Origin of the sequence: Pantoea sp. DY-5 (assembly GCF_019795955.1) — a bacterium.
Classification (GTDB): Bacteria; Pseudomonadota; Gammaproteobacteria; order Enterobacterales; family Enterobacteriaceae; genus Pantoea; species Pantoea leporis.
Genome location: NZ_JAIMIE010000004.1, coordinates 461,374 through 519,044, shown reverse-complemented (window position 1 = coordinate 519,044; position 57,671 = coordinate 461,374). Strand labels below are relative to the sequence as shown.

Annotated in this window: 47 protein-coding genes (2 of these 47 only partly in view); 15 read left to right on the top strand and 32 right to left on the bottom strand. The window is 49.8% G+C overall.

Annotated features, from left to right (window positions below; all coding sequences use genetic code 11):
* The 8 genes from hisB to K5Y30_RS15960 form a co-directional block, all read left to right on the top strand.
* Positions 1 to 260, top strand: the final stretch of a protein-coding gene (gene hisB / locus K5Y30_RS15995; RefSeq protein ID WP_192233424.1) for a bifunctional histidinol-phosphatase/imidazoleglycerol-phosphate dehydratase HisB. The gene continues 808 nt to the left of window position 1, outside the view; the window shows 260 of its 1,068 coding nt (coding positions 809–1,068); its start codon lies off the left edge, out of view; the stop codon is at positions 258 to 260.
* Positions 260 to 850: an imidazole glycerol phosphate synthase subunit HisH gene (gene hisH / locus K5Y30_RS15990; protein ID WP_101763389.1), complete on the top strand. Its 591-nt coding sequence runs from the start codon at positions 260 to 262 to the stop codon at positions 848 to 850. Before hisB ends, hisH begins: the two co-directional genes overlap by 1 nt.
* The gene (gene hisA / locus K5Y30_RS15985) at positions 850 to 1,587 is read left to right on the top strand and encodes a 1-(5-phosphoribosyl)-5-[(5-phosphoribosylamino)methylideneamino]imidazole-4-carboxamide isomerase (RefSeq protein ID WP_222212109.1); all 738 of its coding nucleotides are present in this window, start codon (positions 850 to 852) and stop codon (positions 1,585 to 1,587) included. The genes hisH and hisA overlap by 1 nt, the downstream gene beginning before the upstream one ends.
* Positions 1,569 to 2,345, top strand: a complete 777-nt coding sequence (gene hisF / locus K5Y30_RS15980; protein ID WP_222212107.1) for an imidazole glycerol phosphate synthase subunit HisF — start codon at positions 1,569 to 1,571, stop codon at positions 2,343 to 2,345. The genes hisA and hisF overlap by 19 nt, the downstream gene beginning before the upstream one ends.
* Positions 2,339 to 2,950 (top strand): bifunctional phosphoribosyl-AMP cyclohydrolase/phosphoribosyl-ATP diphosphatase HisIE, encoded by a 612-nt coding sequence (gene hisIE / locus K5Y30_RS15975; protein ID WP_101763386.1) that lies wholly within the window; start codon positions 2,339 to 2,341, stop codon positions 2,948 to 2,950. Before hisF ends, hisIE begins: the two co-directional genes overlap by 7 nt.
* 88 nt (positions 2,951 to 3,038) lie before the next feature.
* A complete protein-coding gene (locus K5Y30_RS15970) occupies positions 3,039 to 3,515 on the top strand; it encodes a YbaK/prolyl-tRNA synthetase associated domain-containing protein (RefSeq protein ID WP_222212178.1) in 477 nt (158 codons plus the stop codon).
* Between the two features lie 66 nt (positions 3,516 to 3,581).
* Complete coding sequence (locus K5Y30_RS15965) at positions 3,582 to 4,379, top strand: ABC transporter substrate-binding protein (RefSeq protein WP_192411539.1); 798 nt, start codon at positions 3,582 to 3,584, stop codon at positions 4,377 to 4,379.
* Positions 4,380 to 4,491: 112 nt separating this feature from the next.
* Positions 4,492 to 5,607, top strand: coding sequence for a succinylglutamate desuccinylase/aspartoacylase family protein (locus tag K5Y30_RS15960; RefSeq protein ID WP_222212105.1), 1,116 nt, complete (start codon positions 4,492 to 4,494; stop codon positions 5,605 to 5,607).
* A 130-nt stretch (positions 5,608 to 5,737) separates the two neighbouring features.
* Here the strand turns inward: K5Y30_RS15960 and K5Y30_RS15955 are convergent, their stop codons facing one another.
* The 27 genes from K5Y30_RS15955 to wbaP all read right to left on the bottom strand — a co-directional run bounded on the left by K5Y30_RS15955 (position 5,738) and on the right by wbaP (position 39,752).
* Positions 5,738 to 7,141: a glycosyltransferase family 2 protein gene (locus K5Y30_RS15955; RefSeq protein WP_222212103.1), complete on the bottom strand. Its 1,404-nt coding sequence runs from the start codon at positions 7,139 to 7,141 to the stop codon at positions 5,738 to 5,740.
* A 123-nt stretch (positions 7,142 to 7,264) separates the two neighbouring features.
* Positions 7,265 to 8,623, bottom strand: a complete 1,359-nt coding sequence (locus K5Y30_RS15950) for a glycosyltransferase family 2 protein (protein WP_222212101.1) — start codon at positions 8,621 to 8,623, stop codon at positions 7,265 to 7,267.
* A gap of 1 nt (position 8,624) precedes the next feature.
* Positions 8,625 to 9,605: a glycosyltransferase family 2 protein gene (locus tag K5Y30_RS15945; protein ID WP_222212099.1), complete on the bottom strand. Its 981-nt coding sequence runs from the start codon at positions 9,603 to 9,605 to the stop codon at positions 8,625 to 8,627.
* Between the two features lie 25 nt (positions 9,606 to 9,630).
* Positions 9,631 to 10,731: an acyltransferase gene (locus tag K5Y30_RS15940; RefSeq protein ID WP_222212097.1), complete on the bottom strand. Its 1,101-nt coding sequence runs from the start codon at positions 10,729 to 10,731 to the stop codon at positions 9,631 to 9,633.
* Positions 10,732 to 10,875: 144 nt separating this feature from the next.
* The gene (gndA, locus tag K5Y30_RS15935) at positions 10,876 to 12,282 is read right to left on the bottom strand and encodes an NADP-dependent phosphogluconate dehydrogenase (RefSeq protein WP_222212095.1); all 1,407 of its coding nucleotides are present in this window, start codon (positions 12,280 to 12,282) and stop codon (positions 10,876 to 10,878) included.
* A gap of 254 nt (positions 12,283 to 12,536) precedes the next feature.
* Positions 12,537 to 13,670: a glycosyltransferase family 4 protein gene (locus K5Y30_RS15930; protein ID WP_222212093.1), complete on the bottom strand. Its 1,134-nt coding sequence runs from the start codon at positions 13,668 to 13,670 to the stop codon at positions 12,537 to 12,539.
* Positions 13,667 to 14,572, bottom strand: coding sequence for a glycosyltransferase (locus K5Y30_RS15925; protein WP_222212091.1), 906 nt, complete (start codon positions 14,570 to 14,572; stop codon positions 13,667 to 13,669). The genes K5Y30_RS15930 and K5Y30_RS15925 overlap by 4 nt, the downstream gene beginning before the upstream one ends.
* A complete protein-coding gene (glf, locus tag K5Y30_RS15920) occupies positions 14,569 to 15,720 on the bottom strand; it encodes a UDP-galactopyranose mutase (RefSeq protein ID WP_222212089.1) in 1,152 nt (383 codons plus the stop codon). Before glf ends, K5Y30_RS15925 begins: the two co-directional genes overlap by 4 nt.
* Positions 15,721 to 15,725: 5 nt before the next feature.
* Positions 15,726 to 17,630, bottom strand: a complete 1,905-nt coding sequence (locus K5Y30_RS15915; RefSeq protein ID WP_222212087.1) for a DUF4422 domain-containing protein — start codon at positions 17,628 to 17,630, stop codon at positions 15,726 to 15,728.
* Between the two features lie 11 nt (positions 17,631 to 17,641).
* On the bottom strand, positions 17,642 to 18,379 hold the full coding sequence (locus K5Y30_RS15910) for an ABC transporter ATP-binding protein (RefSeq protein ID WP_222212085.1): 738 nt from the start codon (positions 18,377 to 18,379) through the stop codon (positions 17,642 to 17,644).
* Positions 18,379 to 19,146, bottom strand: a complete 768-nt coding sequence (locus K5Y30_RS15905; protein WP_064739220.1) for an ABC transporter permease — start codon at positions 19,144 to 19,146, stop codon at positions 18,379 to 18,381. The genes K5Y30_RS15910 and K5Y30_RS15905 overlap by 1 nt, the downstream gene beginning before the upstream one ends.
* 309 nt (positions 19,147 to 19,455) lie before the next feature.
* A complete protein-coding gene (galE, locus tag K5Y30_RS15900) occupies positions 19,456 to 20,469 on the bottom strand; it encodes a UDP-glucose 4-epimerase GalE (RefSeq protein WP_222212083.1) in 1,014 nt (337 codons plus the stop codon).
* A 48-nt stretch (positions 20,470 to 20,517) separates the two neighbouring features.
* The gene (gene galF, locus K5Y30_RS15895; protein ID WP_101763372.1) at positions 20,518 to 21,411 is read right to left on the bottom strand and encodes a UTP--glucose-1-phosphate uridylyltransferase GalF; all 894 of its coding nucleotides are present in this window, start codon (positions 21,409 to 21,411) and stop codon (positions 20,518 to 20,520) included.
* A 326-nt stretch (positions 21,412 to 21,737) separates the two neighbouring features.
* Positions 21,738 to 23,078: an MOP flippase family protein gene (locus tag K5Y30_RS15890; protein WP_008104858.1), complete on the bottom strand. Its 1,341-nt coding sequence runs from the start codon at positions 23,076 to 23,078 to the stop codon at positions 21,738 to 21,740.
* Positions 23,075 to 24,298, bottom strand: a complete 1,224-nt coding sequence (locus tag K5Y30_RS15885; protein WP_101763424.1) for a glycosyltransferase — start codon at positions 24,296 to 24,298, stop codon at positions 23,075 to 23,077. The genes K5Y30_RS15890 and K5Y30_RS15885 overlap by 4 nt, the downstream gene beginning before the upstream one ends.
* Before the next feature lie 4 nt (positions 24,299 to 24,302).
* Complete coding sequence (gene wcaK / locus K5Y30_RS15880) at positions 24,303 to 25,565, bottom strand: colanic acid biosynthesis pyruvyl transferase WcaK (RefSeq protein ID WP_222212081.1); 1,263 nt, start codon at positions 25,563 to 25,565, stop codon at positions 24,303 to 24,305.
* Positions 25,566 to 25,850: 285 nt separating this feature from the next.
* Entirely contained in the window at positions 25,851 to 28,061 is a 2,211-nt protein-coding gene (locus K5Y30_RS15875; RefSeq protein WP_222212079.1) for a phage tailspike protein, read from the bottom strand.
* A gap of 57 nt (positions 28,062 to 28,118) precedes the next feature.
* A complete protein-coding gene (locus K5Y30_RS15870; protein WP_222212077.1) occupies positions 28,119 to 29,153 on the bottom strand; it encodes a glycosyltransferase in 1,035 nt (344 codons plus the stop codon).
* A 50-nt stretch (positions 29,154 to 29,203) separates the two neighbouring features.
* Complete coding sequence (locus tag K5Y30_RS15865; RefSeq protein ID WP_222212076.1) at positions 29,204 to 29,956, bottom strand: glycosyltransferase family 2 protein; 753 nt, start codon at positions 29,954 to 29,956, stop codon at positions 29,204 to 29,206.
* Between the two features lie 73 nt (positions 29,957 to 30,029).
* Complete coding sequence (locus K5Y30_RS15860; RefSeq protein ID WP_101763367.1) at positions 30,030 to 30,947, bottom strand: glycosyltransferase family 2 protein; 918 nt, start codon at positions 30,945 to 30,947, stop codon at positions 30,030 to 30,032.
* Between the two features lie 74 nt (positions 30,948 to 31,021).
* On the bottom strand, positions 31,022 to 32,200 hold the full coding sequence (locus tag K5Y30_RS15855) for an acyltransferase (RefSeq protein WP_222212075.1): 1,179 nt from the start codon (positions 32,198 to 32,200) through the stop codon (positions 31,022 to 31,024).
* A gap of 24 nt (positions 32,201 to 32,224) precedes the next feature.
* Entirely contained in the window at positions 32,225 to 32,947 is a 723-nt protein-coding gene (locus K5Y30_RS15850; protein ID WP_222184765.1) for an SGNH/GDSL hydrolase family protein, read from the bottom strand.
* A gap of 15 nt (positions 32,948 to 32,962) precedes the next feature.
* Positions 32,963 to 34,099: an EpsG family protein gene (locus tag K5Y30_RS15845; protein WP_217548638.1), complete on the bottom strand. Its 1,137-nt coding sequence runs from the start codon at positions 34,097 to 34,099 to the stop codon at positions 32,963 to 32,965.
* A 181-nt stretch (positions 34,100 to 34,280) separates the two neighbouring features.
* Positions 34,281 to 36,458: a tyrosine-protein kinase Wzc gene (gene wzc / locus K5Y30_RS15840; RefSeq protein ID WP_192411528.1), complete on the bottom strand. Its 2,178-nt coding sequence runs from the start codon at positions 36,456 to 36,458 to the stop codon at positions 34,281 to 34,283.
* 12 nt (positions 36,459 to 36,470) lie between these two features.
* Complete coding sequence (locus tag K5Y30_RS15835; protein WP_101763362.1) at positions 36,471 to 36,905, bottom strand: protein tyrosine phosphatase; 435 nt, start codon at positions 36,903 to 36,905, stop codon at positions 36,471 to 36,473.
* A 9-nt stretch (positions 36,906 to 36,914) separates the two neighbouring features.
* On the bottom strand, positions 36,915 to 38,045 hold the full coding sequence (locus tag K5Y30_RS15830) for a polysaccharide export protein (protein ID WP_101763361.1): 1,131 nt from the start codon (positions 38,043 to 38,045) through the stop codon (positions 36,915 to 36,917).
* 273 nt (positions 38,046 to 38,318) lie between these two features.
* Positions 38,319 to 39,752: an undecaprenyl-phosphate galactose phosphotransferase WbaP gene (wbaP, locus tag K5Y30_RS15825; RefSeq protein ID WP_222212074.1), complete on the bottom strand. Its 1,434-nt coding sequence runs from the start codon at positions 39,750 to 39,752 to the stop codon at positions 38,319 to 38,321.
* 789 nt (positions 39,753 to 40,541) lie between these two features.
* On the opposite strand from wbaP, the gene K5Y30_RS15820 reads away from it, so the two are divergent.
* Entirely contained in the window at positions 40,542 to 42,098 is a 1,557-nt protein-coding gene (locus K5Y30_RS15820) for a TerC family protein (protein ID WP_222184761.1), read from the top strand.
* 56 nt (positions 42,099 to 42,154) lie between these two features.
* Here the strand turns inward: K5Y30_RS15820 and asmA are convergent, their stop codons facing one another.
* The 3 genes from asmA to udk all read right to left on the bottom strand — a co-directional run bounded on the left by asmA (position 42,155) and on the right by udk (position 45,393).
* Entirely contained in the window at positions 42,155 to 43,954 is a 1,800-nt protein-coding gene (gene asmA, locus K5Y30_RS15815) for an outer membrane assembly protein AsmA (RefSeq protein ID WP_222212072.1), read from the bottom strand.
* Positions 43,955 to 44,100: 146 nt separating this feature from the next.
* Positions 44,101 to 44,682 carry a dCTP deaminase gene (dcd, locus tag K5Y30_RS15810; RefSeq protein ID WP_007888946.1) on the bottom strand — a complete coding sequence of 194 codons (582 nt, stop codon included), beginning with the start codon at positions 44,680 to 44,682 and terminating at the stop codon, positions 44,101 to 44,103.
* Between the two features lie 72 nt (positions 44,683 to 44,754).
* The gene (gene udk / locus K5Y30_RS15805; protein WP_008104883.1) at positions 44,755 to 45,393 is read right to left on the bottom strand and encodes a uridine kinase; all 639 of its coding nucleotides are present in this window, start codon (positions 45,391 to 45,393) and stop codon (positions 44,755 to 44,757) included.
* A 230-nt stretch (positions 45,394 to 45,623) separates the two neighbouring features.
* Here udk and K5Y30_RS15800 point away from each other — a divergent pair, with 230 nt between their 5' ends.
* The 3 genes from K5Y30_RS15800 to yegD all read left to right on the top strand — a co-directional run bounded on the left by K5Y30_RS15800 (position 45,624) and on the right by yegD (position 50,389).
* A complete protein-coding gene (locus K5Y30_RS15800; protein ID WP_101763357.1) occupies positions 45,624 to 46,235 on the top strand; it encodes a phosphatase PAP2 family protein in 612 nt (203 codons plus the stop codon).
* Positions 46,236 to 46,394: 159 nt separating this feature from the next.
* Positions 46,395 to 48,959, top strand: coding sequence for a diguanylate cyclase (locus K5Y30_RS15795; protein WP_222212070.1), 2,565 nt, complete (start codon positions 46,395 to 46,397; stop codon positions 48,957 to 48,959).
* A gap of 77 nt (positions 48,960 to 49,036) precedes the next feature.
* Complete coding sequence (gene yegD / locus K5Y30_RS15790; protein WP_222212068.1) at positions 49,037 to 50,389, top strand: molecular chaperone; 1,353 nt, start codon at positions 49,037 to 49,039, stop codon at positions 50,387 to 50,389.
* Positions 50,390 to 50,461: 72 nt separating this feature from the next.
* Here yegD and K5Y30_RS15785 read toward each other — a convergent pair whose 3' ends face one another.
* Both K5Y30_RS15785 and K5Y30_RS15780 read right to left on the bottom strand, forming a co-directional pair.
* Positions 50,462 to 51,742: a carbohydrate porin gene (locus K5Y30_RS15785; RefSeq protein WP_304623902.1), complete on the bottom strand. Its 1,281-nt coding sequence runs from the start codon at positions 51,740 to 51,742 to the stop codon at positions 50,462 to 50,464.
* A 272-nt stretch (positions 51,743 to 52,014) separates the two neighbouring features.
* The gene (locus tag K5Y30_RS15780; RefSeq protein ID WP_137386126.1) at positions 52,015 to 52,977 is read right to left on the bottom strand and encodes an aldo/keto reductase; all 963 of its coding nucleotides are present in this window, start codon (positions 52,975 to 52,977) and stop codon (positions 52,015 to 52,017) included.
* A 240-nt stretch (positions 52,978 to 53,217) separates the two neighbouring features.
* On the opposite strand from K5Y30_RS15780, the gene K5Y30_RS15775 reads away from it, so the two are divergent.
* The 3 genes in view from K5Y30_RS15775 to mdtC are tightly spaced (each overlapping or abutting the next) and all read left to right on the top strand, a layout consistent with a single transcriptional unit that may run on beyond the window.
* Positions 53,218 to 54,438 carry an MdtA/MuxA family multidrug efflux RND transporter periplasmic adaptor subunit gene (locus K5Y30_RS15775; RefSeq protein WP_222212064.1) on the top strand — a complete coding sequence of 407 codons (1,221 nt, stop codon included), beginning with the start codon at positions 53,218 to 53,220 and terminating at the stop codon, positions 54,436 to 54,438.
* Positions 54,438 to 57,560, top strand: coding sequence for an MdtB/MuxB family multidrug efflux RND transporter permease subunit (locus K5Y30_RS15770; RefSeq protein ID WP_222212062.1), 3,123 nt, complete (start codon positions 54,438 to 54,440; stop codon positions 57,558 to 57,560). The genes K5Y30_RS15775 and K5Y30_RS15770 overlap by 1 nt, the downstream gene beginning before the upstream one ends.
* Positions 57,557 to 57,671: the 5' end (the start) of a multidrug efflux RND transporter permease subunit MdtC gene (mdtC, locus tag K5Y30_RS15765; protein WP_222212060.1), read on the top strand. It continues 2,957 nt past the right edge of the window; the window shows 115 of its 3,072 coding nt (coding positions 1–115); it begins with the start codon at positions 57,557 to 57,559; its stop codon lies beyond the right edge, outside the window. Before K5Y30_RS15770 ends, mdtC begins: the two co-directional genes overlap by 4 nt.

Below are 57,671 nucleotides of genomic sequence, written 5' to 3'. Positions count from 1 at the left end.
CGCTGGACATCTCCGGCCGTCCGCACATCGAATTCAAAGCCGAGTTCAGCTACCAGCGCGTCGGCGATCTCAGCACCGAGATGGTCGAGCACTTCTTCAGCTCGCTCTCCTACGCGATGATGAGCACGCTGCACCTGAAAACCAAAGGCCGTAACGATCACCATCGTGTGGAAAGCCTGTTCAAAGCCTTTGGCCGCACGCTGCGCCAGGCGATTCGCGTGGAAGGCAACACCTTGCCGAGCTCGAAAGGAGTGCTGTGATGAACGTGGTGATCCTCGATACCGGCTGCGCCAACCTGTCGTCGGTGAAGTGGGCGATTGAGCGCCTCGGCTACACGCCGCAGGTGAGCCGCGACCCGGATGTGGTGCTGCATGCTGACAAGCTGCTGCTGCCTGGCGTGGGCACCGCGCAGGCGGCGATGAATCAGCTGCAGGAGCGCGATCTCATCGACTTAATCAAAGCCTGTACTCAGCCGGTGCTCGGTATTTGCCTCGGCATGCAGCTGCTCGGTCGCGGTAGCGATGAGAACGGCGGCGTCACCACGCTCGGCCTTGTTGATGAGCCCGTCACCCTGATGGACACGCAGGATTTACCGCTGCCGCACATGGGCTGGAACCAGATCACCGCTAAAGCCGGCCACCATCTGTTCCGCGACATTCCCGATGGCAGCTACTTCTACTTCGTGCACAGCTACGCCATGCCGGTGAATGCCGCCACCATCGCCCAGTGCGATTACGGCTATCCGTTCACCGCTGCCCTGCAAAAAGATAACTTCTTCGGCGTGCAGTTTCACCCGGAGCGTTCGGGCAAAGCCGGCGCGCAGCTGCTGAAAAATTTCCTGGAGATGTGATGATTATCCCCGCATTAGATTTAATCGACGGCAAAGTGGTGCGCCTGCATCAGGGCGACTATGGCCAGCAGCGCGATTACGGTAGCGATCCGCTGCCGCGCTTACAGGATTACCAACGCCAGGGCGCTGAAGTGCTGCATCTGGTGGATTTGACCGGCGCGAAAGATCCGGCCAAACGTCAGATTCCCCTGCTCACCACCTTACTGCGCGGCGTGACCGTGCCGGTGCAGGTTGGCGGCGGCATCCGCCATCGCGATGACATAGCGGCGCTGCTGGCAGCGGGTGCCACACGCGTGGTGGTCGGTTCCACCGCGGTGAAGCAACCGGAAGAAGTGAAAAGCTGGTTTAACGAGTTTGGCGCCGACGCCATCGTGCTGGCATTAGATGTGCGCATTGATGCCAATAATCGCAAAGAGGTGGCGATCAGCGGCTGGCAGGAAGCGGCAGGCGTGACGCTGGAAGAGGTGATTGGTTGGTATCAGCCGGTTGGCCTTAAGCATGTACTATGCACCGATATCTCGCGCGACGGCACGCTGAGCGGCTCCAACGTCGAACTGTATAAAGCAGTGTCTGCGGCCTTCCCGGACATCGCTTTCCAGTCTTCGGGCGGCATCGGTTCGCTGGATGACATCGCGGCGTTACGCGGCAGCGGCGCACAAGGCGTGATCGTTGGTCGCGCGTTACTGGAAGATAAATTCACGGTTGCGGAGGCGATTGCATGTTGGCAAAACGGATAATTCCTTGTCTCGATGTGCGTGACGGGCAAGTGGTGAAAGGCGTTCAGTTCCGCAACCACGAAATCATCGGCGACATCGTGCCGCTGGCGCAGCGCTATGCGCAGGAAGGTGCGGACGAGCTGGTGTTCTACGATATCACCGCCTCATCAGATGGCCGCGTCGTGGACAAAAGCTGGGTGTCGCGCGTGGCGGAAGTGATCGATATTCCTTTCTGCGTGGCGGGCGGCATCAAGAGCGAAGAAGACGCGGCGCGCATTCTGCAGTTTGGTGCCGACAAGATTTCCATCAACTCGCCGGCCTTAGCCGATCCGACGCTGATTACGCGTCTGGCCGATCGCTTTGGCGTGCAGTGCATCGTGGTGGGCATCGATACCTGGTTTGACGAAGTGAGCGGCAAATATCACGTCAATCAGTACACCGGCGACGAAGCGCGCACCAAAGTAACTACGTGGGAAACTCTGGATTGGGTGCAGGAAGTGCAGAAGCTGGGCGCAGGCGAAATCGTCCTCAACATGATGAACCAGGATGGCGTGCGTAACGGCTACGATCTGGTGCAGCTGAAGAAAGTGCGCGATGTCTGCAAAGTGCCGCTGATCGCCTCCGGCGGCGCAGGCACGATGCCGCACTTCCTCGACGCCTTTGAGCAGGCGAACGTCGATGGCGCGCTGGCGGCTTCGGTGTTTCACAAACAAATTATCAATATCAGCGAGTTGAAAAACTTCCTGATCGACAACGGTGTGGAGATTCGCGCGTGTTAACTGCAGAACAACTGGCCAGGCTGGATTGGGTCAAAACCGCGGGCATGATGCCCGTTATCGTCCAGCACAACGTTTCCGGCGAAGTGCTGATGCACGGTTATATGAATGAAGAAGCGCTGCAAAAAACCCTCAGCGAGGGCAACGTCACCTTCTTCTCTCGCACCAAAAACCGTTTATGGACCAAAGGCGAAACCTCGGGCCACTTCCTGCAAGTGGCGAGCATTACGCCGGACTGCGACAACGACACGCTGCTGGTGCTGGCTAATCCGATTGGCCCAACCTGCCATCTCGGCACTTCCAGCTGCTTCTCACCGGCTGCGCCAGACTGGACGTTCCTCTATCAGCTCGAGCAGCTGCTGGCGTCACGCAAAAGCGCCGATCCGGAGAGTTCGTACACCGCGAAGCTTTATGCCAGCGGCACCAAGCGCATCGCGCAGAAAGTGGGTGAAGAAGGAGTGGAAACGGCGTTGGCGGCAACGGTTAACGATCGTCACGAGCTGACCAATGAAGCGTCTGATTTGCTGTATCACCTGATGGTGCTGCTGCAGGATCAGGAGCTGGATTTGAGCACTATCATCAATAATCTGCGCGCGCGTCATAAATAACGTTTCGTAGGGTCGCCATTCATGGCGACCAATGTTCCAGGTGCGCATGAATGCGCACCCTACGCTATTCATCAGCATGGAGAACGCCATGACCACCCATGAAAAACTGATCGCCCTGCTCGACCAACATCAGGCGCGCTATCGCGTGATGGAGCATGAAGCGACCGGCAAGTGCGAAGCGGTGGCAGCGATTCGTGGTACGCAAGTGGGTCAAGGTGCGAAGGCGCTGGTGTGTCATGTGAAAGGCAACGGTATCAAACAGCATGTGCTGGCGGTGCTGCCTGCCGATCAGCAAGCGGATCTCAGCAAGGTTGCTGCAGCGGTTGGCGGTCGCCGTGCTTCGCTGGCCTCGCCTGCGGAAGTGGATACGCTGACCGGCTGCGTATTCGGAGCTATTCCGCCGTTTAGCTTCCATCCTGATTTACAGCTGGTGGTCGATCCGCTGCTGTTTGAACGCTATGACGAAATCGCCTTCAATGCCGGATTGCTGGAGCAATCGGTAGTGCTCAACATTGCAGATTACCAGGCACTGCATAATGGTAACGTGATGAAAATAATCCTCTAATTGCCTTGCCAGGCCCTGAGCGGTACTCTTTCTGACTCAACATCACATCAAAAGAAGACCGATATTATGGCAAGTTCTCGTTTAACCGCCCGCCTGCGTCACACGCTGGCGCTGGCTGTGCTGGCAGGTTGCGCGTTTGGTGCGCAGGCAAAAATTGATCAGGTGCGTTTCGCGGTTGATCCCACCTATCCTCCTTTCGAATCAAAAACGCCGCAGGGCAAACTGGTCGGTTTTGATATCGATCTCGGCAATGCGCTGTGCCAGCAGATGCAGGCCAAATGCGTGTGGGTGGAGAGCCAGTTCGATGGCATGATCCCGGCGCTTAAAGCGCGTAAGTTCGACGCCATCTTGTCTGATATGGGTATCACCGAAGAACGTCTGAAGCAGATTGATTTCACCGTACCGCTGTACGACACCCATACCCAGCTGATTGCGCGTAAAGGTTCTGGCCTGCTGCCAACCGCTGAATCGCTGAAAGGCAAAACCGTGGGCGTTGAGCAAGGCACCGTGCAGGAGCGTTATGCGCTGGCAAAATGGCAGCCGCATGGCGTGCAGGTTGTGCCTTATGGCGATCAGGCGCAGGTAGAAAGCGACCTGATTTCGGGTCGACTTGACGTGGTGTTTACAGATGCCGCTCAAGCCGCCAATGGCTTCCTGAAACATCCGCAGGGCAAAGATTTCGAACTGGCCGGCCCGATTGTACAGGATCCGATTATCGGTCCGGGCACCGCGATTGGTCTGCGTAAAGGCGACACCGAACTGAAAACCGCACTGGATAACGCGTTTGCCGAACTGAAGAAGAACGGCACTTTCGATAAAATTCAGAAACAGTACTTCGCGACGGACATCTCCATCCAGCAGTAATCTTTTGGGCGGCTTTTTTGCCGCCCTTTTTGCACTCAGCACTATAATTCCATCAGAAAATGCATCTGGCGTCGCTGAAAGCGTGCCACGAATAAAGGACATCGATAGCGTTATGCAACAACAACATCATCCTCTATTAAGCGCCTCGCTGGGAACGCAACGCGAAATTGTTAGCTTCCACTTCGGTACGGATTCACAGCAACGCGTCTACATTCAGGCTGCGCTGCACGGCGATGAACTGCCGGGCATGGCGGTGGCATGGTACTTGAAACAGAAATTGCTGGCGCTGGAATCTGCCGGACAACTCAAATCTAAAATCACATTGGTGCCGGTGGCGAATCCTTTAGCCATGGGACAACACTGGCACGGTAGCCATCTCGGGCGTTTCCATACGTTATCAGGACAAGACTTTAACCGCCGCTTCCCGGCATTGGGTGAAGCCTTGGTTGAGGAACTCGCTGGCTCACTGACGCAAAGTGAATACGAAAACAAACGCCTGATCAGGGAAGCGATTGATCGCCATTATCGTGACCGCATTGCCCGCACCGAACTGGATGCCCAGCGCTTTACGCTGATGCGTATGGCGAGCCAGGCCGATTTGATGATTGATCTGCATTGTGACTGGGATGCGCTGCCACACCTCTACACCACGCCGCATGCCTGGCCGGACATTGAACCTTTGGCGCGTTGGTTAGGCAGTGAAGTGCAGTTGCTGGCGCAGATATCTGGCGGTGAACCGTTTGATGAGGCTTGCTGTGAGCCGTGGCTAACATTGGCAGAGCGTTTTGGTGATGAGTATCCAATGCCGCGCGGCTTGCTGCCGGTGACGCTGGAACTACGCGGTGTCGCGGATGTATCGCCTGAGATGGCGGAGAAAGATGCTGACGGGATTATCAATGCACTGATTGAGGGCGGATATATTGCCGGTGAAGTGGGTGAGTCCCCTCCCCTGATTCATCCGGCGACGGCGCTGGCGGGATGTGAGTATATTCATGCGGCGCAATCTGGATTGGTGCTTTACCGACGTAATTTGGGCGAGTGGATTAAGGCTGGGGAAGTGGTAGCTGAGGTTGTTGATCCGATTACTGACCAGGTGATGCCGCTGGTGGCGGAGTTTGGTGGCGTGTTGTATGCGAGGAATTTGACCAAGTTTGTGACGGCGGGGATGTTGGTGGTGCGGTTGGCTGGGGAGAATGCTGGGAGACGGGGGGAGCTGTTGGTATATTAATTGACTTAAACGATTAAAAGGTATTAAAGAAATCAAAAAATAAAGGCCATGGGCTACATTTGGCCTTTAAAAATATGATATAATATCAATTCTCTTACAATTTTAGTATTATTTAAGAACCATGAAGTAATCAACCATTAGCTTTGTTAAATGACTCGATAAGATTTTTGTTTAATAATGCTTCTTTTTTCAAAAATTCTATCTCTCTGACACATGAGTCGTAAAGTTTTCTGTTTAAATAATGAGATTCTTCAAGCGTCATTGTTTGTTCGTTCAAAAGGTGATTTGTAGGGGCACATATATCAATTTCATTACAAAGATTTCCTTTATAACTTGAACTAATAAATTCATTGGAGGTTATAAAGAGTTCTTTATTTAAACTGGACAGATGCCCACTAACTTCGTTAAAAAACATTTTTAATTTTGCTAATTCACATGAAAGGTTATCCTTGGATTTTTTTGATTCACTTAGAAATTCATCATTAGAATCGATAAATCCTTGCTGAACAGATACTTTATCTTTTAAATTCTGTACTTCATGCAACAATCTATTTTTTAAATTGAATAAATATGAATCAGCATCAAATAAAACAATCCTTTCAAAAGCCTCTTTCGTGACATCTTCATAAAATACAGTGTCGTCACCCTTTAATTTTTGTAAGAAAAATTTTGCATCATTGTAAAATTCATAGAAAGCTTCTCCAGATAAAGTATTAACATTCCACTCAATGAAAAAAACAGCATAATTCATAAAATCATGTTTTCTTTTTTCATATAAGTCGTTCGATGAAAGAAAATTGTTTACTTCCGTGAGAGCCTCTAGAGCACAATGAGCCGATTTTTCTCTTGTATTTTCTAAAGAATCATTTCTTGAGACTGTATGATGTATCATGACATCTTTAATAATGCTAATTCGTTCTGCTAACATCATCTGAGCAGAAGTGAATAATAAATCGTTACTCGTCCTTATCTCCTGAAATAATATACCTGTTTTTTTTATAAATTCTTTTTTGAAAAACTTATCCCATGGCCACCAAATGAAAGTACGATAAAAATCTTTAGAAATATCATCTGCAGAAAAAACTTGTTTTTGAGGAAGAAGATCATGCCTTATAGTCCAAGGAGTTTCAATAATCTTTTTCGTCTGATAATTAACGAAATTTGATCCATACACTAAAATATCTGTATTTCTTAATTTAGCTTCTTTATAGAGAGTTGAAAGCAGATGTTCACTGACATAATCATCATCATCCAAAAAAATCACATACTCACCTCTTGCAGTCTCTAAGGCTTTATTACGACAAGCTCCTGCGCCAAGATTTTCTGAATTATTTATAACTCGAATTCTTTCATCTAAATTCGCATAATTTTGAATTAAAGTTTGTGTATTATCAGATGAGTTATCATTAACCAATATAAATTCTATATTTTCCAGTGTCTGATTATGAACATTGGTAAAAGTGCTTTGAAAATAATTTTCTGCATTATAGATGGGCATTATAACTGTTACATAAACATCATTAGCAATATTCATCTATTTCTTCAGCCTTTGATTTCAAATATATAGTATTAACAAAACAACCAGAAGCTTGCAATCAGATAAAGTTTAAAAGTAAACTGCACTACATCTCCTTTCATGAGTGCAGCACTTATAAAATTACTTCAAATTTCTCTCTGAAAGAATAAAGCCTGTCTCTACAATCTTTTCTAGATTTTTGATGTTGTGCTCATTCTTATGGAAACCATGATGAATATCCATAAAAAGCTTATTTTGTGATACTTCAATGTGATCAAGCCTTGAATTAACTTCATGAATTTTATCAAGGACCAAATCTAATTTTTCCGAAATCTCTAAAGAAACATTAGCTTGTGAACTAATGTATTTACGCCCAGCAATTTTATGGCGATAAGAACAAATTTTGTACTTCAAGTGACGGATAGACATTGAAGTAAATCTTCGTAGCCCCAGCTTGTGATAGTTAAATTTGACTTTCTCATTCATTTTTTCTGAAAGTGCGCCGTTCATGACCTTGACAAACTTTTTTTGATCTTTACTAATAACGGCTATAATAAGTTCAATAGACTTACGATCATAAAATCTATTCAGGAAGTAATCCTGCACTTCACTTTTAGTATATTTAGAAAAGTGAGGGATTAAAGCATCGTAAAACTCTTTCGCATAGCTAGAAGCTAATACTTGCTGAATCCAGGATACATGCCCACACAACCAGTTAAGAGCATATTCTCTATAGTCGTTTAAAATATTTTCTTCAGATAAATATTCATAAATTACAGAATGTTGATGGAAAACGCCTAATAAACGCTCCCCGCCAGAGGACATTGTTTGCCCAACGCGATTTCTTCTATGTAAGCATAATACTTCATTTACGAAAGCAACTTTATTTGAATTTAACGTTGTCATCCAATGAAACCCATTGTCTTCAAAGAAAAATGGACCTACAGGAAAATGTAGTGATTTGGAAGACAGCATTTTACGATTATAAATTTTTCTCCAAGGTACAGGCAATAACTCCAGTATTATCTTTTTATTATCAGGATTAGAAATATCCAATGAATCATTCAGAGCAACTTTAGACCAAGAAGGTTCATATGGTTCATTTTTTACACCTGATTCTGATTCGAACTCCTGAAAATTACATAGCGCTATATCAGCATTATTTTTGAGTGCGCTGTTATATAATTTTTCGAACATACTTACGTCATAAAGATCATCACCATCAGCAAAACCTATAAAGTCACCCTTAGCCATATCTATACCTATATTAGCTGGCGTTGCAACTCCCCCTGGCGAATTTTGAGTATTCAGAATAGGTATTATTCGAGAATCTTTGGCAGCATATTCATTTATTATATCTTGTGTTTTATCAGTTGAACCGTCGTCAACGACAATAATTTCGATGTCTTTTATTGTCTGATTTACAATATTATTCAGACACTCACCTATAAAAGACTCAATATTATAAGATGTTACGATTATTGAAATTTTAGGATTCATTTTAAATACCTTCTTTATTGATTATGAACTCACAAATATTATTATAAAAATATTCATTTAAATGATAAATCTTCTGTAATTGCTCAAAACTTATATTTAAAAAGATATCTTTTGCAGTTTCATGAAATTTTTTCTTATATTCATCACTTATTATTCCATAAGCCCAACCTATAACATCCGCTGAAAAATACCAAAAAACGGATTCAAATGGCTTATATACATCATTGCTTTTAATTAAATCATAAAGCTGCTGAATAGCATTTAGGCATTGAATCCTAAGACCAGAAGAATTATTTGTCATGTTATTTCCGCTTGGATCCAAAATGTAATTGCAAATTACTTTTTCAGAAATATGAATTTTATTTGAATTCATCAAAATGGTCCAGTGAGGAAGAATATCCTCATGCAGGCGAAGACTCCCAAATGTTACATTATTTTTAATTAGATATTGAGTCTTACATATTTTCGTCCATGGGTAATTAATTAAAGTAAGCAGTTTCGGATAAATTTTTGGATCTAATATATTACCTACATTATTATGAATATAGTTATATATTTCCCTGTCCTTTTCCCACATCGCAATATTTTCCTTTTCAGGTCCATAGAGGATATTATACTTTCCTATAGAGACATCTAAATCATGAATATCCATATAATTAACAATTTCGTCTATAGCATTCTTCAGCATTAAATCATCACTATCAAAGAAAAGAGTGTATTCTCCTTGTGCATATTTTAAACCCAAATCACGTGCAACACCTGGTCCTTCGTTAATATCTTTTTCGATAACCCTCAAGTTATTCTTATTCTTGGAAAAATCAGATATAACGTTCAACGTTCTATCTTGTGATTTATCATCAACTATGATAATTTCAAAAGAATTAGAAATTGATTTATATATAGAATCAAGAGTGTCAATAATATAGCTGCTAGCATTATATGCAGGAATTATTATTGATATCTTTACAAGTTGATTACTCATCCCCAACCCCAAAACAGTAATTTATTTAATTAAATTTCTTTGCTATGCTATTTGCTAAATTAATTGATGGAATATCAACATAACGTTCAAATAACGATGAAAACAGTAAACAAATTGGTATGGCAACAAAAACACTTAATAAGAAAATAAAAATTGTTATTTCTTGAAAGTAAACATGTATAAAATAGCTAATTATTGAAAGAATAGTTGTGTGAATGATGTATAGAGGAAACGAAATTCTCCCAAGAAATTGTGCAATTTTTTTATTTAAAACTTTAATTGAAAGCTCAGAATTAAGAATTGATGCAAATATTAAAATACTACCAATCAACATCATGGTCTGATAAAGGTCAGTATATTTTGAAGCATTAAACAATTTAAGATAAGAATACATACCTCCATATACATCTACACCCTCACGCTGATAAGGTGAAGTGACCAGTATCAGTCCAAAGATAAACGCAATAAATCTAGTTACAGAATTTAATTTAAATAGTTCCCTTACATAAAGATTGCTGAAAATCATACCAATTACAAACAAGCAATAGAAAGATGAGTTAAAAAGTAAAAATACAAAAGTTATAATATAAAAAAACATCTTATATTTATATTGACCGAAAAGTGCCAACATGCAAAATACAATCAATGAACCATATATTTCAAAGGATATAGTCCAAAGAGCATAATTCTTTAACTGAACATGTTCGAAAGGGGCATAATATAAAGCTTCACTCAAAGCGTGAATGAAATGCAAGTTTATGTCATGACCAGTGTAAACCCTCAGCAATTTAAAAGATAAATACATAAAAATCATTGAGCACACGATTGGAAAAATCAATCTAGGGTATCTTTTTATTACTCCAGCTGTAATATCTTTGTGATTACCAGAGCGATTGAATTTTATGGAAAGAACAAATCCACTTAAAATAAAAAATATGCAGACCGGTGCGATCCCACTATAAATTATATTAATTGGAGTTAAAGCAACTAGCTTTCGTATCAACCCACCAATTTCACTTAATCCAGTGAATCTTATATCTGGTTTAAATTCATTAATGCAATGATCGAGAATAACAATAAAACAACAAACACCTCTTAAACCTTCAAGATACTTAATTTTATTCATGAGCCACCAAGGATTAAAAAATCAGATGAAATAAAAAATTTAAAGCAGCACTTAATTTTATTCATTATCTAAACACATTGACTTCCAAAAAAAAAGCCTCTAGCAGAGGCTTAGTTTGATTAAAACTTCAATTAATCCTTATTATTAAAGCCATTCAGTATGAAACACGCCTTCTTTATCGATACGCTTGTAAGTATGCGCACCAAAGTAATCACGTTGAGCCTGAATCAGATTCGCCGGCAGAACTTCTGAACGATAGCTATCATAGTATGCAATAGCAGCAGAGAAGGTCGGCGTCGGAATACCGTTCTGAATAGCGTAAGATACTACATCACGCAGCGCCTGCTGGTACTCATCAGCGATATTCTTGAAGTAAGGATCCAACAAAAGGTTAGCGATGTCTGCATCATTCGCATAAGCATCGGTAATTTTCTGCAGGAATTGAGCACGGATGATGCAACCAGCACGGAAAATCTTAGCAATCTCACCGTAATGCAAATCCCAGTTGTTTTCTTCAGAGGCTGCTCGCAGTTGAGAGAAGCCCTGAGCATAAGAGACGATTTTGCCCAGGTACAATGCACGGCGCACTTTTTCTACAAACTCAGCTTTATCACCGGTAAAGGCTTTCGCCTTCGGGCCGCTGAGTACTTTGGAAGCTGCAACACGCTGAGTTTTCAGAGAAGACAAATAGCGTGCAAACACTGATTCGGTGATCAATGACAATGGCTCGCCCAGATCCAACGAGCTCTGGCTGGTCCATTTACCGGTGCCTTTGTTAGCTGCTTCATCCAGAATGACATCAACCAGATATTTACCGTCTTCATCTTTTTTAGTGAAGATATCTTTAGTGATGTCGATCAGATAGCTGCTCAACTCACCGTTGTTCCATTCGGTGAAGGTTTCAGCCAACTCTTTGTTGTTGAGACCTAATGCGCCTTTCAGCAAAGCATACGCTTCAGCAATCAGTTGCATGTCGCCATATTCGATGCCGTTGTGCACCATCTTCACATAGTGACCGGCCCCATTAGGACCTATATAAGCTACGCAGGCTTCACCATCTTCTGCACGTGCCGCGATCTTATCCAGAATTGGTGCAACCAACTCGTAGGCTTCTTTCTGGCCACCAGGCATGATTGATGGGCCTTTCAGTGCACCCTCTTCACCGCCAGAAACACCAGTACCAATAAAATTGAAGCCTTGATCGGACAGCTCTTTATTACGACGAATGGTGTCTTTATAGAAGGTGTTACCACCATCGATCAGGATATCGCCCTTTTCCAAATGAGGAGTCAGGGAAGCGATAGTTTTATCAGTTGCCTCACCTGCTTGTACCATCAGAAGGATTCGACGTGGTTTTTCCAGCGATTGAACAAACTCTTCTACAGTATAGAAAGGCGCAAGTTTTTTACCCTGGTTCTCAGCGATGACTTCATCAGTCTTTTCACGTGAACGGTTGAAGATAGAAACAGTGTAACCGCGGCTCTCAATGTTAAGAGCCAAATTGCGCCCCATAACTGCCATACCTACAACACCGATTTGCTGCTTTGACATTTATCTACTCCTGTCTGTTTGTAAACCGTATATAAACTGTTCATTAGATGTTAACTGAAATATCTTACATCATGATACGGGTAACTTTAAACAATTAAAAATCGCAAGCACTCAAAGCTAAACTATAGTTTAGCTGGAGGAAGCTGTAATAGAAGCAAATGAATTGGTAAATCATTATTAAATTATCATCATAATCACTTACAAAAAACATCAAACACTAATATAAATAATATCTTCTGCCAATTATGAACTTACTAATTAGCTATTAAATTCTTATAAATCCCCAGCGTGGTTTCAATTACTTTCTTTGAAGAGAAACCATCTACAGCTTTTATACTTGCTCTTTTGCCAAATTCTTTTCTCAGCTCAATATCAACTAGCAAAACTTGTAATTTATCAAGTAATTCTGGAAAGTTACTTTTCTCAATTAAGTATCCAGTTTCATTATTTTTAATAATGCTGCCACAGCCTCCGGTATCGTAAGCTATTGTAGCTCTACCTATAGCTGCTGCCTCAATTAAAATTCTTGGAACGCCCTCCGCATAAACAGAAGGTAACGCTATAATATTTGATTTTTTTATCAATTCACTCACATTATTTGATTTACCCAACCATCTAATAATGCCTTTACACGACCAATCTTCAATTAAACTTTGCGGGATTGAATCTGGGTCATTTTTAACTATAAAACCAGCCACATCTAATACAAAATCCACGCCCTGCTCGCGGAGAGCAATCTTTGCATCAATAAGGTCTTTTAAACCTTTACTCCATATGAGACGACCTGCAAACAGCACCACTGGAATTTCTCTATCATCTTCCTCAACATAATTAAAATCTGATAGATTGACACCCGCACCATTTATTACAAAAGTCTTATTGATATCAATACCAGTTCTATTAACTATTTCACATCTGTCATTTTCATGTTCAAATATGAAGAAAACATTTTTTTTCTTAGAAATCCATGCGTAAAGCTTAGTTACTATTTTCTTTAGAAGCTTGTAAATAATAACTTCTGAAGAAAAGACTCTACCTAACCCAACAAAACTTAGAACTAAATTTTTGTTATGTATTTTTGAATATAAGCCGCCAATGATGCATGCTTTGATTGTGATACAGTGAATAATATCAGGGCTAATTTTTTTTAGTATTTTACAAGAGCGATAGACATCCTTCATTAAAAAAAACGGATTTAATGATTGCTCAGACATATTGGAATTATGTGTGATTAGTCCTAACAATTCTAATGAGCGTCTTTCATCATCACTTGAAAAATTGCATATTACGTGAACTTGATAGCCATTATTGATAGCAGCTACCGCTCGTTCCTTCCAGTGCAAACTAAAATACCAATCAGAATTTATATAGAAACATAATTTTTTCATTTAATGACACCATCTTTAGATATTTTACTTTTATTCAAAGCCCCATCCCACACCCCCCTTATAATTGCTTTAAAATATTTCAACTTACTTTCTGAATGAATTGTTTGTAATAAATAACTAAATATTCTAATTAGAATGGAAGTATATCCAAATGGCTTCTTCTTTCCAAATATGTGCACAGACCAAATAAGATTCCTGACAAGATAATATATTTTCCCCGGACTCATCACTGTTTGCCTGTCAGCTATGTCATGTATGAAGCTAAGTGTGGGTTCGTATTTTATTTTATATCCCTGCCTGACTAAAAACCATGAATAGTATACATCATCAAAGTAGATAAATAGGCGTTTATCTATATTTTGGTAAGTATTCCTGAGAACGTTTGAGTTAATAAAAACCCCTACAAATGAAAACGAAATTATGCTACAACATTCTTCGCCAACTGCTGTAAATAAATTAGGTTCGGCACGATATTTATTAACATCTCTTATCGTATTCGGAAATTTAATCCACGGTATATTCATCTTGCAACGAATGCCTCGTTTATCTACGACTTTTGTTGCTATAGCATCTACGTCAGTCTTATCGGTCAACGCAAAATTGTTGAGCAATTCTATATCTGGATATGCGTCATCATCAAAGAAAAGAACCCAATCTGTAATACAATTTTCAGAAATCCATTTAGCTCCTTTATAGAATCCCCCAGCGCCACCATCATTGGTATCACTATTTAATATATTTATATTAGGTTCGTCAATGGACTCTAGCCAACACTGCGTATCATCAGTTGATGCATTGTTTACTATAACAATCTGGTGAAAAGATAGCAGCCTCGCGGCCGCTACACATTTTTTTAACTTTTCAAGTCGATTGTAAGTGACAATCAACGCAGTAATTTTCATCTCGGATTAACCACAAATGATGGCATTTTTTGATTATCTAATAGTGCCTGACGATATGAACGTACTACTGACAATGCCTCGGCTATTGTCACATCCATATCGAGGTAACGATAAGTTCCAAGACGACCAATAAATGTAATGTTACTTTCTGATTCTGCTTGATCTAGATACTTTTGAAGCAATGACATTTCACCCATTTGTCTAATTGGATAATAAGGAATGTCTTTCTCAGTACAAGAGCGACTAAACTCTTTATAACATACAGTTGAATCATGCTTTTCCCATGGGGCAAAATATTTATGTTCAGTGATCCTGGTATAGGGTACATCAACTTCACAATAATTCATTACGGCACAACCTTGATAATCACCTTCGGCAGTGAATTTATCAAAGTCTAAAGTTCTGTATCCTAAGCGCCCTAAACTATAACCGAAGTATCCATCCAACTGACCACTATAAAACACATGGTCATAATTTTCTTTTTCTTGAGGGTTATAATCAGTGTTCAATTCAACAGTAATATTTTCGTGATTTAGAATCGATTCAACAATTGGGGTATAACCCTCTTTTGGCATGCCTTGATACTTATGATTGAAATAGTTGTCATCATAATTAAAGCGTATTGGGAGCCTTTTTAAGATAGAAGCTGGCAACTCTTTTGGCTCCATCCCCCATTGTTTAATGGTATAGCCCTTAAAGAATGACTCATATAATTCTTTACCAACAAATCTTAACGCTTGATCTTCGAATGTTTTAGGATCAAGGATTGTTGCATCACCCTTTGATTCAATGAGCTTTTTAGCTTCTTCAGGATTACATGTAGTTTTAAAAAACTGATTGATCGTGTGTAAGTTGATCGGTAAAGAGAAAACCTGTCCATTTACAGTTGCTTTAACTCTATTTACGTATGGCATCATCTCGCAATGCGAACTGATATAATTCCAGACTTCTTCATTATCGGTATGAAATATATGAGGCCCATAGGTATGAATCATTACATTAGTTTTTTCGTCTCGCTCGCTATAGCAATTTCCAGCGATATGGGCACGAGAATCAATGATTCGTACATTGTGCCCGTCCTCTGCTAGTTCACGCCCAATCACTGCACCTGAAAAGCCAGCACCTACAATTAATACATTCTTTTTCATATAAATTAACCTAAAATCATCCGACGAAATTTATAATAAGTTTTTGCGATATGCTGCCGACGCTTACTACCAACTGGAGCATAACGATTTAAATATGGCATCAATTTGCGTTTTACTTTTGTCTGGAATAATATCTTGTTACTGCCTGTGTTATTCGCAATTACGTTAACCTTACCGTTCAAGCGGTTAATAACTTCTAGTTGCCAAGGCGTTCCATCGATATAAGACATGAAGTTATCAAAGAAATCGACATGAGGAGCATCCCAGGGCTTGTTTTCACCTGCAAAATGAATCATTTTTGGTTTTCTTCTGGAAGCCAAAAACTCCATGTATGATGCAAATTTAAGATTTGGGAAGAAATCATCTGTATTGCCATTACCATGATATACATTCCACTCAAATGGCAGATAATGCACTCGGTCGTAAAATACCTTATTCATAATGTCTTGGTCTAAGAACCAAAACGATCTGGATTTCATAGTCGCCATTAACTTAGTGTATGTATTTTCAATATTCATTTGCGCAATATTGAAAAGTATTAAGCCAGCCTGAAAGTAACGCTCTGTATCCTTCATTGACAGAACATTATTTAAATATTCTTTTGCTGTTTCGTTTTTACCTTCTTCAGAATGAGCAATAGCGCCAAACTTTACAAAACCTTCCATGACAATATCTTTAACAGCTGCTATAAGATTATTATTCAGATCAATATGAACTAATTCTGCAACGTCACTTTCAACTATAGTATCAGCATCGATAAACAGGACTTTTTCAAAATTAGAAAATAAAGAAGGAATAAATAATCTGGCATAGGTCGCAGCGCTAAAATGCGCGCGCGTATAAACACTTTTCATTTCACTAAATGCATTAACATCAAAGAAGCGTAATGAAAAGTTACTTTTATTTTTTAACAGCGAAATTAAACGCGACTTATTTCTTGCCGAAACACCATTTTCTAGTACAACAATATCGTAATTATCCTTTTCATTGCTATTTTTTACTATGGAGTTTATTAGTGCTCCACCACTTAATGAGTAATTATCATCAAAACAAATGACAATAGGGATATTTTTTAATTCAAAATTCTGTTTTAACTTCCCGTTAAATGTTTCATTTTTAACAAAAGTTCTTTGAATTTCTTTTTTATTTAACCCAGTGGTTTTTTCTTTATGAATCAAATAAATATTAAACAGCCTTTCGGAGATATGGCCTATAACTCTTCTTTCTTGTGTATCATAATTTTTCAGCGCAAAATGATTTTCAAGATTACCTAATATCGAAAATAACCACTCTGAATATTCTCTGAATAATTCAGATTTCATAACGAACATATTCGTATAATATCCATCGTGAGCAGTATTGAATTCTTTTACCGCTGCAGCATATTCAGGATACAGATACAATAAGCTGTCTATTGCTGACTGGTAATCTTCAATATGTAAATGCTGAGATATTTTATAATGTTCATAATTATTCTTACTCCCCGCCTGCTTTACACTCCATTTTTTAGGCAACAAGATATCATAATCGGCTATTGCACTAATGATGCTGCTTTCATCTAATCCAAACTTTTTTTCATATTCAGGAGATATAACGTCTTCATTAATTACACCCCAAACATCTTCATCAAAACTTTGATCTGATGAAAAATTTAAATGCCTCCTGTAGTGCATAAAGCCGACATAATCTGATGAGAGATCATTTTTCCATACCCAATATTGAGCTGTAAGTTCGCAATAAAATGGATTCTTAAAAGAAATATTTTCTCCAGTATTATCACCTAAACAGCAAATATCATTATAGCTATTAGCTTTTCCTACATGTATTGGTTTTATTACATTCGATGATAAAAAGGCGCTAGGCTTATGATGGCTGGTATATATTTTAACTTTTTCATTTGTAACGTTCATTCATTGTTTCCTTACATTGAAGATCGATATTGTTCTAAAATTACACCCGCATTGCCACTCGCCTTTAATCGGTGGTTCTCAATCCATATAACTCTGTCACAAATCTTTTCAATATCGGTTAAATTATGACTAACAAATAGTATCGTTACGCCTTTCTCTTTAAATTTGTTAATGGTCTCAATGCACTTCTTTTGAAACGCATAATCACCTACAGCTAAAACCTCATCAATAATTAAAATATCCGGATCGACTTGAGTAATAACCGAGAAACCCAGTTTTGCTAACATGCCGCTTGAATAAACACGAATCGGTTCATCAATAAATTCACCAAGCTCAGAAAATTCAATAATCTTATCAATTCGTTCATTTAATTGCTTACGTCTCAAGCCGAGTAGAGTTGCATTTAATCTAATATTTTCTCTACCAGTGAGTTCAGGATGAAAGCCGCCTCCCAATTCTAGCATCGAAGCGACTCGGCCTTTGGTGATGACACTCCCTGCAGTAGGCTTAATTACTCCAGCAACCAAACCTAAAGAAGTGCTTTTACCAGCACCATTTCTGCCTATCAAAGCAACAGATTCCCCTTTATTAACTGTGAAGTTGATATCCTCAATAGCCAGATAGCTTCTACCTGATAAAAGGGTTAATGCTCTTTTGGGGTTAAAAATCAGCTCTTTAATTCCTGAGCCAATATGATGATATAAGGGATAACTTTTAGTTACCGCTTTAAATTCAATTGCGACTTCCATTATAAAATCTCTGCGAAACGGTATTTTAATTTGTTGAAAACCCATGCACCAATGGTAAGCGTCACGATTCCCATACCATAAAGTGAAAGAATTTTTTCATAATCAACATGACCATTCATGAATAATTCTCTCCAGCTTAAAACCATATCTGCGAGAGGATTATAGGTTATTAACCATTGATATTTTTCAGGTATCATATCACTGGCATAAAGTATCGGCGTGCAATAGAACAGCAGCATAATACCCAATGTAATAAACCTTTCTAAATCACGGAAGAAGAGATTCAATGTTGAAAGGAAAAGAGCAATACCATAGGAGAAAATTAATTGTGCAATGCCAATCAATGGGATGCCATAGATCCAATTCCAATGAGGCGTCATGTCATATATCAAAAGGAACACAATGATAACAGGAATGGTACATAGGAAATGCAAGCACTCCATCATGACATTACTGAAAGGAATAACTGATCTTGGAAAAACCGTTTTCTTTATTATTTGTGCATTAGCTATGAACGAAAACAGCGAGTTAGAGGTTGTGCTTGCAAACCACTGCCAGGGAAACAATCCTGTGATAATAAAGATTGTGTAATTCGGGATTTGGACTCGCATGATTAACTTGAAGATAAAGTAGTAAATCATGGCAAAGAGAAGTGGATTAGCTATTGACCATAAATAACCTAGAAAACTGCTTTTATAGCGAACTTTAAGTTCCTTCTCAGTGATTACTGTTATTAAATCAATGAGATATCCCAAACTAAACTTCATACTTTACGCTCTAATTTTAAGCTTACGCTAATGATTATTTAATGTTCGATGATTAGTTCTGCAGACGCTACCGCCCCTGGCTCTATAGCTACCAGTACACTACTAATCAATCCATGTTCCGAAAGTTCGTGCTGCTATTTCCGATAACAAGCTAAACACATAACTTAAATTTTATAATGACCATCCGCACTTTTTGATAAGCGCAGAATGTTATCATTTCCGATAACTACTGAAAAGCCTGTAAAACTCCATGATTTATAAAGCAAAAAAGCCTGTCCGTAGACAGGCTTTGAGCTATAAACAGTATAACTAACGGAATCCATTCGGATTCTTCGACTGCCAGTTCCACGTATCACGCATCATGGCATCAATCCCGCGCGTCACACGCCAGTCCAACTCAGTATTTGCGAGACTTGCATCTGCCCAGAACGCCGGCAAATCACCGTCACGGCGTGGCTTAAACTCGAACGGAATCGGCTTACCGGACGCTTTCTCAAACGCCTTGATCATCTCCAGCACGGAGAAGCCCACGCCGCCACCGAGGTTGTAAGCTTTGTAGCCTTCAACTTTGGCTAAGTGGTCCAGCGCTTTCAGGTGCCCTTCTGCCAGGTCGACCACGTGAATGTAGTCGCGCTGTGCGGTGCCATCCGGCGTGTCGTAATCATCGCCAAACACGCCCAGCTTCTCAAGACGGCCAATCGCCACCTGCGCGATGTACGGCAGCAGGTTATTAGGAATGCCGGTTGGATCTTCACCGATTTCACCAGATTCATGCGCGCCAACCGGGTTGAAGTAGCGCAGTGCGATGGCCTTGAAGTTCGGATCGGCTTTAGCGAAGTCGCGCATCACGAATTCGATCATCAGCTTCGAGGTACCGTACGGGCTGGTGGTACCGCCAATTGGCGTGGTTTCCACGTAAGGAACCGGTGCATCGGCGCCATAAACGGTCGCAGATGAGCTGAAGATGAAGTTCCACACGCCAGCTGCGCGCATCTCTTCCAGCAGCACCACGGTGCCAGCTACGTTGTTTTCGTAATATTCCAGCGGCATGCGCGTGGATTCACCAACGGCTTTCAATGCGGCGAAGTGAATCACAGCGCTGATATCGTTAGTGGCAAACAGGTCACGCAGGCAGGCGCGATCGCGGATGTCGCCTTCAACGAACACCGCTTTTTTGCCTGAGAGCTTTTCCACGCGGTTGATGGCTTCGCGGGAAGCATTGCAAAGGTTATCCAGGACCACAACGTCGTCGCCGCGCTCTAACAGCGCCAGCACCGTATGGGAGCCGATGTAACCCGCTCCACCCGTTACCAAAATAGCCATGTGTACTCCTTTAAACCGCGCTAACGGCGCGGTAGAGAATGAGAAAGCTTATTTCGCCAGGATTTTCTGAATAGATTCGCGGAAATCGCGGCCCTGATCGTTGTTACGCAAGCCGTAAGAGACGAATGCCTGCATATAACCGAGTTTACGACCGCAGTCGTAGCTGGTACCGGTCAGCAGCTGCACATCAACTGGCTTCTTCTTGCTCAGAGAGGCGATAGCATCGGTCAGCTGAATGCGGCCCCATGCGCCCGGCTCAGTGCGCTCCAGCTCTTCCCAGATATCCGCAGAGAGCACATAACGGCCAACTGCCGTCAGGTCAGAGTCGGTAGAACCCGCTTCTGGCTTCTCAACAAAGCTGGTGATGGTGCTGATATCGCCTGGGTTATCAATCGGCTCTTCGGTAGTCAGCACGCCATATTCAGTAAGATCTTCGCCCGGCATGTGTTTCGCCAGCACCTGGCTGTGGCCCGTGTCTTCGAAACGCGCAACCATTGAGGCAAGGTTATAACGCAGGTGGTCAGCGGTGGAGTCATCCAGCAGCACGTCTGGCAGCACCACCACAAATGGGTTGTCGCCAATCATTGGACGCGCACACAGCACGGAGTGGCCCAGGCCTAACGGGTTGGCCTGACGCACGTTCATGATGGTCACGCCCGGCGGACAGATTGACTGCACTTCGCTCAGCAGCTGACGTTTAACGCGCGCTTCTAGCAGCGCTTCCAGCTCGTAAGTGGTATCGAAGTGGTTTTCCACTGCATTTTTGGAAGCATGGGTGACCAGCACAATCTCCTTGATGCCAGCCGCGACGCATTCGTCAACAATGTATTGAATCATTGGTTTGTCGACAATTGGCAGCATCTCTTTCGGAATGGCTTTCGTCGCAGGAAGCATATGCATACCGAGACCCGCAACGGGGATTACTGCTTTAAGCTTGGTCATATTTATTCCATTTCATGAAGTGAATACGTGGGGTCGATTATGCAGGATCGGCCGGTCGAGCAAGTATAATCTTTATCTGAAAAACCGGCACTAACTCTCTGTCACACCATCAAAAATCGCCAATTTGGCCGGTAAAAACGCCGAAATACCAATGAGGAACCGATGCGCTAAACCGCTGAAAAATCGTGAAAGGATTTGAGATGACGAGACCAGAGATTGACTGAAAGCTGAGTTGATAATGCGCCATAAATGGCGCCGCTACGGACCGTGTAAACATTGAGTCATCTGTAGCGGCGCGATTCATCACGCGGGTTGGATGTTGATGGCTACAGCCAGCCCTCAAACCATTCCGGCATCACGAACAGGTTGAAGTGGTTTACCAGCATCATCAGCGCAACAAACACCACCGACACCGAAACCCACTGACGCGCATACGGCATAAAGCGGATGCCAATCACCGGCTTGATGAAGAACGGATGGGCAAAGGCAGAAATCAGCACCTGCGAGATCGACAGCGTCAGCGCCACATACAGCACGTTCGGCCAGATGTAGGTCGTCGCCAGCACCGCAACCACTACCAGGCTCGCCACAATGTTCCAGTAGAACTCAACATTGGTGCGGCCGTTGGCCTGCGAAATCGCGCCGGTTAAGCCGCCCATCGGACGCAGCATGCCAAACAGCAGCATCAGCGGGATCAGATGGTAAACCTGCTCATGTGAAGCGCCGTACAGCACGCGCACAATGACCGGGGAAAGGATGCCAATCGCCAGATACATCGCACTACTGAACAGCATGATGACGAAAGTGCCTTTCAGGAACAGCTTTTTCAGCTGCTCTGGATCGTGCTGCTTCTCAGCGAAGCGCGGCAATGCCAGGCGGTTAATCACCGGCGAAACCAGCTTCAGCGGTTGCAGAATCAGCTCTTTTGCCAGCGAGTAAATCCCCAGCATCTCCGCACCCATCACTTTACCGACGATCAGCGCATCGGCCTGGGTACGCAGCTGATTGATGGTCTGCGAACCAAGCTGATACACGCCATAACGCACGGCGCTGACGAAGGTTTTGCCGTCGAACTCCCAGGTCGGACGCCAGGATTTCTCGCCGAAGTAGATCATGCAGAGAATGCGCGTGAAGGCGTTGATGAACAGACCAAGAATCGCCGCCGCCACGGTAAGCGAGGTGTAATACAGCATCGCCACGGTACACAGGAACGCAAACAGCTTGGTGGCCATCTCAATCTTCGCCAGCGTTACCATGCGTTTGGTTTTCACATAGTGCGCCTGATACTGCGACAGATGTCCCAATACCAGGAAGTTGAGGCTGGTGAGCATGATCAAGCCCACCAACTCCGGCAAATGATAGAACCACGCCACCGGATAGGCAATCGCCAGCATAATCAAGCCGGTGCAGAAACTGAGCGACACGTTCACCCAGTAAATAGTGCTCTGCTCGCGGCGATTAATATCCTGGCGATGCACGATATAGCTGCTCATGCCCATATCCTGCAGCACGGTCGCCACCGCCAGAATCGCATTGATGATCGCCAGTAAACCCAGCTCGTGCGTTTCCAGTTTGCGCGCCAGCACGGCGAGCTGTAACACCTGAAGCAATGCGGCAAAACAGGTACTACCAAACAGCCAAACGGCCTGTTTTTTTAATCCGCTCACACCATGCGCTCCAGAATTTTCGCCAGCTCACCGTAAGCGATGTGCTGATTGAACTCAGTTTCGACTTTCTGCCGCGCAGCGGCGACCACCGGTGCCACATCCACGTCGCCACGCGACAGGCGCAGCAACGTCGCCGCCAGCTCGTCAGGATCGTTCTCAGCCACCAGCCATCCGCTGACGTCATTCTCAATCAGTTCAGGAATGCCGCTGTGATAGGTCGACACCACCGGCAAGCCAACCGCCATCGCTTCCATCAGCGCCACCGGAATGCCTTCCATATCGCCATCTGCGGCGGTTTTGGACGGCAGCAGGAAGATATCCGCCTCATTCAGCGCCTGGCGAATCTCATCCTGCGGCTTGAAGCCCGGCATGGTGACGTAATCCTGCAATCCAGCGCGCGCGATGTGCTCGCGCATCATGCCATCCTGTTCGCCGTTACCAATGATGGTGAACTGGAACTGGCCGCCGTTATTGCGCAGGATTTCGCTGGCTTTCACCGCCACATCCAACCCTTTCTTCTCGGTCAGACGCGCCACTGAGACGATGCGCAGCGGTTGATGGAACGCCTCGCGCGGACGGAAGTTAAACTTCTCCGGCTCGATGCCCATACGCGTGACGTGCACCTTGGCGCGCGGACAACCCATCTCAATCAGCTTGTTCTCCCACAAGTGGCTGATAGGCAGCATCAGTTCGCTCTGTTTGAACAGGTTGACGTAGTCGAGCTTGTGCTCTTCCAGGATGTGACGACGCGAAATATCCGCGCCGTGGAACACCGTCGCCTGCTTGCCTTTCAGCACGCCGAGTTCGCGCAGCTTGTTAGCCAGCGCGCCGGCATAGCCAAAGTGCACCAGAAACACATCGGCGGTGTAAGGCTGCCTGGTGTTGGCGACAATCGCCGGCAGCAGCAGTTTGCTGGCCTGTGCGCCGTAGCGACGCACATTCAGCGACTTCAGCAGTGCACCTTTGGTGATTTTCGGCAGTATCAACCCGATACGCTGCGTCAGCTTATCAAGGTTGGATACTTTCTCTTCCGGCAGTAAATAGTGGGTTTTCGCTGCCAAATTGTAGTCATCGAACGCGGCATGGCGATTAATCATATCGCCCGGAAACACGGAGATAATCTCCACGTCGTAGCCTGCGTCGATGAAATGCGTCACCTGATTGAGCACGAAGGTCTCAGAGGCAACAGGAAAACGCATGGTGAAAAAGGTCAGCTTCATCACTTCACCCCAGGACGTTGAGAATTTCTGCTGTAATGCGGTTACCAATCTCACGCTCCTGCGCCACCGCGGTATCAACTTTGTGTTTCACGTTGTCATAGTCGGCCAGCACCGTCTGCACTTTATCGATGAGCGAACCGTCCATCAGGCTCTGCACATCGGTGGCCATCTGCGGCAGGCCAAGCTGTTTCATCACGCCGAGCGACTTGTGCTCGTAGTTGATGGCCACGGCTGGCGTACCAAAGTTCATGGAGATGATGGCGGAGTGCAGGCGGGTACCAATGGTCAGATGACAATGGCTGAGGAGGATGCCGAGTTCGAGGTCGTTGAACTCGTCCATGATGACATGGTAATGCTCGGGATGCTCGACATGATCGCGCAACGTCAGCGCCACCATGCGGTCATCTTTGGCGTAGCTATCAATACCGGTACAGGTAGAGAAGGCAACCACCTGGTAACCTTCGGCAATCATCGCGTTAATCACGCGGCCAAAGGCAGCTTCATACTCTTTCTGCGTGACGCCGAGACGTTTGTCGAACGGCGCCAGTTCACGCACGGTAATCGCAATGGTTTTGCGTGCGCTGATAATCGCCTGCCAGTGCAGCAGGTTATGGCTTGGATTGGCCACTTCACGCGCTTCAACCAGGAACGCGGTATCAACGCCCTTCTTCACTTTGCTGGTGGTCACGCCATCCTGCTTCAGGCGGTCGTAGCTCACCTCTTCGCGCAGCACCAGGCTGTCAACGCGGTCGAAGACAAAGTTCGCCAGCGCATTAACGCGCGGGTTCTCGAATGGACCGACTGAGTGCCCCACCATATGCAGCGGCTTTTTCGCCATCAGCGCACAGAGCGCGTGGTCGAATTGGGTCACGCCGTAGAGATCGACGAAGAACGAGCCGCCAACCTGAATAATCGCGTCGTACTGCGCAAGGCTTTGGGTGAACGCCGCCAGATGCGGTGGCACCGAGAAGGATTTGTACACGCCGCCTTTGCCAAGGTGCGCCATCATGATGTCCGGCATCAAGCGGTTCGCCACTTTGCGTTTCAGGCTGCCAACTAAACCTTTGCCCGATTTGCTGTTGTGCAGGAACAGGGAATCCTGCTGGATATTCTGCTGCAGTAAATAGCCAGAGCTTGTTGGATAACGGCTGATCACATCGATATCCAAATCCGCGCGCGCGGATTTCAGTGAATCAATCAGCCCACGTAAAATCGCGCCATCCCCACGATTTCCACAGGTATGGTTTCCTACCAATAAAATCTTCATAAAAAAACTCCGGAAAAATTTTTGTAATTTTTACAAGCCGCCAATAGCTGCACTGGCAAAGTGAACTCTGTTTAAAAGGACTGCAATGGGAGTAAACCCCAAAAAGTGGTGCTTAACGTCGGTGCTGCTTCTCGGTGCGCATGAATGCGCACCCTACAAAACCATCATCCAATGCTGAACGTCGGTGCTGATTTCCAGTGCGCATGAATGCGCACCCTACAAAACCCTCAACCAATTGCCGAACGTAGGGTCGCCATTAATGGCGACCTATTTACAAACCACTCATTACGACTTCACGGCGAAATACGGCATAGCCACCTGCTCGCCATTAATCACTACCGAAATGAAACCTTTGGGTTCGCGCGTATCCACCTGTTCCGGCTTAAGCGCGCGCGAGGCCAGCAGCAGATCGCCCTGCTCGTTACCGCCAACACCGGCTTTACCGTTATGCAGGCTGAAACGCTGCGGTGCCTGCTGTGCGCTACTGCCCGGTGCGCCTTTGTCCATCACCGCATCCACACGTGCACATTGGCCGGTCAGGAAGCGATCCTTGGCGGTGCTTTTGATCAGCACGGCGGTGGTCGGCGTCCAACCCGCCAGCTTGACGTAGACTTTGGTATCGGTATCGCTACGCGCTTCGAAACGCACATCAACCACTGGCGAGCTACCTTCCGCTGACCAGCTGGCTTCGGCTTTGTTTTTCTTGCGCTGCAGATGAATCACCGCGCGGCCGCCGGTGCCTTTGCCGTTGATAACATCCATCAGCGGCTGGTTGGCGGTACCGTTATTGAACTGCGACTGGCCAAACACCTCGATCTCCCAGCTATCGCCCACCGTTGGCGAGTAGAAGTTGCCGAGTTCAAACCAGGTTTGCTGATCGCTGTTATTGGTCAGGCGGAAACGCGAGGTGATGTAGTTGTATTTCAGACTGCCATCGATGGCGACGCCGTAAGATTCGACGCGCGTCGAGCCCATTTCCCAGATGTTCAGCCAGCGTTCGCCTTCCAGCGAGTTATCAATCCAACTGCCCGACTGCAGATTGGTCTGGCGCATATTCAGGCGCGAGTTGCGCGCATTGAGCGGGTTCTTACAATCCTCAATACTCAGCGCATCGACAATCCATTGGCCGTTCGAGATGTCGCCAGGGAAATCGCTGTGCTCAATCCAGCCGTTATGGATGATGGATTGGCTGCAGCGCGGCAGATTCAACACCATGCCGCCTTTACAGTGCTGGGCGTTAAAGTTGGAGAGCTCAATCGCGGTGCTGTGATCCCATGCGCCGGCCTTTTGACCCGACCAGCTGGCTTTAATCACATCGCCGGTACAGGCGTTGGCGTACCACTGGTCGATTTTGCAATCCAGCGTATCCAGCAGGCTAAGCGAAACGCCGCCCACCTGATTGAAGCGCAGGCAGGCGCCACGGAAGAACTGGCCGCCCGGACAGGTATTGCGGAACAAACCCTGCTTGTTCGGACGCTTGTCGGTGTTGCCGTTGAAATTCAGGTTGGAGATTTCCGTCCAGCGCGCATTTACCTGGAACAGGAATTCGGAGCGACCGTCGGAAACCAGCGTGGTCGCCGGGAAATAACCGAAGTTGACCATCGCGCCGGAAATGCGGAAGAAGCGACGTCCTTCGTCACCGAAATCACATTCAGAGACAAAGAAGGTGCCAGCCGGGAATTGCACGCAGATCTGCTGGCTGGCATCAATCGACCATTGATACATGGCTTTGATCGCCGGTGCCGTGTCGGTTTTGCCGTCGGCAATAGCACCGAAATCAAACAGCGTCAGGCGATTAAAATCTTCCACCACGCGACGCCAGGTAAAACCGTTGCCGCTGAAATTCACGCCGCCATCATCTTTGCCATCGCCAAAGGTGCCGACGAACTCGCCGCCTCCCACTTCCAGCCCTTCGTGCCAGCTTTTCAGCTTGATTTTGGCACCGGCAAACAGCGGACGGGTTTTACGCAGCTCTTCAACCGATGGGATTTCACCAATCAGCTGGTAGCCGTTCGGCTGCGCCAGACGCTGGCTGAAGTTGCTTTGATTGGGGCGCGAGACATCGCTGATGGAGAACAGCGTGTGACCCTGATCGTCCTCCACCACCATTGAGTGCGCGGGATTGGCGATCAACGCCGCATTGTCGTGAATGAACTGGGCAAAGTTGCCTTTGTTCAGCGCAATCGGCTGGCTGATTTGTGACACTTTGCCATTGGCATCGCGCAGAAACACCGGAATCTGATTGCCGGCTTGGCTGGCATCGCTGCCCGCCTTACCGATCCACAATTTGCCCTCGAAGTTCTGCCAGAACTGCGGCGGCATGGTATAGACGTTTTCTGGCGTCAGAATCGGCACATCGCCCGCCGGTACGCTGGTGGGATCGACGGATTTTAACGTTGGCTGACCACTTTTTGCGGCGTAGCTGGAAAACGCACTCACTGAGAGCGCAGTAACAATCGAGGAGGCTGCGGCCTGCAAGACTTCTCTTCTTTTCATGCTTCAATTCCCGTGGTTGTGCGGCCAAAAAGGATTCCCGAGGCACGATAATTGTCGCTAAACAAGGGCGAGCCAGCTCTGCTTGATCTGATTACCGTCAAACTTGAGCGCGGTTTCTTTGGTTTTTTCACTCATGGCATAGAACAGGCCATCATCACTGGCAAGCTGCTCCATCCGCTTGATAAAGGTGGTTTTGTCGTTCATCGGCACCAGGAAGCCATCTTCACCGTGGTTGATGATCTCCTGCGGCCCGGTTGGGCAATCGTACGCCACCACCGGCAGCGACCAGGATTTGGCTTCCAGCAGCACCAGCGGCAAGCCTTCATAGCGCGAAGTCATCAGCGCCATGTCGCTTTCGCGGTAGTAATCGTTGATGTTGCTGACTTTGCCGACGAAGTTAACACTATTGGTGATACCTAACGCCGCAGCCTGATCGTGCAGCTGCTGACGCAGTTCGCCGTCACCGGCAATCACCAGTTTCCACTCGGGATGTTTCTTGCTGAAGTCGGCCCAGATATCCAGCAGCAGGTCGAAGCCTTTCTGGTTATCAAGACGTCCCACCGCCAGCGCCTGACGGCTGCGCGTTTGACGTTGAAACGCTTTGTACACCACCGGATTGGGGATTTGCTGGCTGGCAATATTCCAGCGGTTAAACACCTGATGATCTTTGTCGGTCAGGACGATCACCTGGTCGTAATAACGCAGCATCAGCCACTTCAGCAGCTTAATCGGCTTGCTGAACGAGTTAATCGCGATGTGTTCGCAGGCATACGCCTTGAAGCGCTTCTTCTTCAGCGCCATCAGATTCCAGAAGGCGAACATCACGCTCAGGCGACCCATGCTGATCAGGAATACGCTGTCAAAGCCTTCCTGATGAATGCTGCTAACGGCGCTTTTAATTGGGTTGCTGTGGCCTTCAAAGCTGACAATTTTTTTCACCAGTTCGAACGGATAAAAGGTTTTGCCATGGCCTTCCAGCGAGTAAATGGTGACTTCATGCTGCTCGCCGAGGCACTCAGACATAAAGTTGCAGATGTTTTCCGTGCCCGCATAGGAGTAGGCATCTTTAATCACCAAAACGATCTTTTTCATACAATCCTTTCCACCTCAAAAATATATAAGCAGCTAAATCACCGTTGCGCTTAGCGGTGTTTTAAGGCAAAAAGAACCCCGTTCACCATGTACCACGTGTAATAGTAATATACTTTTAACGGATTGTTTTTATAGATAATTCTTAATAATTCGAGGTGCCACTTCGCCGCTTTATTTTTGTTACGCGACAGTGAATCGCCCAACTCGTAATAGTTGACCAGGGTTTTCTGGATCACGCGGGCTTGTTTGTAGCGGAGGAACAACTCATAGAGGAACAGGAAGTCTTCGTGGCCTTTGCGCTGGAAGAAGATGCCCTGTGGAGGACGGCGGAAACACACCGAGGAGAAGCAAACGCGATATTGCTTCTTCACGAAGTTTTCCTGCTGCAGGTAGGGTTTGCTGTAGTTGATATCGTGGTCAGCGGTTTTGGTTTTGTAGTGATAATGCGTGATCACGAAATCATCGCCGGCGGCGATCGCAGCGGTTTGTACGGCCAGTTTTTCGCGGTGCCACTCGTCATCGCTGTCGAGAAACGCAATGATCTCTTCTTTCGCCGCGCGCAGTCCCACGTTACGGGTTTCAGCTGCGCCCTGATTGACCTCGTTGTCGAGAATGGTGATACGCGCGTCCTGGCAATGTTCACGTACAAAGGCCAGTGAATCATCGGTGGATTTGTCGTTGATCAGGTAAAGATGCCAGTCGCTGTAGGTCTGGTTGATGATCGACTCAACCGCGCGCAGAACGGTATTTCGCGCGTTATACATCGGCATCACAATACCGACGGTGCCAACATGATTTGTCATTTGTCTACCCGGAGTTTCAGGAACCAAAAAATTGCCCCCGTGTAGGGAGCAAGTGAAAGTGTTTAAAAGTGAATCAGGAGACGGCTCTTCTGCCCGAGAAGCGCGACTTCACCTTATCGAGCAGGCGATTCATGAAGTAGGCGCGATTGTCACGGTTGGTGAGGAAGAAGTAGCGTGCAAAGCTGAGGCTGGCCTGCAGCGATTTACCATCCATCTTGTAGCGCAGCGGCAGCTTGAACGCCTTGTAAGTATGGATGTCACGCGTGGTCAGATGCGGCTTCATGGTGTCGAGCCAGAAGAAGGAGTATTTGACCGATTCACCTTTGTGCTTGGAACCAAATTTGGTCACCAGATGGTAGGTTGCCAGCGGCTTGTCGATCATCACGAAGGCATAACCCATGCGGTCAGCGCGGATGCAGAAGTCATAATCCTGATGGCGAATATAGCGCGCATCAAACTGGATCTGCGCCGCATCTTCGCGCTTCAGCACAATGGTGCTGGTTTGAATAAAGCCGTAACAGCCAAACAGATACTCGGCCACGGTTTCATTCTTGCCGGGCGGCTGCATCGGCATCACCTTGAGGAAGCTGCCATCCTGATGGATGTTCACCTGACTAAAGATGACGTAGCGCGATTTGCCCTGCGCTTCCAGTTTGGCGATGGTTTCACTCGCCACCAATAACTTGTCCGGATGCCACTCATCGTCGGCATCGAGGAAGCTGATAAAGTCGCCGGTTGCCAGCTCAATACCTTTATTACGGGCGCCAGCGCCGTTGAGTTTGACCTCAGACAGCTCCAGTTTGATAGCCAAATCCTGATAACGTTCGCTGCGTACCACCTGCGCCAGTTCAGCCGCATCGGCCGATTTGTCATCAACAATAATGACTTCAAAATTGCGATAGGTTTGCGCTTTGACGCAATCTAGCGTCGTGACAATCGATTTCGACGCGTTATACGCGGGAATAACAATTGAGAAGCGAATCTCCTGCATTGCCAGCACCTCATTAAAAAAGTTACAAAATCAATGATATAACTTGTGGGCTCAAAAGAATAATGGGTGATGTCCTAATTTGTCGGCGAGGTCTTCATCGCCACTTTCTTCTTGTTGCTACTGCCGATAAACGGTTTCTCGACAAACAGATACGTCAATTTCGCCACATAGAAGGAGGCGACAAAGAACAACGTTGAAAGCAAGGTGTAGAACAGGAACGAATGCGGATAGAGCGTTTCCGGGATCTGCTTGATGAAATAGAGCACCACACCGTGAATCAGGTACAGGCTGTAACTCACCTCACCAATCGACATCAGGGTTTTGTTTTCCAGAATGCCAAACACCGCGTTGCCGCTGCTTACAGTAAAGAAGATCGCCGTCAGGCAGCAGAGGAAAATCAGATACCAGAAGGTGTTGCTGGTGAACGACAGCGAGAACAGCGACAGCACAATCACCGCAAAGCCGGCCAGACGGGAGGTTTTGTAGTGCGCAAATCTGTCGCGATATTTATACGCCAGATAACCCATGGCGAAGCCCAGCACCGGACGCGGATCGGTATAGGTTTTGCCCCACAGACGCAGGCCGACAGCCACGCAGAAAATCACGCCGATGGAGCCGAGAATCAGCAGCGTTTTGTATTTGCCTTTGGTGACGCGATTAAGCACGTAAATCAGCGGAATCGACAGATACAGCAGCCATTCGAGGCGCAGCGTCCATTCCACACCGGCGTTGACATCCGCCGTCAGGAAATCACCCATACGATAGCTGCCAATAAACAGCAACCACAGCACGGCATCTTTCACTGCCGTGAGGCTGTAAGTGAGGTCGCCCTGCACCACGCCTACCGCGATGATGACAAAACCGGAGAACCAGAACATCGGGACGATACGGCGGATACGCGACTTCAGCAGCTTGTGCGTCAGCTGCCCTGGCGTCAGGGTTTCATTATCCAGCCAGCGATAGAACAGGAAGGCGGAGATCATGAAGAACAGCAGTACACCGAATTTACCGGAGTTAACGAAGAAGTTGCCTTCGGAGAACCAGGCAAAATAGTCTTTATCGAACACCCACTGACCGTCCAGCGAATAGATGTAGTGCGCGAAGTGTGAGAACGCCACGATGCTGGCCAGCAGCGCGCGCATGCCAGAGATACTTTTAATACCGCTACTGTTGTACACGCCTTTGTGGAAGGAGAATACTCGCAGAATGATTAGCGCCAGACAAAATGACAGCACCATGATTAATACATACATGTCAGCTCCTGAATCTGAGTTGGGTTAGCTGCTGTGCCGCGACAAAACGCTATCGAAAGTGCTGCTTAAGACGTTAAAGGTTCTTTCTGCTTTCTGCTTATAAAGCATCTCGTTTGGGTGAATGCAATCAGGCGACATCTCAGATTGCCAGTCACGGTTCTGCTTGATGGCGCTGTACTGCTTCACAATTGGCACCTGCTGCTCTTTAGCCACTTCATTTAACTGATAAACATACGGCCAGACGTTCCAGCGCTCGGCTTTGCCACAAATGGGATTCGGTTCCTGTAACACCACCAGCTTGTTATTCGCCTTTGCGCCTTTGACCAGTTCGGTGATGATGCGCTTATACTCTTGCGGCGTTTCAATGCGCTCGCCTTTGTCTTTGAAGAAGTTGATGCGCGCATCGTTGATCGCATAGTTAATCAGAATCATATTGGCATCGGATTTCGCCATGCGTTCTGACCAATCCATCGGCGTATTGTCTTTGTCGTAAACCAGCACCGAAACCTGTGCGCCCGGCATGCCGTGGTTCTTCACCTCAATGTTGTTGCCGTATTTCTCACGCAACATCTGCTGCAAAAAACTCACTTCATTATTTTTACTGAGGATATTGCGATTGCCCGACGCGGTAACGCCGGCGGTGGTGGAGTCACCGTAGGCGGCGATGATAAAGGTGCCGGGATGATCCTCTGCCTGCGCCAGTAGCGGCGCAGAGGTGATCAGAACTGCCAGTAAAGTCTTCCGCATATTTCCTCTCATCGGTTAATGAAACAATTTGAATTCACGAGCAACTTCATAGCCCACAACGGCCTGCTTCAGTGAGATCGTGTTGTAGTAGAGGTAATAAACAAGGAAGAAAGCGAACATCGCAAACATCGCGGGTTTCAGTACGCGTTTTGACTGGAAGATTAGCGACGTCAAAATAATCGGTTCGACCTGCAGCAGGTAGTTCGACAGGCGCGCACCCGATGAGTAGTTGTAGAAGAAGATCCTGATGCCGCCGCCGATGGCAAAAGTGAGAATCAACAGGTAGTTCAGCTTCCACACGTCGTACTGTTCGCGCTTGAGCTGGTTGCTCAGCATGAAGTAGACAAAGATAAACACCAGCATGATGTTTTTTAGGTTGGAGACTGACACCACGCTGCCGTCACCGGCATTCGAGGCTTCGTTACTGTAGCCTGCGGCCCTTTCGCCCATCGATCCCAGATGTCCGGCGATCAAGGCAATAAAGCCGGTCCCGCCCACCACCGAAAGTGGCACACTGAACAGGATGATGGCCACCGGCCACCAGCGCGATTCCCGAATAAACAGGAACGGAATGATGGTCACCACCATTACTGCGGTGTTGTGGCTGAGGAAGGACAGAATAAAGAAGGCAAACGCCCACCAGTATTGCTTGAGGTAAATAGTCCAGATCACGCCAAGGAACAGCGCCGAGCTCAGGCCAAAACGAATCTGGTTTACGTCTTTGTTGATAAAGATATGCGCCGAGTAAAGCGCCAATGCCAACACCGGATACGGTGACATCTTTTTGAAGAAGATGGCGTTGGTTGAAACTGCCAGAATACTGAACACAAACAGGAACACGCTGGCATTGTGTGAAAACAGGCTGGTGATCCACGCGATAGCAAAAATCAGCGGTTCATAACGGAAGAAGGCGACGGTGTTGGCAAAACCGTTGACCTCAATACGGCGGACGAAGTCGGCAAAGAAGCTGCGATATTGATAGTCGTCCATCCCGGTACCGAGACCGCGAATACCGGCAAAAATAATTAGCGTGACCGTGGCGATGCACAGCAGGTAAGTCAGAATATGGGTGGTGCGTTCGTCTTTCTTCAACAGGATTTCGACCAGCGCAAGCAACAGCAAAAACCCTGATAAATACCAATATGGAGCCATGGTGTGATTCCTTAATTCCACAAGTTCTCGTGCCAGCGGTGGCTTTTAATGGCGTTATAGAGAGAATCACCTGTGTAAATCGTTGCGTGTCGTCATTCAAACGGTGCGATCAAAAGGGGCGGTCAACCCGCCCCTTTCTTCACCGGATTACCCTCATCATTAACTGTGAATGACGGGCAAATTAACTTTTGGTCGGTTTGCCATACTCGTAGTCGTAATAGTCGTAACCGTAACCATAAGAGTTGGCGGCTTTACGCACCACGGCGTTAAGGATCACACCTTTAATCTCAATACCGTTCTGGGCAAAGCGCTTGAAGCTGACATCCAGTTCTTTCGGCGTGTTGGTTTCGAAACGCGCCACCATCAGCGACGTACCGGCCAGCTTACCGATGATAGACGCATCGGTGACCGCCAGAATCGGAGGCGTATCAATCAACACCAGGTCATAGTTCTTGCTCGCCCAATCCAGCAGCTCACCCATGCGACGATGCATCAACAGCTCAGATGGGTTTGGTGGCACCTGACCGCGTGGCAGGAAGTCAAAACCGTACGGGCCTTTCTGAATCAGCGCCGGGCTGAACTCGGTTTTGCCTGACAACACGTTAGACAGACCGGATTTGTTATCGGCTGACAGCAGTTCGTGGGTGTAACCGCGACGCATATCACCATCGATGAACAGCACACGTTGGCCCGCTTTGGCGACCAGCGTTGCCAGGTTGGCACAGATAAAGGTTTTACCAATACCTGGGCTGGCGCCGGTGATCATCAGGATGTTGTTTTTCGCTTCCATCATCGCGAAGTGCAGGCTGGTACGCAGGCTACGAATCGCTTCGATTGACAGGTCAGTTGGATTGCCCAGCGCCAGCAGCGTTTCGTGGGGATCGGTTTTCACCTTGTTGCCACGACGCGCCAGTGCTTCGGTATCTTTCTTACGTTGCCATTCTGACAGCGGTACGCTGGCATAGACGTTCATGCCCAGCTCTTCCAGCTGCTCTGGATTTTCGATGCCGTGATGCAGCAGCGCTTTCAACAGCACCAGACCAACAGAAACCATCAGACCCAGAATCACGCTCGCCGCGATGATCAGCAGTTTCTTCGGTGCCACCGGGCTATTGCCGGTTGCTGCGCCATCGATGATGCGTACATCACCCACGGTGCTGGCTTTACTGATACCCAGCTCTTGTTGACGGTTCAGCAACTGCATGTAGATTTCCTGACCAGACTGCACATCACGCGTCAGACGCAAGATCTCTTGCTGCGTCTGTGGCATCTGAGAAATCTTTTTATTCAGCTGCGCCTGCTCACCTTCCAGCGTTTTGCGTTTTTCCAGCAACGCGCGGTAGGTTGGGTGATCTTTAGTAAACAGCTGAGAGACTTCGGCTTCACGGAAGGTCAGTTCGTTCAACTGGCTCTGCACGCTGACAGAAGAATCCAGCGCCGATTTCGCTTCCAGCGACAGGTCAACCGACTCGTTCTGGCGACGGAAGGTATTCAGCTTGTCTTCGGCATCATCCAGTTTGCCACGCACTTGCGGCAGCTGGTTGCGCAGGAATTCCAGGCTTTTTTCCGCTTGCTCAGATTTACGTTCAACGTTCTGCAGCAGGTAGTTATTGACGATTTGGTTCAGCACTTTGCTGATCTGCTCTGGATCTTCACCCAGATACTCCAGACCCAGCACGCCCGTGTCTTTACCTTTATCCGCAACGGTCAGGTTAGCCAGCACGGAGTTAATCGCCTGCAGCTCGTTCAGTTTGGTAACGCTGAAGCTGGTGCCTTCATCGGCATTGATGCCGCTTACCAGCATGGTCACTTCACCGTGCGTTTCCAGCTGACCAACTTTACCTTTGAACAGCTCATCACCGTCCGCTGACACGGTATACGAGTCAGGACCGGTCACTTCCAGTTCAACGGTACGTTTATCGATGGTGCGTGGAATTTCCAGGCGGGAGATGGCGACAGTTGATGGCTTGTTACCCATCAAACGCGACAGACCTTTGCCGATTACCGGGAAATAGTTCTGGGTGACAACGGTGTCCAGACCCAGATCGTCAACGGTTTTACCGATAACCATGCGCGATTCCAGAATCTGAATCTCGGTATCGGACGCCGGCGTTGGCGGCAGAATGCTGTCTAACTCATTCAGTACTGAGCTGGCATTCTTCTGTTCAACCTGGACTAACGCATCCGCGCTGTAGATTGGTGTAGCAAACAGTGTGTAGAGCGTGGCTACCAGCATGAAGAAGGCGGTAACGGCAACAATAATCCAGCGATGATCAATCAGCTGTCCCACAAGATGCGCCAGATCCCATCCATTCGAATCTTCCTTTGGCGCGGTCATAACCTTGTTTTTGATATTCATGGATATTCCCAACTATCGGCTTAATACGTTGACCCATTTCTGGGTAGCGTTTTCCAGTAACCCGTAGACCTCTTCAAAGGCCTCGCGACTTTTTTTGTACGGATCCGCAATTTCCTGCTGATTGAGCCAGTGGCCAAGCAGCATGGTCTTTCCGCGTGCGGCTGGATCGATGCGATTCACCTGTTCAATGTGGCGCTTTTCCATTACCAGAATCAGGTCATAGTCACGGCACATGCTGGCCGTTAACTGCTGAGCCTGATGCCCTTCCAGCGACACGCCGTGTTCGGCGGCCACAGCCAGGGCTTTTTGGTCCGCCGGATAGCCTTGCAGCGCGCTGAGCCCTGCGGAGGCAATCCGGATGTTTGGTAGCGCGCGTTTGAACAGACGCTCCCCGGTGGGGGAGCGGCAGATATTGCCGACGCAGACGACTAACACGGACTTAATCATGGCGAACCCTTAGTTCGACCAGTTGCGGAAACGAAGGGCCGAGGAGCTGGCATCGTCAATACCTACGATGGTCGGCAGCAGGCCCGAAATCACACGGTTCCAACGGGTGATTGGTGTCGCGGTGACATAGACGATGTCGTACGGCTCCAGTTGGAATTCGGTGCCCATCACCATCGATGCCGCATCTTTGGTATTCAACTGATAGATGTTGGCGATCTTGGTGCGGTTGGCGCCGCGAATCGGACGAATCACGAACACGCCGGTGGCATCAGAGGTGGTCTGATCCATACCCTGCGAATTGCCCAGTGCTTCGGCCAGCGTCATGCCGCTGCGGTCCATCTTCAGCGTTGACTGCTGCTTCACTTCACCCATCACGAAGACTTTGAGATCGTCGTTACGTGGCACGTAAAGGATGTCGCCCGGATAGAGCAGATGGTTTTGGCTCAGGTCGCCGTTTTGCATCAGCGCCTGCAACGAAAGACGTTGTTCTTTGCCGTTGTGCGTCAGCACCACGTTGCGCCAGTCAGCGTCAGCCGCTAAACCGCCGGCGGCGTTGACGGCATCCAGCACGGTCAGCGGCACGTTAGTGATCGCCTGTTGTCCGGAGGTGGTGACTGAACCGGTGACGTACGCTTTCTGCGAACGGAACGAGGCGACGTTAACGTCAACCTGCGGACTTTCGATGTATTGCGCCAGACGACGCGCCACTTCGCTGCGGATCTCGGTAACCGTTCGGCCTGCTACGCGCACTTTACCGATGTACGGGTAGAAAATGGTGCCATCTGCCTGTACCCAGTTACCGGTGTCGCTGGCGCTACGGTACTGACCGGCAGGTGTGGTTAACTCTGGGTGATCCCAGACGGTGACGTTCAGCACGTCGCCAACACCGATACGGTATTCGTAGCTCTGAATTTCATTTTGCAGCATCGGGTTAGCCTGCGCGACTAACGGCTTCGGACGCATCTGTTCAACCAGACGCGGCGTCAGCGGGAAGACGTTGACATATTTGTCGATGTCATAGTTGCTATCCTGTTGCTCTATGACATCTTTTCCACTGGTGGAAAGGTGAGAACCCGGCTCAATGGTACATCCGGAGAGAAAAGTCGCGGATACCAGTAAAGGTATCAATTTAATTTTCATTATCATCTGATTCTTCGCTATCAGTTATTGATTGATAGAGGCGAAATCGCCCGCTGTGTAGCGTCTTACAAAAATGGAATATGACAGGTTAAACACTGAAACTGTGGGTCATTATTATGCGCTCCCTTGGTTTTATGTTGTCACCGAGTCTAAAGACGACATCAATTAAAATGGTTATACAGACTCAATCAGTGCAGCTGTCTAATAACGACACACCTAGCACCCGCAGTTTTCAACCGGGGAGCTTGCTGCCCTCCCCGGCTTCGCTGTCTATCAATAGGCGCCATCGCGTTTCAGCACTACGCCAACCGTCTTAAACAGAATCGCGATGTCATTCCACAGCGACCAGTTCTTGACATACCACGAGTCGAAATAGACGCGTGTTTCATAGTCAACGTCGTTACGACCGCTAACCTGCCACAATCCCGTCATGCCTGGTTTCGCCATCAGGTAATAATCGACATCACCGGCATAACGGCAGAGCTCATCTTCAATCACCGGGCGCGGCCCCACCAGGCTCATATCGCCACGTACCACGTTCCACAGCTGCGGCAGCTCATCCAGACTGGTTTTACGGATGAAATGACCGACTTTGGTAATGCGCGGGTCGTTCTTCAGTTTGAAATCTTTATCCCACTCGGCGCGGGCAACAGGATCGGTACGCAGTACCTCTTCCAGCACCTCTTTCGAGTTGATCACCATTGAGCGGAATTTCAGGCATTTGAACTTACGGCCGCCCAAACCAACACGTTCATGACCGTAAATCGGTGGTCCACCATCGCGACCAACCATAAATCCAAGCACCAGCAACGCCGGCGACAGCGCCAGGATAATGCTTAGCGCGCCGACGATATCGAATGCACGCTTGAGGAAACGTGAAGTGCGCTTCGCCAGATTGTTATTCACACGCAGAATCATTACTTCATGGCTGAAGATGTAAGCCATGTCAGTGCCGTACAGCGGTACACCGCGCAGCGTTGGAATAACGGAAACAGAACGGCAGTTGTGCATCGCCAGGGTTTTCAGCCAGTAATCGCGGTGCTGGCTCTGTTCAAACTCCACCGCCACGATGAACTGGGTTTCGCTGCTGGTCAGCTGCCACAGCTCTTGTTCGTTGTGCAGCACAGGTACGCCAGAGATACTGGCCTGCGGGCTGCTCTTATCGACATCGAAGAAGGCGATAACATCAAAGCCCATTACTTCTTCGCTCTGCAGCGCCTGCCAGGCTTCCTGAGCATTGCGGCTGCTGCCGATGATGATAGTTTGCTTCTTCCACATGCCGTAATGATTCAGCACACGTTTAGAAATGGCGCGCGCTAAGGGAATCATAATCAGCGCCAGAAGCCAGGTCGCAACCCAGACAAAGCGCGACATTTGCCATTGTGAAAGTGCTGATATTGACAAATCAATGACAGAGAAAATAAGAATGGTACGAAAAATCTCTTTGAGCTCGAACCAGAATGGCTTGCGATAAGTATAATGACGCAGGCGAACCCAGAACCAGCCTACACAAATAACCGAAAGCGCAATGTGCGTAGCAATTTTTAAATGCAGGTATTTTTCAGATATATCTGCCAATGGAGAATGGGTGAAGGAATTAATCATCGCCATCGCAATAAATAATGCTGCGTTGAAACAAATTAAATCCGAGCACGCCAGTAAAATTTTGGTCAGAAGACTTTTATATGTAATTTCGTTATCGCGCATAGTTAACTCTTTTATATTATTTCTTTAATCCCTAATGCCTCAACACTGTTTAATAAATGAGCGAAACGTTCACTGCATTTGTTGAGGCAATCTGCGGTAAATTCTCTGAGGCCAAATCAATTCTCACAATAGTAAGCAAGAGAATTATGATTAATACCAACAGATTAGTCCGACTTCCCTTACCACAGAGGCAGGCATTCATACCAAGAGAAAGGCGCTTCAGGCACGCTACCGCCCTTGGCTGTCGCTGCCAATACCGCTTTCATCATCCTAATTACAACTTGTTTTATGCGGCATTTTTGCGCTAATTACTGGCCGTGGTCCGCGTGCGATCACAGTTCGCAACATTAAGAGGCTAAGGGGCACGCTATTAACAACTTTGGCGCAGACATTTACTAACACGTTGCTATACTAGTTATTACTGGCTTGTTTACAAGTAGGCCCCGTGTTCCCTGCACTATTTTAGGAAAAAGACTACCAGCGATAAGTATTGATGCCAGCCCTTTCAGGCCATTTCCCCGTAAAATTCAGATAAATTCGATACTCTCCACCTCAATATTTTGCATTAAAAATGCACGCGTTTACCTGTTGAGAAAAATTAATACTGGCCATTACGAAAAGGATTTCTTTATCCATACTTTCATCTTATCCGCCGTGACAGCAGCCAGGAATAACCATCTTGATTTGCCGTTTCCGCAGATTTGACGGGCCGGAAGGTATTTGTACCCTTTACTTCATTTAACTATCATCAGATTAAGCTCAATTGATAGACATTAAGGTAACTAACGCATGTTGGAGTGGATCATTGATCCGTCGCTTTGGGCTGGATTAGTCACGCTAATCGTTCTGGAGCTGGTGTTGGGCATTGATAACCTGGTTTTCATTGCCATCCTCGTCGAAAAGCTGCCGCCCAAAGAACGCGACCGTGCGCGCATTATCGGTCTACTACTCGCGCTGGTGTCACGTTTAGCGCTGCTCGCCTCACTTTCCTGGCTGGTTACGCTTACAAAACCGCTGTTTACCCTGTTGCATCACGACTTCAGCGCCCGCGATCTGCTGCTGCTGTGCGGCGGCTTCTTTCTTCTTTATAAAGCCACCACCGAGTTAAACAGCCGCCTGGAAGGCGCTGACGAGGAAACTGGTCAAAATAAGAACGGTGCTAAATTCTGGCCGGTGGTGGCGCAAATAGTGGTGCTGGATGCCATCTTCTCGCTGGACTCGGTGATTACCGCCGTTGGCATGGTCAACGAGCTGCCGGTGATGATGGCGGCAGTGACGGTGGCAATTCTGCTGATGCTGCTGGCGAGTAAGCCGCTAACGCGTTTCGTCAACGGTCACCCGACCATCGTGATTCTCTGCCTGAGCTTCCTGCTGATGATCGGCTTCAGCCTGGTGGCCGAGGGTTTAGGCTTCATTATTCCGAAAGGCTATCTCTACGCGGCGATTGGTTTCTCCATCGTCATTGAGATACTCAATCAGCTGGCGATGTTTAACCGCCGCCGCTTTCTCACCGCTGGGCGCCCATTACGTCAGCGCACGTCGGAAGCCATTCTGCGCATTCTGCGCGGCGAGGCGCAGCGTGCGGAACTGGACGCCGATACCGCGTCACTGGTGAGCGACAGCGAAGAAGGCGCACTATTTAACCGCCAGGAACGGCGCATGATTGCGCGCGTGTTGGGGCTTGGTCAGCGCCAGATTAATAGCATCATGACGTCGCGCCACGACGTCGAACATATCGACCTCAGCGAAGATCCTGCGGAGATTATGGCGAAGCTCGATCGTAACCAGCACACGCGTATTCTGGTGACCGAACAGGGCCGCGACCCGCTTGGCGTAGTGCACGTGATTGATTTGCTGCATCAATCGTTGCACAGCAAATCACTGGATTTACGTTCGCTGATTCGCCAGCCGTTAATCTTTCCTGAGCGCGTCACCTTATTACAGGCGCTGGAACAGTTCCGCAACGCGCGCACCCACTTCGCCTTTGTGGTGGATGAGTTTGGTTCGGTGGAAGGCGTGGTCACGCTGAGCGACCTGATGGAAACCATCGCCGGCAATCTGCCGAATGAAGGGGAAAAAATCGATGCGCGCTATGATATTCAAGTGCTGCCCGACGGCGGTTGGGTGGCGAATGGTCATATGCCGTTAGAGGATTTAGCCGTCTACGTGCAGCTGCCGCTCGATGAAAAGCGTAATTACCACACGCTGGCGGGATTACTGATGGATAGCCTGCAACATGTGCCGCAGGAAGGCGAAGAGTTGCAGATCGGCGATTATCTGCTGCGAACGTTGCAGGTAGAAAACCACCGCGTACAGAAAGTTGAGATAGTGCCGATCGCATCTTAACCAAGCAGGTCGCCATAAATGGCGACCCTACAACAATAGCGCAAGGCGACGTTGAATTATGGCTGTTTCCCCGGTTGCTGGCGATCCAGCCACTGATTGAGCCGCGACTTCGCTTCGCTTTGCAGTTGCTGACGCACCACATCATCCACCGGCAACGAGTACTGCAGATTATTCCAGCCGCCGTACATACGCAGCGGAATAGTTTGCTGGTTCAGCAGCGCAGCTAATTTATCGTCGCCCTGCCAGCCGCGCAGCATCATATTAATGGTGACGTCGAGCTGCTGTTTGACCATATCGACATTGCCTTTGGTCTGCACCGCCAGACGACTGTTGCCGCCCTGCAGATCCGGCAAGCTGAAGATGCCTTGCTTGAGACTCACGCGCCCACTCAACTGCTGAATGCCCTGATCGTCGGGTTGATCGTTGGTGACACGATTACTGACGCGCGCCACCGCACGGCGCACCATCTGCTGCAGATTCAGCTGCGAAAGCTGCAAATTAGTGGCTTCCAGATCCGCACTGCCCTGCCAGTTACGTTTTGCCTCTTCAATGCTCAATCCAGCACCGCTCACATCGCCTTGCAGTGAAACCGTGCCTTGAAGCGTTTCTGGCAGTTCTAATGCTTTCAGCAGCGGCGCAATGGCGATGTTATCCAGCTCAGGCTGGAATGCCACTTGCGTCACCGGTTTGCGGATATCCACCGAACCGGGAACGGAGAAATGGCCTTCGCCAAATTTGCCTTGCAGCTTACTCAGCGTCATCAAACCTTGCTGATTGCTGGCATCGATCTGCAAGTTGGTCAGCGTCAGGCCGCGCCACACGCTGCTATCGGCGGTGAGATTGAGCGTCAGATCCAGCTGATTCAGCGGTGAGTCGCTGTTATCACGTATTCGCGGTTCAGCAATCACTGGCGTGCTCACCACATTGGCTCGCTGCGGCGCGCTGCTATCCGTCACCGGTGCATTCGCCATCAACGCGTCGATGTCTAAACGAGTGGCATGCAGCGCCAGATTAAGCTGCTGCGGCAGCGCCAGACGCCCCTCGGCGCTGCCATCCAGCGCGCTGTCATTGGCGGTGAGCTGCATCTTCTGTAGGGAAAAACGCTGATTGTCACCTTTCCATTCGCCCTGCCCGCTCAAGGTGCCTTTGATGCCCTGCGTCGGCAGATTGGCGCCGTCGATGGCGTAATTCAACTCATCCAGCTGTCCGACCAGACGATGTGGATATTGCGCCACATTCATCTGCCCTTTGAGATTGACGCTAACATTGCGCTGATTACGCGAAATCCGGGTAGCCAGATTGATGCTGGCCTGCTTGCTGGCATCCTGATCGAGGTTGAGATTGAGGTCGCGGAAATTATATTCGTCGCCGCCGGGCTGCTGCCAAATCAGCAGGCTGTCGGCAAGACGCAGTTTGCCAATCGTGAATGACCAGCCGTTATCGCTGCTGCTCACTGGCTCGGCATCACCCGGCCCCACTGGCGCGCCGCTCGGCTTTTGTGCGGCGCTGTCTGGCGTGACGCGGATGATGGCGTTTTTCAGCATCACCTGGCTGACGCTAAGCTGATGCGACAACAGCGGCCAGAGATGGACATCCAGGCGCATATTATCGGCGGTGACCATCGGCTGCGTCGCACCCGGCGCGGTCAGACTCATGCGTCCGGCGAGAATGCTAAGCTGCGGCCAGACGTGCCAGCGCAGATCGCCGCCTACCTGAAGCTGATAACCACTGCGCTGTTCAACCTGCTTTACCATGTAGGTACGAAAGTCGTTGGGATTGACCAGCAACACCAATGCCGTCATGCCCGCTACGACCACCACTAACAGGATGGCCAGCGTAGTTATCACTCTTCTCATCACATCCTCATTGCCGTCATAATTCAAGGTGCAGCTGCGTTGGCTGCGCTCGCTCACCCCGGTCACTTACTGATGTAAGCTCCCGGGGATTTACTCGCTTGCCGCCTTGCTGCACCTCGAAGTATTTTGGCAAGCATAAGTTGGCATTAGTCTTTATCTATGCGGCTGGCATCTGCGCCCTGCTGACCACGATATTTGGCATCTTCACGACGGTTATACGGTCGCGCAGCCGGGCCCGACAGCGGCTCAAAGCTCAATGCACCAATTAACATGCCTGGACGCAGCGCCAGCGGCAGTTTGCCTGAGTTATAAAACTCCAGCACGATGCGACCTTGCCAACCCGGATCGATACGGTGCGCCGTGACGTGCACCATCAAACCCAGGCGCGCCAGCGAAGAGCGGCCATCCAGCCAGCCGACCAGATCGTCGGGAATGGTGACCGATTCCAGCGTCACCGCCAGCGCCAGTTCGCCAGGATGCAGGAAAAAGGCTTCGCCTTCCGGCAGCACAATCTCATCGCTCATCACACGGTCCAGCGCGGCACTGACTTCATGCTTTGGACCACTCAAATCAATAAACGCCGCCGTGTGTCCGCTAAAGGTGCGGAACTGGTTGCCGAGGCGCACATCCACCGTGGCACCGTTGATGCGTTCCACTGGCGGGCGCGGCTCAATCGCCAACTTTCCGTTGTCCAGCCAGGCTTCAATATCGCGATCGCATAATCTCATCGCAGGTACTCCATGAATTAAGTGTAGCGAATGGCTACGACAGCGCGTCACGCCGGGGCGGACGCCTTGTCGTCAAAGATACTGATTAATCTTGGCCTTGAGGATATCAATCGCGATACGGTTTTTCCCGCCGCGCGGCACAATGATGTCAGCGTACTGCTTGGAAGGTTCAATAAACTGCAGGAACATCGGACGCACGGTCTTCTGATACTGGCTCATCACCGAATCCATGGAGCGACCGCGCTCATTCACATCGCGCTTCATGCGGCGCATCAAACAGATATCCAGCGGCGTATCGACGAAGATAGAGAAATTCATCTCCTGACGCAGGCGCGCATCGGTTAACAGCAAGATGCCTTCGAGAATGATGACTTTTTTCGATTTGAGATGAATACAGTCGCTGGTGCGGGTGTGCTCAACATAGCTGTAAACCGGCAACTCAATTTCCTGACCAGCTTTAAGCGCGCGCAGGTGCTGCAACAACAGATCATGATCCATCGCACTCGGATGGTCATAGTTGGTTTTCACCCTCTCTTCCATGGTGAGGTGGCTCTGATCTTTATAGTAGGCATCTTCGGGGATCACACCGATATGCTCGTCACCGACCTGGTCACGGATTTCACGATAGAGCGTGCTGGCGATAAGACTTTTTCCGGATGCGGATGCACCTGCGATGCCAACGATCACGCACTGATGAGACTTGTCAGTCATACTTTTTTAAGACCTGATAACTGGAGCCTGCCTAAGCCGAAGCTGCAACGGGCCGAATGAGAGGGTTAGTTGGCGGCAATTATAGGTATTTCACCGGGTTGATGCCAGAGAAATGGGCCAACGGCTTTTCAGAATATCCCCTTTTGCAGCCAGACGCTTAATCGATACACTGTTCATCTGCCAACACTGCAGCCGGCGTTGGCACTCCGAATATAGCCGCAAGGAAAAGTATGAGCTGGAAAACCCTGACCTATTTTGGCGACAGCATGTTGCTGATCCCGACCGCGGTGATCATCGCGCTGGTCTTGCCATGGAAAAGCGACAACCGCCAAACCGTCTGGTATTGGGTGCTGGCGTTTGGTCTGGCTGGCCTGGTGGTGAGCGTCTCGAAAATCCTGTTTCTCGGCTTTGGCATTGGTAGCGCCCGATTCAACTTTACCGGCTTCAGCGGCCACAGCGCGATGTCGGCCACGCTTTGGCCGGTGATGATGTGGCTGATCTCCGGCCGCTGGTCGCCGCGCTGGCGCCTGTTTACCATTGGCATCGGCTATCTGATCCCGTTGATGGTTGGCCTGTCGCGCCTGGTCATCCACGCGCACTCCAAAAGCGAAGTGCTGGCGGGCCTGATGCTTGGCTTTACGCTTAGCACCGCATTCCTGCTGACGCAGCGCCGCACTTCGCTGAAGGGCTTTAGCCTGCCGCAGATTGGCGTCGCGCTGCTGGTGCCGCTGTTACTGCTGAGCCACGGCCGCGTCGCCACCACGCAACAGTTCCTCGAACGCTTCTCTGCCAATCTTGCCGGCTTAGAAAAGCCGTTTACCCGCGCCGATCTTTTTCGCTAATCACGTTTGGCCCTTTGCGCAAAGGGCCAATCAATTCAGTGAATAACGACTAAAGTCGAATTCCCCGCAGACATCTCAAACAGATGTGCTAGCATGCAAAATAGTGATTGATTGGCGCATTTTCCATCGTGAATCAGGTGCGCGCAGCTGGATTCTTGCATGACCCTCGAGATACTAACTTCACAGGAAAGACCACAGCGAACCTGGCTCAATGCCTTGCTCATTGGCGGGCTCACTTTTCTACTGACGCTATTTTGCCTGGAACTGATTGTTGTCAGTGGTCGTATTTCTCCGCTTTGGTACTCCACCGCGCTGATGACGGTGATCGTGTTTCGCGCCCACTCCAAACACGTTCCCTTGCTGCTGCTTGCCTGCGTATTGGGTACCGCGCTGGCTAATCTGATCATTATTGGTCCCGCGCTCAGCAACATTAAGTTCGCCATCTTAAATATGGTGCAGGCGATTCTGGGCGGCGTGATGCTGCGCGCGTTGCTTGATCGCCGCGCACCGCTCAGTTCGTTGCTCGACTGGGTACGCTTTGCCCTGTGCGCCGGCCTGATTGCGCCGCTGTTAGGTGGCGTCGTGGCGTTGTGGATGCTGCATGTTGGCAGCAACGCGTCACTGCCCTTCTTCTCAACGTGGGTGATTTCTGAAGTGATCGGCGTGCTGGCGTTTGGTCCGGTGTTATTGCTGTGGCCGAATAAACCGCTACGCCAGATTTTGACGCCAGGCCGTCAGCTGGAAACCTGCCTGACGCTGCTCGGCACCCTGCTCGCCAGCTATTTATCGCTGCGTTTTCTGCCGTGGCCCTTCACCTTTATCGTGGTGATTCTTTTCTGGTGCTCGGTGCGGCTGCCGAAATTCGAAGCGTTCCTGCTGTTCTTCCTCAACGCCAGTTTCATCTCGATTCTGCTGGCCTTTAACTGGGTCAACCTGGCGCACAACGGCATGCTGCTCGGCCAGGTCAGCACCTGGCTGCCATTTCTGTTGGTGCTGCTGCCGAGCCACGTGATGGCGCTGGTGATGGATGCCTTCCAGCGTGAAAAGCATCACATCAGCGAGAGTGAAACCCGCTTCCGTAACGCTATGGAGTACTCCGCGATAGGCATGGCGCTGGTTTCGCCAAATGGCGGCTGGCAGCAGGTGAATCAGTCGCTGTGCCAGACGCTGGGGTTCCCGGCCGATGAGCTGAAAAAACTGACCTTCCAGCAAATCACCCATCCCGACGATCTCAACAGTGATTTACAGCAGCTGGAGCGATTGGTGGCGGGTGAAATCATGACCTACACCATGGAGAAGCGCTATTTCCGCAAGGATGGCGAAATCGTCTGGGCGCGCCTGACGGTATCGATGGTGCGCGACGCCGCGCAACAGCCGCACTACTTCATCGCGCAGATTATCGATATCTCCGAACTGAAGCAGAGCGAGCAGGTTAATCGCCGCTTAATGGAGCGCATCACGCTGGCCAACGAAGCCGGTGGCATCGGCGTGTGGGAGTGGAATCTGTTGACCGGTGAGATGTTGTGGGACAAGCGCATGTACGAGCTATTTGGCTTAAGTCCGCATCAGACGCCCACCTACGATCTGTGGGTGCATCTGCTCGATCCGGCCGAGCGGGAAACCGCCGCGTTGGTGGTTCAGCAGGCCATCGAACGCCGCAGCGCTTTCCAGCTGGAATACCGCATTAATTTACCAGAAGGCCCGCGCTACGTGCGCTCTGAGGCCAACCGCATTCTGAGTCAGGATGGGCAGATCGAACGCATGCTCGGCATCTGTCAGGACATCACGCCGCTGCGCGCGCTGAATGAAGCGCTGTTCCAGGAAAAAGAGCGTATGGCGATTACCCTCGACTCCATCGGCGAAGCGGTGATCAGCACCGATGATGAAATGCGCGTCACCTTCATGAATCCGGTAGCTGAAACGCTGAGCGGCTGGCCACAGGAAAAAGCCGCAGGCGTACCCATTACCGAACTGCTTAACATCACGCGCGGCGCGAGCGGCCCGCGCGTCGATAATTTGCTGTTGTGCCAGCTGCCGGACGAAAAAATCTCTCCCGAACTCGATGAAGAGCTGGTGCTGCATACACCAGACGGCACGCGCGTGGAGATCCACTACAGCATCACGCCGCTGAAAACCCTGACCGGCGCCAGCATCGGCGCAGTGATGGTTATTCAGGACGTCAGTGAATCGCGCAAGGTGATGAAGCGCCTGAGCTACAGCGCTTCACACGATATGCTGACGCGCCTGCCAAATCGCCACAGCTTCGAGCAGCGTTTGAAGCAGTTGGTGAACGATGCGGCGAACAACCATACTCACCACGTATTGGTGTTTATCGATCTGGACAAATTCAAAGCGGTGAACGATACCGCCGGACACGCCGCCGGTGATGCGCTGCTGCGCGAACTGGCAGAGCTGATGCCGCATCATCTGCGCAGTAGCGATATGCTGGCGCGTTTAGGCGGCGACGAATTTGGCGTGCTAATGCCGAATTGCGAAGTGGATCAGGTGCGCGACGTGGTGCAGCGTATCGTCAGTGCCGTGAGCGAATATCGCTTTATGTGGCAGGATCAGCCTTATCACGTCGGCGCGAGTGCCGGCATCACGCAAATAGATCAACGTAACTGCATCAGCAATGTGGTGATGTCACAGGCCGATGTCGCCTGTTACAGCGCAAAACACGCGGGCCGTGGTCAGTATCACGTTTATCAGGAAGTGCAGATGTAATCTGCCACGTCTGCCCATTGCCAGCCCGCGCTGGCTGCGCTAAAGTCGCCCCCTTTTTTCCGGCATGGGGGATAAATATGTTTATCGGATTCGATTACGGCACAGCAAACTGCTCAATTGCGGTCAGCGATAATGGCACGCCGCGCCTGCTGACACTGGAGAATGGTCAGCGCCTGCTTCCCTCCATGATTTGTGCGCCAACGCGCGAAGCGATCAGCGAATGGCTGCATCGCCATCATCAGGTGCCAACGCCCGACAGCGAAGGCACCGCGTTATTGCAGCGTGCGCTGCGCTATAACCGCGAAGAAGATATCGACGTCACGCCGGGCAGCGTGCAGTTCGGTTTGACCGCGCTGCAGCAATATATGGTCGATCCCGAAGAAGTGTGGTTCGTGAAGTCACCGAAATCCTTCCTCGGCGCTAACGGCCTGAAACCGCAGCAGATCGCCTTCTTTGAAGATCTGGTGTGCGCGATGATGCTGCACATTCGTCAGCAAGGCGAAACCCAGCTCGATCGCCCGATTGAGCAAGCGGTGATTGGTCGCCCAATTAACTTCCAGGGTTTAGGTGGCGAAGAGGCTAACCAGCAGGCACAAGGCATTCTGCTGCGTGCGGCACAGCGCGCCGGTTTTCGTGATGTCGAGTTCCAATTTGAGCCGGTGGCGGCGGGCCTCGATTTCGAAGCCACGCTGCAGAAAGAGACGCGCGTATTAGTCGTCGATATCGGCGGCGGCACCACCGACTGCTCGATGCTGCTGATGGGGCCGGAATGGCGTCATAAAACCGATCGCCGTGAAAGTTTACTTGGCCACAGCGGATGCCGCGTGGGCGGAAACGATCTCGACATTATGCTGGCGTTTAAAACCCTGATGCCGCTGCTGGGGCTCGGTGGCAATACGCAGAAAGGCACCGCGCTGCCCGCACTGCCGTGGTGGAATGCGGTGGCTATCAACGACGTTCCGGCACAAAGCGACTTCTATTCCGCGGCCAGCGGCAAACTGCTGCGCGATTTGATTCGCGATGCTGAACACAGCGACAAAGTGGCGCACCTGCTGAAAGTGTGGCAGCAGAAGCTGAGCTATCGTCTGGTGCGTGCGGCGGAAGAGAGCAAGATTGCGCTGTCGGATGTGAAAGAGACCGATGCCTCACTGGCGTTTATCGCCGCACAATTGCAGGCGCAAATCAGCGCTGCGCAGCTCGAAGAGGCGATCAACCAACCGCTGGAACGCATTCTGGAGCAAGTGCATCTGGCGCTCGCCACCTGCGAAACCAAGCCGGAAGTGATTTATCTCACCGGCGGTAGCGCACGTTCTCCGGTGTTGCGCGCGGCGCTACAACAGGCGCTGCCCGATACGCCTATCGCCAGCGGCGATGACTTCGCCTCGGTGACCGCCGGCCTCGCCCGCTGGGCCGAAGTGATGTTCAGATAAAAGTCAGGGCGGCCTCATTGCCGCCCTGCTTTACTTTGTAGGGTCGCCATTCATGGCGACCAGTCTCACACATTAGAAGTTCACGTTCGCACTGATCCCACCCACAAACGCATCTTTCACTTCACTTACCGCCCCCGGCGCCACCACATATTGCAGGTTCGGACGCAATTGCAGCCATTTGGTCAGCTGCGCGTTGTAGTAGATTTCATAGTTGTACTCTGAGCCATCCTGAATCGGCAGGTAGGTTGGGCTATTGAAGTCGGTCTCACCGTTCGCGTTGTTCTGCTCACGCTGCGAACGCGTGTAGGTGCTGTTAACGTGAATACGTGCCGCACCCACACCAATCTCATCCTGCGGACGCGCATCAAACGGCCCTTTCCAGGTGAAGCTAATCGACTGATAATTATCCGTTTTCGAGGTTTTGTGGTCGTTCATCACCGCTTGAACGGTGACGCCCAAACCACGGCTGGCATCGCCGCCCTGCGCGGTCAGCTGCTGTTGCAACAGCACGTAGCCGCCGTAAGCGTGATCCTGGCTTTGATAGGCTCCATCGCGCCAGCTGCCGTAGTTGTCGCCGTTAGCTGAAGAGTAGTAATAGCCGATGCGGTAATTACCCGGCAGCTTGTCTGCGCCTAACGTCGGTTTCCAGCCCAACTCTACCGGCACCAGATTGCCTTCGGAGTTGCTGGTATCAAAACGGAAGCCGTCGCCGCGATCGTAGTTGGCGCGGTTCTGGTTATAGAAGCCCACCTGGAAGAACACTTCAGGCGTGATATTCACTTTCACGCGGCCGCCCCATTGGGACACCGGCCAGTTGAACCAGCGATCGCCACGCCAGTTACCGGCCTGGCCGCTACCGAACGCCAGGTTCTGGAACTTACTGTCAAAGTTATCGAAATCTTCACCGACGGTAACGCGACCGGCTTTCAGGTTCACGGTGTTATCGAACAGACCTTTGCTTAACCAGAACTGGGTTAAACGCCAGGTTTGGCCGCGTCCGTACACTTCCTGAGTTGAGGACAACATGCCGGTGCGACGATCGGCGACCTGGTCGGAAATGTTCTGACCATTACGATCGGTAATCGTCATCTGGAATTGCGCATCCTGCCAGTTGAGCAGTTTTTCCAGGTCGAAGTTAGCGCCAAACGCCCACTGATCGCTGTAGCGCATTGAGGTGTTGGTATCGGCGCCGCCCGCCAGATTGGAGCCGCTTTCCATGGTGTAGTTAACGTCGAATTTTATGCCGTCATTTTCCAGCTGCGTTCGGTAACCGCCCCAATCACCAAACATATAGGGAGAGTCGTAACTGAAAGCATCAGCGGCCAGCGCAGATGCACTCAGCATCGCAAACATCAGAGTTCCCGCTGCTAGGCGGGGTAAATGCTGCACTGCTTCTTTTCTGTTCATGATGGTTATTCTTATATGAAGTTACTGAAATGGATCGAACAGAGGATAGTGCTGAGGATTTGTCAGTTTTTGCAAATATGTGCGCAGTTTACCGCAGGATGATAGTGCGTTAACGCAATTGTGACGTCTGTCGATGATTGAAAATCTTTTATGGGAAATGGCATTTTTTGTGAGGCAGAGCTGGAAAATAGCGGGACGCCGCAGCGTCCCTGAAAACCTTACAGTTTGCTGGCGCTCGCCAGCTCTTCGATCTCTTGCTTGCTGAGCTCGAGCTGGGTGGCTTTCACCAACTCATCCAACTGCTCCAGCGACGTGGCGCTGACAATCGGGGCGGTAATGCTCGGACGGGCAATCTGCCACGCCAGCGCCACCTGTGTTGCCGACACATCGTGCGAGGCGGCAACATCTTCCAGCGCTTCAACAATGCGCTTGCCGCGTTCATTCAGGTACTTGTCGACGATGCCCTGCCCGCGCTGACTTTTGCTGGCATCCTCTGGCTTTTTGTACTTACCGCTGAGGAAGCCGCTGGCCAGCGAATAGTAGTTGATCACGCCGAGGCCATTTTTCACAGCAACCTGCTCCAGACCGCTTTCATACTCCTGGCGATCGTAGAGATTGTATTCCGGCTGCAGGGTTTCATAGCGCGCCAGGCCATGTTGCTTGCTCACGTCCAGCGCTTCCTGCAGACGTTTAGCGTTGTAGTTGGACGCGCCAATGGCACGCACTTTGCCCTCTTTGATCAGCGAATCAAAGGCTTTCAGCGTGTCCAGCAGCGGCGTCGTGTCATCATCGCGGTGCGCCTGATAAAGATCGATGACGTCGGTTTGCAGGCGGCGCAGCGAATCTTCTACCGCCTGACGAATGTAAGCCGGCTTGAGGCCGGTTTTCTCCGGCGACAGCTCCATGCCGACTTTGGTGGCCAGCACGATGCTGTCGCGCTTGCCGCTTTTCTTCAGCCATTTACCGATGATGGTTTCCGATTCGCCACCTTCATTACCCGGCGCCCAGCGCGAATAAACGTCGGCGGTATCGATGAAGAACAAGCCCTTCTCCACCAGCGCATCAAGCAGGGAAAATGAGGTTTTCTCATCCACCGTCCAGCCAAACACATTGCCGCCAAAGGTGAGACGGGGAACTTCAATACCGCTGTCGCCGAGCTGGCGGAGTTTCTGTTGACTCATTTTGTTCTCCTTATTCAAACGAGACAGGTCTGTATTGAGCTTAGCAAAGGAAATTGCCGCGCTTATGCCTATTGCTGGCAGAATATTTACAGAATATGAATACTTACCTTTAATGGGGCGATATTCTTATTTCCTTCAATTTTTGCCCGGTCCGGGCGACTACAATCATTCGTTTGCGAAATGGCTATTTTTATATTTCGCATTGGGGAAAACGAAAAATGCTGGAGAGCACACGCCTTGATGAACCGTCGAATTAAAACAAGCTTACTGGCCGTAGCCGTGATTGCCGTGCTGGCGGGCGGATATTATTGGTGGCAGCATCCAGCGGAACCGAATAAACAGCCGCAGGCCGAAGGTCAGCAGCAGCGTGGTCGCGGCGCAGGTGGCAAACGCCCCTTAGCGCCAGTGCAAGCCGCCGCTGCCACCACCCAAAGCGTGCCGTATTTCCTCAGTGGCCTTGGCACCGTGACCGCCGCCAACACCGTTACGGTGCGCAGCCGCGTTGACGGCCAATTGATGGCGCTGCACTTCCAGGAAGGAGAGCAAGTGACCGCTGGCGCGCTGCTGGCGGAAATCGATCCGCGCCCTTATCAGGTGGCATTAACTCAGGCGCAGGGCCAACTGGCAAAAGACCAGGCTACGCTCGCCAACGCGCGCCGCGATCTCAGTCGCTATGAAAAACTGGCGAAAACCTCGCTGGTATCGCAGCAGGAACTCGATACGCAACGTTCGCTGGTGAGCGAAACGCTCGGCACCCTTAAAGCTGATGAAGGCAACGTCGCCAGCGCCCAGCTTAATCTCACCTACAGCCGCATTACTGCGCCGATTGGTGGACGCGTCGGCTTGAAGCAGGTGGATGTCGGCAACTACATCACCTCCGGCGATACCACCGGATTGGTGGTGATCACCGAAACGCACCCCATTGACGTGGTGTTCAGCGTAGCCGAGAACAACATCAGCCAAATCCTCAAAGCGCAGAAAAGCGGACAGCCGCTGATTGTCGAAGCCTGGGATCGCAGCAACAAAACGCTGCTGACCAGCGGCACGCTGTTGAGCCTCGATAACCAGATTGATGCCACCACCGGCACCATCAAACTCAAAGCACGCTTCAGCAACGAAGATGACACGCTGTTCCCGAATCAGTTTGTCAATGCGCGTCTGAAAGTGGACACCTTGCAGGATGCGGTGGTGATCCCCACCGCCGCGTTGCAGATGAGCAATGACGGTCACTTTGTCTGGGTGGTCAACAGTGATAACAAAGTGAGCAAAAAACGCGTCACCGCTGGGTTACAGGATAGCCAGAAAGTGGTGATCAGTGCGGGCCTCGAAGCAGGCGAACGCGTGGTGACCGACGGGCTCGATCGCCTGACGGAAGGTGCCACCGTTGAAGTGGTGGCACCGCAAAGCGCCGCGACCCACAGCACGCGCGCTGCGCAGCCCGCACGCGGAGAGCGTCAATAATGCAGGTGATGCCTCCTGACAGCAGCGGTGGACCTTCGCGCCTGTTTATTCTGCGCCCGGTCGCCACCACGCTACTGATGATCGCCATTCTGTTAGCCGGCGTGCTCGGCTACCGTTTTCTGCCGGTCTCCGCGTTACCTGAAGTCGATTATCCGACCATTCAGGTGGTTACGCTCTATCCCGGCGCTTCTCCCGATGTGGTGACCTCTTCCATTACCGCGCCGCTGGAACGCCAGTTTGGCCAGATGTCCGGCCTGAAGCAGATGGCGTCGCAGAGTTCGGGCGGCGCGTCGGTTGTCACATTGCAGTTTCAGCTGACGCTGCCACTGGATGTTGCCGAGCAGGAAGTACAGGCAGCGATCAACTCCGCCACCAATCTGCTGCCGAGCGATCTGCCAAATCCACCGGTCTACAGCAAAGTAAATCCGGCCGACCCGCCGATCATGACGCTCGCCGTCACCACCACCAGCATGCCGCTCACACAGGTGCAGGATATGGTGGAAACGCGCGTGGCGCAGAAGATTTCTCAGGTTTCGGGCGTAGGTTTAGTCACGCTGTCGGGCGGGCAACGTCCCGCGGTCCGCGTGAAGATGAACACCCAAGCGCTGGCCGCGCTCGGCCTGACCAGCGAATCGGTGCGCACCGCCATTACTAACGCTAACGTCAATTCGGCGAAAGGCAGCCTCGACGGCCCAACGCGCTCAATTACCCTGTCGGCTAACGATCAGATGACCTCGGCGGAAGACTATCGCAAGCTGATCATCAGCTATAACAACGGCGCGCCGGTGCGACTGGGCGATGTGGCGACCATCGAACAAGGTGCCGAAAACAGCTGGCTGGGCGCCTGGGCGAACCGTCAGCAGGCGATTGTGCTCAACGTGCAGCGCCAGCCCGGCGCTAACATCATCGCCACCGCCGATAATATTCGCGCCATGCTGCCCGGATTAACCGCCACGCTGCCGAAATCGGTGGAGGTGAAACTGCTTACCGACCGCACCACCAACATCCGCGCTTCGGTCAGCGATACCCAGCACGAACTGATGCTGGCGATGGGTTTGGTGGTGATGATCATCTACCTGTTCCTGCGTAACGTTCCGGCGACCCTCATTCCCGCCGTCGCCGTGCCGCTGTCGCTGGTCGGCACCTTTGCCGCGATGTATTTCCTGGGCTTCTCGATCAACAACCTGACGCTGATGGCGCTGACCATTGCCACCGGTTTTGTGGTTGATGACGCCATCGTGGTGATCGAGAACATCTCGCGCTATATCGAAAAAGGCGAAAAGCCGATGACGGCGGCGCTGAAAGGCGCAGGCGAGATTGGCTTCACCATTATCTCCCTCACCTTCTCGCTGATTGCGGTGCTCATTCCACTGCTGTTTATGGGCGATGTGATTGGCCGCTTGTTCCGCGAATTCGCCGTGACGCTGGCGGTGGCGATTTTGATTTCCGCCGTGGTGTCGCTGACGCTGACGCCGATGATGTGCGCCCGCATGTTAAGCGCCGAATCGCTGCGCAAGCAGAATCGCTTCTCGCGGGCCAGCGAAGCGATGTTTGACCGCATTATTGCTACTTACGGGCGTGGCTTAACGCGCGTGCTGCTGCATCCGTGGATCACCTTGTCGGTAGCGCTCGGCACCTTGCTGATCACCGTGTTGCTGTGGATCGTAATCCCCAAAGGCTTCTTCCCGCAGCAGGATAACAGCATTATTCAGGGCACCTTGCAGGCGCCGCAGTCGGTCTCTTACGCCAACATGGCAGAGCGCACGCGCGATGTCGCCTCGATCATCATGAAAGATCCGGCGGTACAGAGCATGACCTCGTTTGTCGGCGTCGATGGCACCAACGCCGCGCTCAACAGCGCGCGCCTGCAAATCAACCTGAAGCCGCTGAATGAACGTGACGATCGCATTCCGGCCGTGCAGCAGCGCCTGCAACAGGCGTTAGCCAAAGTGCCAGGCATTTCGCTGTGGCTGCAGCCGGTGCAGGATTTAACCATTGATACCCAGGCAAGCCGCACGCCGTACCAGTTCACGCTGCAATCCGGTTCGCTAGAGTCGCTGAGTTTGTGGGTGCCGAAACTGCTGGAGCAACTCAACACGCTGCCACAACTGCGTGACGTCAGCAGCGACTGGCAGGATCAAGGTCTGGAAGCTTTTGTACGTGTCGATCGTGACAGCGCCAGCCGCCTCGGCATCAGCATGGCCGACGTGGATAACGCGTTGTATAACGCCTTTGGCCAGCGCCTGATCTCCACCATTTACACCCAGGCTAATCAGTATCGCGTGGTGCTGGAGCAGAACAGCGACGCCACGCCAGGACTGGCGAGCCTCGACGGCATTCGCCTGACCAGCAGCGACGGCGGCAGCGTGCCGCTTAGCGCCATCGCGCAGATTGAGCAGCGCCACGCCGCGCTCAGCATCAACCATCTCGACCAGTTCCCGTCGGCGACCTTCTCGTTTGATGTCGCGGAAGGGTATTCGTTGGGCGATGCGGTGAAGGCGGTGAGCGCAGCGGAAGATCAGGTCGGCATGCCCGCCGAAATGATGACGCAGTTCCAGGGCAGCACGCTGGCCTTTGAAGCGGCGCTGTCCAGCACCGTGTGGCTGATCGTGGCGGCGGTGGTGGCGATGTATATCGTGCTCGGCGTGCTGTATGAGAGTTTTATCCATCCAATCACCATTCTCTCGACGCTGCCCACCGCCGGTGTCGGCGCGCTGCTGGCGCTGATGCTGAGCGGTAATGAGCTGGATATCATCGCCATTATCGGCATTATTTTGCTGATCGGTATCGTGAAGAAAAACGCCATCATGATGATCGACTTCGCGCTGGCAGCGGAACGTGAGCAAGGCATGCCACCGCGCGAGGCGATTTATCAGGCGTGCTTGCTGCGTTTCCGCCCAATTCTGATGACCACATTGGCGGCGCTGCTCGGTGCACTGCCGCTGATGCTGAGCACCGGCGTTGGCGCGGAGTTGCGTCGTCCGCTGGGCATCGCCATGGTGGGCGGTTTGGTGGTGAGCCAGGTGCTGACGCTGTTCACCACGCCGGTGATCTATCTGCTGTTTGATCGCCTGTCGCACGCAACGCGCCGTCGCTTTAAGCGCCCGGAGGCGCAGTCGTGAAGTTTTTCGCGCTGTTTATCCATCGTCCGGTCGCCACCACCTTGCTGACGCTGGCGATTGCGCTGGCCGGTATTCTCGGCTTCCGCCTGCTGCCGGTGGCGCCGCTGCCGC

What these genes read in the sequence shown, in the direction of transcription:
- wzc (WP_192411528.1), bottom strand. Translation starts at nt 36,458, where the DNA reads ATGAATATCAAAAACAAGGTTATGACCGCGCCAAAGGAAGATTCGAAT.
- K5Y30_RS15855 (WP_222212075.1), bottom strand. Translation starts at nt 32,200, where the DNA reads ATGTATGTATTAATCATGGTGCTGTCATTTTGTCTGGCGCTAATCATT.
- K5Y30_RS15780 (WP_137386126.1), bottom strand. Translation starts at nt 52,977, where the DNA reads ATGAGTCAACAGAAACTCCGCCAGCTCGGCGACAGCGGTATTGAAGTT.
- K5Y30_RS15910 (WP_222212085.1), bottom strand. Translation starts at nt 18,379, where the DNA reads ATGGAAGTCGCAATTGAATTTAAAGCGGTAACTAAAAGTTATCCCTTA.
- K5Y30_RS15905 (WP_064739220.1), bottom strand. Translation starts at nt 19,146, where the DNA reads ATGAAGTTTAGTTTGGGATATCTCATTGATTTAATAACAGTAATCACT.
- K5Y30_RS15860 (WP_101763367.1), bottom strand. Translation starts at nt 30,947, where the DNA reads ATGCAGGAGATTCGCTTCTCAATTGTTATTCCCGCGTATAACGCGTCG.
- K5Y30_RS15960 (WP_222212105.1), top strand. Translation starts at nt 4,492, where the DNA reads ATGCAACAACAACATCATCCTCTATTAAGCGCCTCGCTGGGAACGCAA.
- K5Y30_RS15875 (WP_222212079.1), bottom strand. Translation starts at nt 28,061, where the DNA reads ATGAAAAGAAGAGAAGTCTTGCAGGCCGCAGCCTCCTCGATTGTTACT.
- K5Y30_RS15845 (WP_217548638.1), bottom strand. Translation starts at nt 34,099, where the DNA reads ATGGCTCCATATTGGTATTTATCAGGGTTTTTGCTGTTGCTTGCGCTG.
- K5Y30_RS15925 (WP_222212091.1), bottom strand. Translation starts at nt 14,572, where the DNA reads ATGAAAATTACTGCGTTGATTGTCACTTACAATCGACTTGAAAAGTTA.
- K5Y30_RS15955 (WP_222212103.1), bottom strand. Translation starts at nt 7,141, where the DNA reads ATGAATATTGCTAATGATGTTTATGTAACAGTTATAATGCCCATCTAT.
- K5Y30_RS15870 (WP_222212077.1), bottom strand. Translation starts at nt 29,153, where the DNA reads ATGAAAAAGATCGTTTTGGTGATTAAAGATGCCTACTCCTATGCGGGC.
- galE (WP_222212083.1), bottom strand. Translation starts at nt 20,469, where the DNA reads ATGGCTATTTTGGTAACGGGTGGAGCGGGTTACATCGGCTCCCATACG.
- K5Y30_RS15850 (WP_222184765.1), bottom strand. Translation starts at nt 32,947, where the DNA reads ATGCGGAAGACTTTACTGGCAGTTCTGATCACCTCTGCGCCGCTACTG.
- galF (WP_101763372.1), bottom strand. Translation starts at nt 21,411, where the DNA reads ATGACCAAGCTTAAAGCAGTAATCCCCGTTGCGGGTCTCGGTATGCAT.
- glf (WP_222212089.1), bottom strand. Translation starts at nt 15,720, where the DNA reads ATGAAAAAGAATGTATTAATTGTAGGTGCTGGCTTTTCAGGTGCAGTG.
- wbaP (WP_222212074.1), bottom strand. Translation starts at nt 39,752, where the DNA reads ATGCGCGATAACGAAATTACATATAAAAGTCTTCTGACCAAAATTTTA.
- hisA (WP_222212109.1), top strand. Translation starts at nt 850, where the DNA reads ATGATTATCCCCGCATTAGATTTAATCGACGGCAAAGTGGTGCGCCTG.
- K5Y30_RS15940 (WP_222212097.1), bottom strand. Translation starts at nt 10,731, where the DNA reads ATGAATAAAATTAAGTATCTTGAAGGTTTAAGAGGTGTTTGTTGTTTT.
- K5Y30_RS15915 (WP_222212087.1), bottom strand. Translation starts at nt 17,630, where the DNA reads ATGAACGTTACAAATGAAAAAGTTAAAATATATACCAGCCATCATAAG.
- K5Y30_RS15965 (WP_192411539.1), top strand. Translation starts at nt 3,582, where the DNA reads ATGGCAAGTTCTCGTTTAACCGCCCGCCTGCGTCACACGCTGGCGCTG.
- hisH (WP_101763389.1), top strand. Translation starts at nt 260, where the DNA reads ATGAACGTGGTGATCCTCGATACCGGCTGCGCCAACCTGTCGTCGGTG.
- K5Y30_RS15865 (WP_222212076.1), bottom strand. Translation starts at nt 29,956, where the DNA reads ATGACAAATCATGTTGGCACCGTCGGTATTGTGATGCCGATGTATAAC.
- hisF (WP_222212107.1), top strand. Translation starts at nt 1,569, where the DNA reads ATGTTGGCAAAACGGATAATTCCTTGTCTCGATGTGCGTGACGGGCAA.
- K5Y30_RS15775 (WP_222212064.1), top strand. Translation starts at nt 53,218, where the DNA reads ATGAACCGTCGAATTAAAACAAGCTTACTGGCCGTAGCCGTGATTGCC.
- K5Y30_RS15820 (WP_222184761.1), top strand. Translation starts at nt 40,542, where the DNA reads ATGTTGGAGTGGATCATTGATCCGTCGCTTTGGGCTGGATTAGTCACG.
- K5Y30_RS15830 (WP_101763361.1), bottom strand. Translation starts at nt 38,045, where the DNA reads ATGAAAATTAAATTGATACCTTTACTGGTATCCGCGACTTTTCTCTCC.
- yegD (WP_222212068.1), top strand. Translation starts at nt 49,037, where the DNA reads ATGTTTATCGGATTCGATTACGGCACAGCAAACTGCTCAATTGCGGTC.
- udk (WP_008104883.1), bottom strand. Translation starts at nt 45,393, where the DNA reads ATGACTGACAAGTCTCATCAGTGCGTGATCGTTGGCATCGCAGGTGCA.
- K5Y30_RS15795 (WP_222212070.1), top strand. Translation starts at nt 46,395, where the DNA reads ATGACCCTCGAGATACTAACTTCACAGGAAAGACCACAGCGAACCTGG.
- asmA (WP_222212072.1), bottom strand. Translation starts at nt 43,954, where the DNA reads ATGAGAAGAGTGATAACTACGCTGGCCATCCTGTTAGTGGTGGTCGTA.
- K5Y30_RS15950 (WP_222212101.1), bottom strand. Translation starts at nt 8,623, where the DNA reads ATGAATCCTAAAATTTCAATAATCGTAACATCTTATAATATTGAGTCT.
- K5Y30_RS15835 (WP_101763362.1), bottom strand. Translation starts at nt 36,905, where the DNA reads ATGATTAAGTCCGTGTTAGTCGTCTGCGTCGGCAATATCTGCCGCTCC.
- K5Y30_RS15785 (WP_304623902.1), bottom strand. Translation starts at nt 51,742, where the DNA reads ATGTTTGCGATGCTGAGTGCATCTGCGCTGGCCGCTGATGCTTTCAGT.
- K5Y30_RS15770 (WP_222212062.1), top strand. Translation starts at nt 54,438, where the DNA reads ATGCAGGTGATGCCTCCTGACAGCAGCGGTGGACCTTCGCGCCTGTTT.
- wcaK (WP_222212081.1), bottom strand. Translation starts at nt 25,565, where the DNA reads ATGAAGATTTTATTGGTAGGAAACCATACCTGTGGAAATCGTGGGGAT.
- K5Y30_RS15970 (WP_222212178.1), top strand. Translation starts at nt 3,039, where the DNA reads ATGACCACCCATGAAAAACTGATCGCCCTGCTCGACCAACATCAGGCG.
- K5Y30_RS15800 (WP_101763357.1), top strand. Translation starts at nt 45,624, where the DNA reads ATGAGCTGGAAAACCCTGACCTATTTTGGCGACAGCATGTTGCTGATC.
- dcd (WP_007888946.1), bottom strand. Translation starts at nt 44,682, where the DNA reads ATGAGATTATGCGATCGCGATATTGAAGCCTGGCTGGACAACGGAAAG.
- K5Y30_RS15945 (WP_222212099.1), bottom strand. Translation starts at nt 9,605, where the DNA reads ATGAGTAATCAACTTGTAAAGATATCAATAATAATTCCTGCATATAAT.
- K5Y30_RS15930 (WP_222212093.1), bottom strand. Translation starts at nt 13,670, where the DNA reads ATGAAAAAATTATGTTTCTATATAAATTCTGATTGGTATTTTAGTTTG.
- K5Y30_RS15885 (WP_101763424.1), bottom strand. Translation starts at nt 24,298, where the DNA reads ATGAAGCTGACCTTTTTCACCATGCGTTTTCCTGTTGCCTCTGAGACC.
- gndA (WP_222212095.1), bottom strand. Translation starts at nt 12,282, where the DNA reads ATGTCAAAGCAGCAAATCGGTGTTGTAGGTATGGCAGTTATGGGGCGC.